The organism is Cellulomonas sp. KU4C, from assembly GCF_056868065.1.
In genome coordinates, this window is the sequence record NZ_CP200322.1 from 1,996,970 (window position 1) to 2,054,222 (window position 57,253).

At 76.2% G+C, this 57,253-nt stretch carries 47 protein-coding genes, 2 tRNA genes, 4 pseudogenes and 1 riboswitch (2 of these 54 cut by a window edge); of the genes and pseudogenes, 25 read left to right on the top strand and 28 right to left on the bottom strand.

Annotated elements, in window-relative coordinates:
* Nucleotides 1–417, top strand: partial view of an ATP-binding cassette domain-containing protein gene (locus AC1VL8_RS09550; RefSeq protein WP_483075001.1) — the 3' portion only. Its footprint begins 378 nt before the window's first position; 417 of the gene's 795 nt are visible here — the last part of the coding sequence; its start codon lies off the left edge, out of view; its stop codon occupies nt 415–417.
* Between the two features lie 39 nt (nt 418–456).
* Here AC1VL8_RS09550 and purU read toward each other — a convergent pair whose 3' ends face one another.
* Entirely contained in the window at nt 457–1,320 is an 864-nt protein-coding gene (gene purU, locus AC1VL8_RS09555) for a formyltetrahydrofolate deformylase (protein WP_389226261.1), read from the bottom strand.
* Between the two features lie 120 nt (nt 1,321–1,440).
* Between purU and AC1VL8_RS09560 the strand changes: the two genes are divergently transcribed.
* The 3 genes and pseudogenes from AC1VL8_RS09560 to AC1VL8_RS09570 all read left to right on the top strand — a co-directional run bounded on the left by AC1VL8_RS09560 (nt 1,441) and on the right by AC1VL8_RS09570 (nt 4,323).
* Nucleotides 1,441–1,944, top strand: a complete 504-nt coding sequence (locus tag AC1VL8_RS09560; RefSeq protein WP_483075002.1) for a GNAT family N-acetyltransferase — start codon at nt 1,441–1,443, stop codon at nt 1,942–1,944.
* Between the two features lie 51 nt (nt 1,945–1,995).
* Nucleotides 1,996–2,083, top strand: a riboswitch (ZMP/ZTP riboswitch).
* A 59-nt stretch (nt 2,084–2,142) separates the two neighbouring features.
* Nucleotides 2,143–3,432 (top strand): annotated as a pseudogene (glyA, locus tag AC1VL8_RS09565) (serine hydroxymethyltransferase).
* A gap of 11 nt (nt 3,433–3,443) precedes the next feature.
* Nucleotides 3,444–4,323: pseudogene (locus AC1VL8_RS09570) on the top strand (bifunctional methylenetetrahydrofolate dehydrogenase/methenyltetrahydrofolate cyclohydrolase).
* Between the two features lie 97 nt (nt 4,324–4,420).
* Here AC1VL8_RS09570 and AC1VL8_RS09575 read toward each other — a convergent pair.
* A complete protein-coding gene (locus AC1VL8_RS09575; protein WP_483075003.1) occupies nt 4,421–5,002 on the bottom strand; it encodes a cysteine hydrolase family protein in 582 nt (193 codons plus the stop codon).
* The gene (locus AC1VL8_RS09580) at nt 4,999–6,459 is read right to left on the bottom strand and encodes a purine-cytosine permease family protein (protein WP_483075004.1); all 1,461 of its coding nucleotides are present in this window, start codon (nt 6,457–6,459) and stop codon (nt 4,999–5,001) included. The genes AC1VL8_RS09575 and AC1VL8_RS09580 overlap by 4 nt, the downstream gene beginning before the upstream one ends.
* 105 nt (nt 6,460–6,564) lie before the next feature.
* Here AC1VL8_RS09580 and AC1VL8_RS09585 point away from each other — a divergent pair, with 105 nt between their 5' ends.
* Nucleotides 6,565–7,362 carry an exodeoxyribonuclease III gene (locus tag AC1VL8_RS09585; RefSeq protein ID WP_483075005.1) on the top strand — a complete coding sequence of 266 codons (798 nt, stop codon included), beginning with the start codon at nt 6,565–6,567 and terminating at the stop codon, nt 7,360–7,362.
* Between the two features lie 21 nt (nt 7,363–7,383).
* Here the strand turns inward: AC1VL8_RS09585 and AC1VL8_RS09590 are convergent, their stop codons facing one another.
* Both AC1VL8_RS09590 and AC1VL8_RS09595 read right to left on the bottom strand, forming a co-directional pair.
* Nucleotides 7,384–8,589, bottom strand: a complete 1,206-nt coding sequence (locus AC1VL8_RS09590) for a hypothetical protein (protein ID WP_483075006.1) — start codon at nt 8,587–8,589, stop codon at nt 7,384–7,386.
* 67 nt (nt 8,590–8,656) lie between these two features.
* Nucleotides 8,657–9,802, bottom strand: coding sequence for an MFS transporter (locus AC1VL8_RS09595; RefSeq protein WP_483075007.1), 1,146 nt, complete (start codon nt 9,800–9,802; stop codon nt 8,657–8,659).
* A gap of 178 nt (nt 9,803–9,980) precedes the next feature.
* Between AC1VL8_RS09595 and AC1VL8_RS09600 the strand changes: the two genes are divergently transcribed.
* Entirely contained in the window at nt 9,981–10,541 is a 561-nt protein-coding gene (locus tag AC1VL8_RS09600) for a winged helix-turn-helix transcriptional regulator (protein ID WP_483075008.1), read from the top strand.
* 99 nt (nt 10,542–10,640) lie between these two features.
* Here the strand turns inward: AC1VL8_RS09600 and galK are convergent, their stop codons facing one another.
* From galK to AC1VL8_RS09625, 5 genes and pseudogenes are all read right to left on the bottom strand, one after another.
* Complete coding sequence (galK, locus tag AC1VL8_RS09605) at nt 10,641–11,909, bottom strand: galactokinase (RefSeq protein ID WP_483075009.1); 1,269 nt, start codon at nt 11,907–11,909, stop codon at nt 10,641–10,643.
* A gap of 78 nt (nt 11,910–11,987) precedes the next feature.
* The gene (locus tag AC1VL8_RS09610) at nt 11,988–12,782 is read right to left on the bottom strand and encodes a DeoR/GlpR family DNA-binding transcription regulator (protein ID WP_389226295.1); all 795 of its coding nucleotides are present in this window, start codon (nt 12,780–12,782) and stop codon (nt 11,988–11,990) included.
* 64 nt (nt 12,783–12,846) lie between these two features.
* Nucleotides 12,847–14,004, bottom strand: coding sequence for an Mrp/NBP35 family ATP-binding protein (locus tag AC1VL8_RS09615; RefSeq protein WP_389226298.1), 1,158 nt, complete (start codon nt 14,002–14,004; stop codon nt 12,847–12,849).
* Nucleotides 14,005–14,050: 46 nt separating this feature from the next.
* Nucleotides 14,051–14,497, bottom strand: coding sequence for a DUF1003 domain-containing protein (locus AC1VL8_RS09620; RefSeq protein WP_483076223.1), 447 nt, complete (start codon nt 14,495–14,497; stop codon nt 14,051–14,053).
* Nucleotides 14,498–14,653: 156 nt separating this feature from the next.
* Nucleotides 14,654–15,920, bottom strand: a pseudogene (locus tag AC1VL8_RS09625) (magnesium transporter MgtE N-terminal domain-containing protein); the annotation flags it as partial.
* A 163-nt stretch (nt 15,921–16,083) separates the two neighbouring features.
* Between AC1VL8_RS09625 and AC1VL8_RS09630 the strand changes: the two are divergent.
* On the top strand, nt 16,084–16,824 hold the full coding sequence (locus AC1VL8_RS09630; protein WP_483075010.1) for a YflT domain-containing protein: 741 nt from the start codon (nt 16,084–16,086) through the stop codon (nt 16,822–16,824).
* Nucleotides 16,825–16,896: 72 nt separating this feature from the next.
* Here AC1VL8_RS09630 and AC1VL8_RS09635 read toward each other — a convergent pair whose 3' ends face one another.
* Nucleotides 16,897–18,456, bottom strand: coding sequence for an aminopeptidase P family protein (locus AC1VL8_RS09635; RefSeq protein WP_483075011.1), 1,560 nt, complete (start codon nt 18,454–18,456; stop codon nt 16,897–16,899).
* A gap of 49 nt (nt 18,457–18,505) precedes the next feature.
* Here AC1VL8_RS09635 and AC1VL8_RS09640 point away from each other — a divergent pair, with 49 nt between their 5' ends.
* The 3 genes from AC1VL8_RS09640 to AC1VL8_RS09650 all read left to right on the top strand — a co-directional run bounded on the left by AC1VL8_RS09640 (nt 18,506) and on the right by AC1VL8_RS09650 (nt 20,947).
* On the top strand, nt 18,506–19,363 hold the full coding sequence (locus tag AC1VL8_RS09640) for a PHP domain-containing protein (RefSeq protein WP_389226313.1): 858 nt from the start codon (nt 18,506–18,508) through the stop codon (nt 19,361–19,363).
* Complete coding sequence (locus AC1VL8_RS09645) at nt 19,360–19,983, top strand: MarC family protein (RefSeq protein WP_389226316.1); 624 nt, start codon at nt 19,360–19,362, stop codon at nt 19,981–19,983. Before AC1VL8_RS09640 ends, AC1VL8_RS09645 begins: the two co-directional genes overlap by 4 nt.
* Before the next feature lie 88 nt (nt 19,984–20,071).
* Nucleotides 20,072–20,947, top strand: a complete 876-nt coding sequence (locus AC1VL8_RS09650) for an oxygenase MpaB family protein (RefSeq protein WP_483075012.1) — start codon at nt 20,072–20,074, stop codon at nt 20,945–20,947.
* Nucleotides 20,948–21,066: 119 nt separating this feature from the next.
* Here the strand turns inward: AC1VL8_RS09650 and AC1VL8_RS09655 are convergent, their stop codons facing one another.
* Both AC1VL8_RS09655 and AC1VL8_RS09660 read right to left on the bottom strand, forming a co-directional pair.
* A complete protein-coding gene (locus tag AC1VL8_RS09655) occupies nt 21,067–22,818 on the bottom strand; it encodes a DEAD/DEAH box helicase (protein WP_483075013.1) in 1,752 nt (583 codons plus the stop codon).
* A 274-nt stretch (nt 22,819–23,092) separates the two neighbouring features.
* On the bottom strand, nt 23,093–24,367 hold the full coding sequence (locus tag AC1VL8_RS09660; protein ID WP_483075014.1) for an MFS transporter: 1,275 nt from the start codon (nt 24,365–24,367) through the stop codon (nt 23,093–23,095).
* A gap of 120 nt (nt 24,368–24,487) precedes the next feature.
* On the opposite strand from AC1VL8_RS09660, the gene AC1VL8_RS09665 reads away from it, so the two are divergent.
* Nucleotides 24,488–25,249: a ferritin-like fold-containing protein gene (locus AC1VL8_RS09665; RefSeq protein ID WP_483075015.1), complete on the top strand. Its 762-nt coding sequence runs from the start codon at nt 24,488–24,490 to the stop codon at nt 25,247–25,249.
* Between the two features lie 107 nt (nt 25,250–25,356).
* On the opposite strand, the gene AC1VL8_RS09670 is transcribed toward AC1VL8_RS09665, so the two are convergent.
* Nucleotides 25,357–25,581 carry a DUF3107 domain-containing protein gene (locus AC1VL8_RS09670; protein WP_389226331.1) on the bottom strand — a complete coding sequence of 75 codons (225 nt, stop codon included), beginning with the start codon at nt 25,579–25,581 and terminating at the stop codon, nt 25,357–25,359.
* A gap of 43 nt (nt 25,582–25,624) precedes the next feature.
* Nucleotides 25,625–26,350 (bottom strand): TetR/AcrR family transcriptional regulator, encoded by a 726-nt coding sequence (locus AC1VL8_RS09675; protein ID WP_483075016.1) that lies wholly within the window; start codon nt 26,348–26,350, stop codon nt 25,625–25,627.
* A gap of 118 nt (nt 26,351–26,468) precedes the next feature.
* Between AC1VL8_RS09675 and AC1VL8_RS09680 the strand changes: the two genes are divergently transcribed.
* Complete coding sequence (locus tag AC1VL8_RS09680; RefSeq protein WP_483075017.1) at nt 26,469–29,870, top strand: PD-(D/E)XK nuclease family protein; 3,402 nt, start codon at nt 26,469–26,471, stop codon at nt 29,868–29,870.
* Nucleotides 29,867–33,439, top strand: a complete 3,573-nt coding sequence (locus AC1VL8_RS09685; RefSeq protein ID WP_483075018.1) for a UvrD-helicase domain-containing protein — start codon at nt 29,867–29,869, stop codon at nt 33,437–33,439. Before AC1VL8_RS09680 ends, AC1VL8_RS09685 begins: the two co-directional genes overlap by 4 nt.
* 40 nt (nt 33,440–33,479) lie before the next feature.
* Here the strand turns inward: AC1VL8_RS09685 and AC1VL8_RS09690 are convergent, their stop codons facing one another.
* Nucleotides 33,480–33,983, bottom strand: coding sequence for a phosphotransferase (locus AC1VL8_RS09690; RefSeq protein ID WP_483075019.1), 504 nt, complete (start codon nt 33,981–33,983; stop codon nt 33,480–33,482).
* Between the two features lie 40 nt (nt 33,984–34,023).
* On the opposite strand from AC1VL8_RS09690, the gene AC1VL8_RS09695 reads away from it, so the two are divergent.
* Entirely contained in the window at nt 34,024–34,410 is a 387-nt protein-coding gene (locus AC1VL8_RS09695) for a hypothetical protein (protein WP_483075020.1), read from the top strand.
* Between the two features lie 119 nt (nt 34,411–34,529).
* Nucleotides 34,530–35,816 (top strand): NAD(+) diphosphatase, encoded by a 1,287-nt coding sequence (gene nudC / locus AC1VL8_RS09700; RefSeq protein WP_483075021.1) that lies wholly within the window; start codon nt 34,530–34,532, stop codon nt 35,814–35,816.
* 102 nt (nt 35,817–35,918) lie between these two features.
* Here nudC and AC1VL8_RS09705 read toward each other — a convergent pair whose 3' ends face one another.
* The gene (locus AC1VL8_RS09705) at nt 35,919–36,185 is read right to left on the bottom strand and encodes a mycoredoxin (protein ID WP_483075022.1); all 267 of its coding nucleotides are present in this window, start codon (nt 36,183–36,185) and stop codon (nt 35,919–35,921) included.
* Between the two features lie 158 nt (nt 36,186–36,343).
* Between AC1VL8_RS09705 and AC1VL8_RS09710 the strand changes: the two genes are divergently transcribed.
* From AC1VL8_RS09710 to AC1VL8_RS09720, 3 genes are all read left to right on the top strand, one after another.
* Nucleotides 36,344–38,416 (top strand): ATP-dependent helicase, encoded by a 2,073-nt coding sequence (locus tag AC1VL8_RS09710; RefSeq protein ID WP_483075023.1) that lies wholly within the window; start codon nt 36,344–36,346, stop codon nt 38,414–38,416.
* Between the two features lie 107 nt (nt 38,417–38,523).
* Nucleotides 38,524–38,733 (top strand): hypothetical protein, encoded by a 210-nt coding sequence (locus AC1VL8_RS09715; RefSeq protein WP_483075024.1) that lies wholly within the window; start codon nt 38,524–38,526, stop codon nt 38,731–38,733.
* A 321-nt stretch (nt 38,734–39,054) separates the two neighbouring features.
* Nucleotides 39,055–39,216, top strand: coding sequence for a WhiB family transcriptional regulator (locus tag AC1VL8_RS09720; RefSeq protein ID WP_483076224.1), 162 nt, complete (start codon nt 39,055–39,057; stop codon nt 39,214–39,216).
* A gap of 81 nt (nt 39,217–39,297) precedes the next feature.
* Here the strand turns inward: AC1VL8_RS09720 and AC1VL8_RS09725 are convergent, their stop codons facing one another.
* Both AC1VL8_RS09725 and AC1VL8_RS09730 read right to left on the bottom strand, forming a co-directional pair.
* Entirely contained in the window at nt 39,298–40,299 is a 1,002-nt protein-coding gene (locus AC1VL8_RS09725) for a ThiF family adenylyltransferase (protein WP_483075025.1), read from the bottom strand.
* A gap of 83 nt (nt 40,300–40,382) precedes the next feature.
* Nucleotides 40,383–40,541 carry a DUF5679 domain-containing protein gene (locus AC1VL8_RS09730; RefSeq protein WP_389226359.1) on the bottom strand — a complete coding sequence of 53 codons (159 nt, stop codon included), beginning with the start codon at nt 40,539–40,541 and terminating at the stop codon, nt 40,383–40,385.
* Between the two features lie 292 nt (nt 40,542–40,833).
* On the opposite strand from AC1VL8_RS09730, the gene AC1VL8_RS09735 reads away from it, so the two are divergent.
* Nucleotides 40,834–41,394, top strand: a complete 561-nt coding sequence (locus tag AC1VL8_RS09735; RefSeq protein ID WP_483076225.1) for a YgjP-like metallopeptidase domain-containing protein — start codon at nt 40,834–40,836, stop codon at nt 41,392–41,394.
* A 7-nt stretch (nt 41,395–41,401) separates the two neighbouring features.
* Here the strand turns inward: AC1VL8_RS09735 and AC1VL8_RS09740 are convergent, their stop codons facing one another.
* Nucleotides 41,402–42,820, bottom strand: a complete 1,419-nt coding sequence (locus AC1VL8_RS09740; RefSeq protein WP_483075026.1) for a zinc-dependent metalloprotease — start codon at nt 42,818–42,820, stop codon at nt 41,402–41,404.
* A 125-nt stretch (nt 42,821–42,945) separates the two neighbouring features.
* On the opposite strand from AC1VL8_RS09740, the gene AC1VL8_RS09745 reads away from it, so the two are divergent.
* The gene (locus tag AC1VL8_RS09745; RefSeq protein WP_483075027.1) at nt 42,946–44,073 is read left to right on the top strand and encodes a YlbL family protein; all 1,128 of its coding nucleotides are present in this window, start codon (nt 42,946–42,948) and stop codon (nt 44,071–44,073) included.
* A 10-nt stretch (nt 44,074–44,083) separates the two neighbouring features.
* On the opposite strand, the gene AC1VL8_RS09750 is transcribed toward AC1VL8_RS09745, so the two are convergent.
* A complete protein-coding gene (locus AC1VL8_RS09750) occupies nt 44,084–44,461 on the bottom strand; it encodes a PPA1309 family protein (protein WP_483075028.1) in 378 nt (125 codons plus the stop codon).
* Between the two features lie 380 nt (nt 44,462–44,841).
* Between AC1VL8_RS09750 and AC1VL8_RS09755 the strand changes: the two genes are divergently transcribed.
* Nucleotides 44,842–47,865, top strand: coding sequence for a UPF0182 family membrane protein (locus AC1VL8_RS09755; RefSeq protein ID WP_483075029.1), 3,024 nt, complete (start codon nt 44,842–44,844; stop codon nt 47,863–47,865).
* A 101-nt stretch (nt 47,866–47,966) separates the two neighbouring features.
* Nucleotides 47,967–48,041 (top strand) — tRNA-Met (locus AC1VL8_RS09760).
* Nucleotides 48,042–48,162: 121 nt separating this feature from the next.
* Here AC1VL8_RS09760 and AC1VL8_RS09765 read toward each other — a convergent pair.
* Nucleotides 48,163–48,300 carry a hypothetical protein gene (locus tag AC1VL8_RS09765; protein WP_483075030.1) on the bottom strand — a complete coding sequence of 46 codons (138 nt, stop codon included), beginning with the start codon at nt 48,298–48,300 and terminating at the stop codon, nt 48,163–48,165.
* 183 nt (nt 48,301–48,483) lie between these two features.
* On the opposite strand from AC1VL8_RS09765, the gene AC1VL8_RS09770 reads away from it, so the two are divergent.
* A tRNA-Met gene (locus tag AC1VL8_RS09770) sits at nt 48,484–48,558 on the top strand.
* Between the two features lie 154 nt (nt 48,559–48,712).
* On the opposite strand, the gene AC1VL8_RS09775 is transcribed toward AC1VL8_RS09770, so the two are convergent.
* The gene (locus AC1VL8_RS09775; RefSeq protein WP_483076278.1) at nt 48,713–48,841 is read right to left on the bottom strand and encodes a hypothetical protein; all 129 of its coding nucleotides are present in this window, start codon (nt 48,839–48,841) and stop codon (nt 48,713–48,715) included.
* Here AC1VL8_RS09775 and AC1VL8_RS09780 point away from each other — a divergent pair.
* Nucleotides 48,825–49,151 carry a GNAT family N-acetyltransferase gene (locus tag AC1VL8_RS09780; protein ID WP_483076226.1) on the top strand — a complete coding sequence of 109 codons (327 nt, stop codon included), beginning with the start codon at nt 48,825–48,827 and terminating at the stop codon, nt 49,149–49,151. The two genes, AC1VL8_RS09775 and AC1VL8_RS09780, sit on opposite strands and share 17 nt — an antisense overlap.
* Nucleotides 49,152–49,284: 133 nt before the next feature.
* On the opposite strand, the pseudogene AC1VL8_RS09785 reads toward AC1VL8_RS09780, so the two are convergent.
* The 4 genes and pseudogenes from AC1VL8_RS09785 to AC1VL8_RS09800 all read right to left on the bottom strand — a co-directional run.
* Nucleotides 49,285–50,841, bottom strand: a pseudogene (locus AC1VL8_RS09785) (methyl-accepting chemotaxis protein); the annotation flags it as partial.
* Nucleotides 50,842–50,876: 35 nt separating this feature from the next.
* Entirely contained in the window at nt 50,877–52,418 is a 1,542-nt protein-coding gene (locus tag AC1VL8_RS09790; protein WP_483075031.1) for an ATP-dependent DNA ligase, read from the bottom strand.
* A 91-nt stretch (nt 52,419–52,509) separates the two neighbouring features.
* Entirely contained in the window at nt 52,510–53,940 is a 1,431-nt protein-coding gene (locus AC1VL8_RS09795; RefSeq protein WP_483075032.1) for a Na+/H+ antiporter, read from the bottom strand.
* Nucleotides 53,941–53,942: 2 nt separating this feature from the next.
* Entirely contained in the window at nt 53,943–54,086 is a 144-nt protein-coding gene (locus AC1VL8_RS09800; protein WP_483075033.1) for a hypothetical protein, read from the bottom strand.
* 317 nt (nt 54,087–54,403) lie between these two features.
* Between AC1VL8_RS09800 and AC1VL8_RS09805 the strand changes: the two genes are divergently transcribed.
* Complete coding sequence (locus AC1VL8_RS09805; RefSeq protein ID WP_483075034.1) at nt 54,404–56,116, top strand: HNH endonuclease signature motif containing protein; 1,713 nt, start codon at nt 54,404–54,406, stop codon at nt 56,114–56,116.
* A 24-nt stretch (nt 56,117–56,140) separates the two neighbouring features.
* Here the strand turns inward: AC1VL8_RS09805 and AC1VL8_RS09810 are convergent, their stop codons facing one another.
* Nucleotides 56,141–57,253 carry the 3' portion of a GH1 family beta-glucosidase gene (locus AC1VL8_RS09810; protein WP_483075035.1) on the bottom strand. Its footprint extends 414 nt past the window's final position, so 1,113 of the gene's 1,527 nt are visible here — the last part of the coding sequence; its start codon lies beyond the right edge, outside the window; the stop codon is at nt 56,141–56,143.

The following is a 57,253-nucleotide window of genomic DNA, read 5'->3' on the forward strand; positions in this document are numbered from 1 at the left end:
GAGCGGCGCGCCTGGGAGGTGCTCAGCCAGCTGGCCGCGCGCGTGCCCTCGGTGCGTGCGCCCGTGCGGGCCCTGTCCGGCGGCCAGCGCCAGGCCGTGGCGGTCGCGCGCAGCCTCGTCGGCAACCCCCGCGTGGTCGTCCTGGACGAGCCGCTGGCGTCGCTGGGCATCTCGCAGACCGCCGAGGTGCTCAACATGGTCGAGCGCCTCCGGGAGAGCGGCCTCGGCGTCGTCATGATCAGCCACTCGATGGTCGACGTGCAGGCCGTCGCGGACCGCATCGTGGTGCTGCGCCTCGGCCGGATCAACGGCGACTTCGATGCGCAGCACGCCTCCTACGAGGACCTGATCGCGGCGATCACCGGCATCACGCCGACCGGGCGGATGCCGCGCCCGACGAGGCCCGCGGCGCTCTGACCCGGGCGCGCGGCCTCATGCGGGCAGCGACGTCCCGGATCAGCGGAAGACGATCGTCCGGTGCCCGTCCAGCAGCACCCGGTGCTCCGCGTGCCAGCGCACCGCCCGTGCCAGCGCCCGCCGCTCGACGTCCTGGCCCAGCGCGACCAGGTCCGCGACGGCGCGGCTGTGGTCCACGCGCTCGACGTCCTGCTCGATGATCGGGCCCTCGTCGAGGTCGCCGGTCACGTAGTGCGCCGTCGCGCCGATCAGCTTCACGCCGCGGTCGTGGGCCTGCGCGTAGGGGCGGGCGCCCTTGAACGACGGCAGGAACGAGTGGTGGATGTTGATGACCCGGCCGCTCAGCGCGCGGCACAGGTCGTCCGACAGGATCTGCATGTAGCGGGCCAGCACGACCAGCTCGACGTCGAGCTCCTCGACCAGGGCGAGCAGCCGGGCCTCCGCCGCGGCCTTGGTGTCCCGGGTGACGGGGACGTGGTGGAACGGGATCGCGTAGAACGCCGCGAGGTCGGCCAGCGCGGTGTGGTTCGACACCAGCCCGACGATGTCGATCGGCAGCCCCTCGGACCGCTGCCGGAACGCGAGGTCGTTGACGCAGTGCGCCGCCGTCGAGCCCAGCACGAGGGTCCGCATCTTCCGGCCGGCGACGTCCAGCGACCAGTCGAGCCCGAACCGCGGCGCCAGGGCCGACAGCGCCGCCTCCAGGTCCGCGCGCGGGCTCGTCGACGCGACCTCGACGCGCATGAAGAACAGCCCCGACAGCGGGTCCCCGAACTGCTGGGACTCGGTGATGTTGCCCCCGTGCTCCGCGAGCAGCCCCGCGACCGCGGCGACGATGCCGGGCTGGTCCGGGCAGGACAGCGACAGGACGAACGAGGTGGGGTCGGGCGCGGAGGTCTGCACGAGGGTCGAGCGTACCGGCGGGGTCTCGTGGGGCCGGTCCGGGTGTCCGACGGGTGGAATGTTCGTGAGCACGGGACCTCTGGGTGGTCCTGCGCGCGGAGCGGCTGAGACGATGGGGGCATGAGCGAGCCCGAGGTGACCATCCGGCCCGTCGTCGACGCGGACGCCGGGGAGCTGCTGACCCTGCGCCGTGCCGCGTTCGTCACCGAGGCCCAGCAGTACGACGACCCGCACATCCCGCCGCTGACCCAGACGCTCAGCGAGCTGCGCGCGGACCTCGCCGCGGACGGCGTCGTGACGCTCGGCGCGTGGGCCGGTCACCGGCTCGTCGGCTCGATCCGGGTGGTCCTCGAGGGGCCGAAGGCGACGCTCGGCCGGTTCGCGGTCGCGCCCGACCAGCAGGGCCACGGCATCGGGACCCAGCTGCTGCTCGCGATCCTGCCCCACCTGCCCGAGGGCGTGGAGGAGATCTGGGTGTTCACCGGCCGCGACTCCGTGCAGAACCTCGCGGTGTACGAGAAGCACGGCTACACCCACGAGCACGACCAGACCGTCGGGGACCTCACGTACGCGTACCTGCGTCGCATCCTCGGGGACCCGGACGAGGCCGAGGCGCCCGCCTGACCTCACCCGTCGTGAGACGCCCCGCCCGGGACGGCGGGGACGTTGCTAGGCTGACGGGGTCGCGACTGGCGCAGAGGTGGGTCACCACCGGGGAGCGACGCAGCAGCATGACGTCGGGTCGGACGCCTGGGCCCCGCGGTCACCCCACACCATCGGTGTGCGGTCGACAGACCGCGCACGCCGACGCCGAGGAGACGCATGAGCGCCGAGAACACGCCCCTGCTCGACCAGAACCTGTCCGAGGTCGACCCGGAGATCGCGGCCGTCCTGGACGGCGAGCTCGCCCGCCAGCAGGGCACGCTCGAGATGATCGCCAGCGAGAACTTCGTCCCGCGCGCCGTCCTGCAGGCGCAGGGCTCCGTGCTGACCAACAAGTACGCCGAGGGCTACCCGGGCCGCCGCTACTACGGCGGCTGCGAGCAGGTCGACATCGCCGAGGACCTGGCGATCACCCGCGCGAAGGACCTGTTCGGCGCCGAGCACGCCAACGTCCAGCCGCACTCCGGCGCCACCGCGAACGCCGCGGTCCTGCACGCGCTCGCCAACGCCGGCGACCGCATCCTGGGCCTCGAGCTCGCGCACGGCGGTCACCTGACCCACGGCATGAAGATCAACTTCTCCGGCAAGCTCTACGACGTCGGCGCCTACGGCGTGAACCCCGACACGTTCCTCATCGAGCCGGAGGCGATCCGCGAGGCGGCGCTCAAGCACCGCCCGCAGGTCATCATCGGCGGCTGGTCCGCGTACCCGCGGCACCTCGACTTCGCCGCGATGCGCGAGATCGCCGACGAGGTCGGCGCGAAGCTTCTGGGTCGACATGGCGCACTTCGCGGGCCTGGTGGCCGCGGGCCTGCACCCGTCGCCCGTGCCGTACGCCGACGTCGTGTCGTCCACCGTCCACAAGACCATCGGCGGCCCCCGCTCCGGCTTCATCCTGAGCAAGCAGGAGTACGCCAAGAAGATCGACTCCGCCGTGTTCCCGGGCCAGCAGGGCGGCCCGCTCATGCACGTCATCGCCGCCAAGGCCGTGTCGTTCAAGATCGCCGGCGGCGAGGACTTCAAGGACCGCCAGCAGCGCACCATCGACGGCGCGCGGATCATCGCCGACCGCCTCGTGGCCCCCGAGGTCGCGGCCGCGGGCGTCTCCGTGCTGACCGGCGGGACCGACGTGCACCTCGTGCTCGTCGACCTGCGGAGTCGTCGCTCGACGGCCAGCAGGCCGAGGACCTCCTGCACGACGTGGGCATCACCGTGAACCGCAACGCGGTGCCGTTCGACCCGCGCCCCCCGCGCGTCACGTCCGGCCTGCGGATCGGCACGCCGGCGCTCGCGACCCGCGGGTTCGGCGACGCCGAGTTCACCGAGGTCGCCGACATCATCGCCACGGCGCTGGTGGACGGCGCGTCGGCCGACGTCGAGGGCCTGCGGGCGCGGGTGGCCAGGCTGGCCGACGCGTACCCGCTGTACCCCGGCCTGCAGCAGTACTGAGAGGCGTGCTGATGACGGCGAAGACGCTCGACGGCAAGGCCACCGCGGCCACGATCAAGGCCGAGCTGCCGGACCCGGGTGGAGGCGCTCGCGGCCCGCGGCGTCACCCCGGGCCTCGGCACGCTGCTGGTGGGGGAGGACCCGGGTTCGCTGTCCTACGTGGCCGGCAAGCACCGGGACTGCGCGGAGGTGGGCATCGCCTCCATCCGCGAGGACCTGCCGGCCGACGCCACGCAGGAGGAGATCGAGGCCGCGGTGCGGCGCCTGAACGAGGACCCGGCGTGCACGGGGTTCATCGTGCAGCTGCCGCTGCCGCGTGGGATCGACGCCAACCGGGTGCTCGAGCTCGTCGACCCCGACAAGGACGCCGACGGCCTGCACCCGACGAACCTGGGCCGGCTGGTGCTGCGGGTCAACGAGGAGATCACCTCCCCGCTGCCCTGCACGCCCCGCGGCATCGTCGAGCTGCTGACCCGGTACGGCATCGGGCTCGACGGGGCGGACGTGACGGTGGTCGGGCGCGGCACCACGGTGGGGCGGTCCATCGGGCTGCTGCTGACCCGGCGCGAGGTCAACGCCACGGTCACCCTCACGCACACCGGGACGGTCGACCTCGGCGAGCACACCCGCAACGCGGACGTGATCGTGGCCGCGGCCGGTGTCCCCGGCATCGTCACCGCGGACCTGGTCAAGCCGGGTGCCGTCGTGATCGACGTCGGCGTCTCGCGGGTCACCGACGTGGACTCGGGCAAGGCCCGGATCGTCGGCGACGTCGACCCGGGCGTGGCGGAGGTCGCCGCGTGGGTCTCCCCGAACCCCGGCGGCGTGGGCCCGATGACCCGCGCGATGCTGCTGGCGAACGTGGTCGAGACGGCCGAGCGCCAGCGCTGACGCCCGTCGCGCGAGGTCGAGGGTTTCGCACGCTGGAGGGGGCTGAAACCCTCGACCTCGCGTGGAACCCTCGACCTCGACTGCCGACCCCGCCGGGTCAGGTGCGGGAGAGCAGCGCGCGGGCCGTGGGCGTCGGCACGACGTCCGCCAGGGGGGCGTAGAGGCGGATCGCGTCCAGGGCGCGGGCGTGCGCGGCGTCGTCGGAGCCCGCGCAGCCCTCGGCGACGACGCGGACCGCCACGCCCGCGTCCGCCGCGGCGAGCGCCGTCGACAGCACGCAGCAGTCCGTCGAGACGCCGACCAGCAGCATCGTGTCGCCCGGCGCGACGTGCGCGGCGAGGTCCGGCCCCCACTTGCCGAACGTGGTGGCGGTGACGACCGCGGTCTCCGCAGCCAGGTCCGCGAGTCCCGGGACCACCCGGTACGTGGGCGCGTCCGGGGGCTGGAGCGCGAACGGCCAGTCCGCGTAGTACGCGACCCACGCGCCAGCGGGCTCGTCGGGCGCCACGAACCGGGTGAACACCGTCCGGTCCGGCCCGGCCGCCTCGGCGAGCTCCCGGACGACCGGCAGCGCCTCGGCGAACCGCGGCGCCGCCCACGGGCTCCCGGCGTCGGCGAACACGGGCTGCATGTCCACCACCACCAGGACGGTGCGCCCCGACCCGCCCGCGCCGGTCACCGCAGCGCCTCCTGCCGGCGCACCGCGCCCCGGCGCAGCAGCAGCGTCCCGCCGAACCCGACGACCAGCGCGACCAGCACCCCGAGGTTCGCGTACGCCCACGCGCCCTCGGTCCCGCCGAGCCCGAGCGGACCCAGCAGGTAGCCCTGCCAGCCCAGCCACGCGGCCGAGCCGTTCGTCACGAGCCCCCAGCCCAGCAGGGTGCCCGCGCCGAGCAGCGCGAGCGGGACGGCAGGTGCCCGGCCGTAGCGCCCCTCGGGCCGGTACAGGTCGAGGTCGTCGTAGTCGCGGCGCCGCAGCAGCACGTCGGCGAGCATGATCCCCGCCCACGCCGCGATCGGGACGCCGAGGGTGATGAGGAAGCCCTGGAACACCCCGAAGAACGAGTCGGACCCGAACACGATGTACACCGTGCCGAGCACCATGATCACGCCGTCGATCCCGGCGGCGACGGGCCGGCTGACCGGCAGGCCGGTGGCGACCAGGGCCAGGCCCGAGGAGTAGATGTCCAGCACCGCCCCGCCGACCAGGCCGAGCACGGCGACGACCGCGAACGGCACCAGGTACCAGGTGGGCAGCACGGTGGTGAGCGCGCCGATCGGGTCGGCGCTGATAGCGGTCCGCAGCTCCGTGTCGGACCCGGCCAGCAGCAGCCCGAACACCAGCAGCACGACCGGCGCGAGCGAGGCCCCGAACGTCGTCCACACGACGACGCCGCGCCCGGAGGTGTGCCGGGGCAGGTAGCGGGAGTAGTCCGCCGCCATGTTGACCCAGCCCAGGCCGAACCCGGTCATCATGAACACCAGCGCGCCGATGAACGCCTGCGCGGTGCCCGCCGGGATCGCGGTGACGGCGTCGAGGTCCACGTGGTCGAGCACGAGCAGCACGTACCCGACGGTCAGCACCGCGGTGACGACCGTGATGACGGTCTGCATGCGCATGATGAGGTCGAACCCGAACACGCCGCCCGCGATGATGAGCGCGGCGACCACGAGCAGCGCGACGACCTGGACGGCGGACCCGCCGCCCCAGCCGAGGGCCTCCACGACGGTCGCGGTGGCGAGGGTCGCCAGGGCGGTGAGGATCGTCTCCCAGCCGACCGTCAGCAGCCACGACAGGACGGCCGCGACCCGGTTGCCGTGCACCCCGAGCGCGGCGCGGGACAGCACCATCGTCGGCGCGGAACCGCGCTTGCCGGCCAGGGCGACGACCCCGCAGAGCAGGAACGAGAACACGATCCCGACGACGCTCGCGACCACCGCCTGGCCGAACGACACCCCGAAGTCGAGCACCCACGCGCCGTAGGACAGGCCGAGCACGGAGACGTTCGCCGCGAACCACGGCCAGAACAGCTGCCGGGGCGTGCCCTTGCGGTCGGCGTCGGCGATGACGTCGACGCCCGCGGACTCGACGGTCAGGGCGCCGCCGGTGCTGCCGGCGGTGGTGGGGACGGTCATCGGACCTCCTGGGTGCGGCGGTGAGGTGCCCATCCCACCACCCGCGCGGGCCCGGCGGGAGGGGTGGTGGGTGTGGTGTCAGTGGCATGCGCCAGGATGGTCCGCGTGCTGACGGTAGCGACTGTGAACGTGAACGGGATCCGGGCCGCCTTCAAGCGGGGGATGGCCGACTGGATCGAGGCCCGACGGCCGGACGTCCTGCTGCTGCAGGAGGTGCGCGCGACGGACGAGATCCTCGGCGACCACCTCGCGGCGGACGGCTGGCACCTCGCCCACGAGGCGAGCGAGACGAAGGGGCGGGCGGGGGTCGCGATCGCGTCCCGGCTGCCGATGCACGCGGTGCGGATCGGCATCGGCACCGGCGTCCCGACCGACAGCGGACGGTGGGTGGAGGCCGACCTGGAGCTGCCGGACGGCGAGCTGCTGACGGTGGTGTCCGCGTACGTCCACTCCGGGCAGGCGGACACGCCGAAGATGGCCGAGAAGTACGCGTTCCTCGACGTGATGACCAAGCGGATGGCCGAGCTCGCGGGCCCCGACGCGCGCGCCGTGGTCGCGGGGGACCTCAACGTCGCGCACCGCGAGGTCGACATCAAGAACTGGCGGGGCAACCGCAAGGCCGCCGGGTTCCTCCCGGAGGAGCGCGCGTACCTGGACCGCTGGTTCGACGAGCAGGGCTGGCGCGACCTGGGGCGCGAGCACGGCGGCGAGGGCCCGGGGCCGTACACGTGGTGGTCGTGGCGCGGGCAGGCGTTCGACAACGACTCCGGCTGGCGGATCGACTACCAGCTCGCGACCCCGGCGCTCGCGGACCGGGTGCGCACGGTCGAGGTCGACCGCGCGGCGACCTACGACGCCCGGTTCAGCGACCACGCCCCGGTGGTCGTCGCGTACGACGTCTGAGGCGCGCCCGGGCGCGCGGGCTCAGCCCGCGCGCTCGGCCTCCCAGGCCGCCGACTGCGAGCCGGGGGCCCCGCCGCGCATCGACACGATCGCGCCGGTCGCGTCGGCGGTGACCCAGCCGTCGTAGTAGTCGTCGTCGACGGACAGCACGATCTCGACCGGGGCGATCGCGTCCGACGCCGTCCCCCGTCGGACGTACACGACCGGGCCGTCGGCGTCGTCGATGCCGGTGAGCTCCGTCATCTGCGCGGTCAGGCGCTCCACCACGGACCAGTCGAGGTCGCGGACGTCGTAGAGCGCGGCGGGCAGGTCGGCGGGGTCGGGCTGGATCAGCTCGGCGCCCTCGCGCACGGCGCCGCCGTCGCGCCAGCTGAACGAGTCGGTGGTGGTCGCCCCCGGGGAGGTCGGCGCCTCCGCCACGGCGTAAGTCCGGAACAGCACGACGTCGACGAACTGGGTGCCGCCGGCGGCCTGGGCGAGGTCGTCGACGACCTGCTGGGTGCGCGCGGCCGGGAAGATGCTCGCCGCCTCCGCGCGGGCGCGGTCGGCCTCGTCGCGGGCCTCGTCGAGGGACGTGCCCTGGACGAGCGCGACGACCAGGTCCCGCTCCGGCCACGCCCGCGCGCCGAGGCCGACGACGAACGCCAGGAGCAGCAGGGCCGCGGGGATCCGCAGCAGGCCCTGCCGGTCGCGGCCGCGAGCGGGCGCGATCTCCCAGGCGGGCGGCTCGGGCATCGCGGCCACGGTCGTGTCGCGGTCGGCGGCGGCCTGCCAGTCGCCGGGGGCGGGGTCCAGCAGCGCGACGTCGGGCCGGTCGGCGTGCAGCTGCGCGACCACGACGACGGCACCGCGCTGCAGCGACGGCAGCCGGCCGAGGTTCACCAGGGCGCGCGTCGACGTCGTGTACGCCGGTCGGGTGCGGGACGCCACGGCCAGGCGGATGTCGCACAGCGGCTGGTCGTTGACGGAGCTGCCGGTGGCGCGGGTCTCGATCACCCGGGCCAGCGAGACGCGGTTCTCCCGGACCGCGGCCTCGACGTCGGCCGCGCTCGCGCCACGGACCCCCGCGAAGCCGCGGCCGATCGAGACGACGACGAGCAGGATCGTCATCAGCGCACCCGAGACGGGCACGGCCCAGGGCCAGGCGTCACCTCCGACATCGGCGGTGAGGAGGACGACGGACGCGGTGAAGAAGCCGATGGTCGCGGCGAGCAGCAGGCGGAGCACGTCCAGCATCCTGCCCGCGGGCGCGGCGCTGGTCCAGCCGGGCGTGGCTCTGACGTGCGGCGATGCCTCAGGCCGGGGCCGGCGCGCCCGGCAGGTCCCGCATCCGCAGCAGCGGGGACAGCAGCACGGGCAGCGCCGCCAGCACCGCGCCGCCGGCCGCGACCCACAGCGCGGGCAGCACACCCCAGGAGTGCCCGATCCACCCGCCGAGCAGCGCCCCGAAGGGCGTCGTCCCCCAGACGATGAACCGGACCGAGGCGTTCATCCGGCCGAGCAGCGCGGGCGGGCAGACCCGCTGCCGGAAGCTGACCTGGGCGACGTTGTAGACGACCACGGCGAAGAAGAACAGCACGCCGCCGACGACCAGCGTCACCTGGGGGTCGACCGGCAGCACCGACGCGAGCGGCGTCAGCGCGGCGCCCGGGGCGAACGCCAGCGCGGCGAGCGGGATCAGCCGCCCCTCGCCGACCCACCGCTGCAGGCGGTCGGCCGCGACGGCCCCGGCCAGCCCGCCGACCGCGGACGCCGACAGGACGGTGCCGTAGGCGGCCGCGTCCAGCCCGAGGACGCGCAGCGCGTAGATGACGCCGACCGCGGCGCCGACGGCGGAGAACAGGTTGCCGACCGCCGTGCAGGCGACGATCCGGCGCAGCAGGGGCTGGCGCACCACGAACCGCAGACCCTCGGCGATCTCGACCCGCAGCGGGCGCCGGTCGGCGACGGGCGGCAGCTGCTCGACCTGCCGGATCCGGCCGACCGCGAGGGCCGAGACCAGGTACGTCACGGCGTTGACCGCGATCACCGCCGGCGCGGGGACGACCCGCAGCAGGGCGCCGCCGAGCGCCGGGGCGGCGACGTGCGCGACCGACGCGGTCGCCTGGAGCTTCGCGTTGCCCTCGCCGATGTGCTCCAGCCCGACCAGACCCGGCACGTAGGACTGGTGCGCGACGTCGAAGAACACCGTCGCCGCGCTGATCACCAGCGCGCCCGCGTACAGCACGGGCATCGACGCCAGCCCCGCGAACGCGAGCCCGATCACCGCCGCGAGGGTCGCCGCCCGGACCAGGTCGGCCGTGACGAGGACGCGCCGCTTGCGCATCCGGTCCACCCACGCGCCGGTCGGCAGGCCGATCACCAGGAACGCGGCGGTCTCGGCGGCGGTGAGCACGCCCATCTGCCACTCGGTGGCGGCGAGGTCCCGCACGGCGAGCACCGGCAGGGCGATCCCGGTGAGCTGCGCCGAGCTGGCCGAGCGCGTCGCCGACCCACAGGCGCCGGAAGTCAGGGTGGTGGACGAGCGAGCGCCGGCGCGGTGGCGCCTCGGGTCCGGACATGGCGGTCAGCATGGCGTCACTGATTGGGAAGTGTCAATCAGTGGCTAGGATCGGCGCATGACGCAGCCCGCCGACGCCGACGCCGACGACCACGCCGAGCTCGACGCCGACGCGCGGGCGCTCGCCTCGGTGCTCCGGCTGCGGATCCTGCGGCTCTGCCTCGACGAGGCGCTGACCAACCGGGAGATCGCCGAGCGGCTGGGTCGCAACCCCGCGACCGTCCTGCACCACGTGCGCACGCTGGTGGACCGGGGGTTCCTCGCGGCCGACCCGGTGCGCCGCGGGGCCCGGGGGTCCCGCGAGGTGCCGTACCGCGCGACGAGGAAGTCCTGGCGCGCCCCCGACTTCCCCGGCAAGTGGCAGCTGATGGCGGCCACGTTCCTCGAGGAGCTGCACGAGTCCGACCCGGCGACCGTGCGGATGACCCGGCTCGGTGTCCGGCTCAGCGCGACCGAGCGGGACGAGCTCCTGGCGCGGGTGGACGCGTTCGTCGAGGAGCTCGCCCAGCGGCCGCCGACCCCGGGAGGGCGGCCGTACTCGCTGCTGGTCGCGATGCACGAGGACGCGGCGCGGCTGCCGCGGCCCGACGCGCTGCCCGACGAGCGGCCCGGGCGGTAGCGCGACGACGGCCGCCGCCCGCACGGTGGCGGGCGGCGGCCGTCGGCACGCCGGGTGGGTCGGCGGGAGTCGCGGGATCGTCCGCGGGGGAGCGGCCGGTCAGGCCGCGGGGCCGCTCGCCGTCGCGACCAGGAACGCCGGGGCGTGCAGGTCCTGCGTCGCGAACGCGTCCGCGACGGCCGCGGCCACCGCGTCGACCGCGTCGGCGCGCACGAGCGCGATCGCCGAGCCGCCGAAGCCGCCACCGGTCATCCGCGCGCCGAGCGCCCCCGCCGCGCGCGCGGCCTCGACGGCGACGTCCAGCTCGCGGCAGGAGACCTCGTAGTCGTCGCGCAGCGAGGCGTGCGACGCGTCCATCAGGTCGCCGACCTCCTCGACGCGGTCCTCGTCCAGCAGCGCGACGAACTGCGTCACGCGCTCGATCTCCGTCACCACGTGCCGGACGCGGGTGACCAGCACCTCGGCGTCGCCGGAGCCGTCGCCCACCGGACCGGTGCCGTGCGCGAGCGTCGCGAGGGCGTCGCCCAGCCGGTCCGGGGCGATCTCCCGGAGCGTCGGCACGCCGAGGATCGCCGCGGCCTCGTCGCACGCGGCGCGGCGCGCGGCGTACTGGCCGTCGACGAGCGCGTGCTCGGCCTTGGTGTCGATGACGAGCAGCGCGAGGTCGTGCGCGGCCAGGTCGAACGGCACGTGCCGCACCGACCCGTCCCGGCAGTCCAGCAGCAGCGCGTGCCCGGCGCGGCCGCGCAGCGACACCGACTGGTCCATGCCGCCGGTGCTCGCGCCCGCGATCTCGTTCTCGGCGCGGATGGACGCCGCGGCGAGGACCGTCCGCCCGGCGTCGTCCGGCTGGTCCGCGGTGCCCGCCAGGCCCAGCCCGTAGAGCGCGTCGATCGCGACGGCCGCGGCGCACTCCAGCGCGGCCGAGGACGACAGGCCCGCGCCGTAGGGCACGCACGAGTCCACGGCGACGTCGAACCCGCCGACCTCGTGGCCCGCCTCGCGCAGCGCCCACGCGACGCCGACCACGTACGCCGGCCAGCCGCTGACGGTCCCGGGGGCGACCTCGGACAGCGCGACCTCGCGGATGCCCGTGGCCTCCTGCGCCGAGACGAGGCGCACGGTGTCGCCGTCGGTCCGGCGCACGGCGACGTACGTGCGGTGCGGCAGGTCGAACGGCAGGCACAGGCCGCCGTTGTAGTCGGTGTGCTCCCCGATCAGGTTCACCCGGCCCGGCGCCGACCACGTGCCGTCGGGCTCCGCGCCGAACCGGTCCGCGAACAGGGCGCGCACCCGCGCGGCACCGTCCGTGGGCTCCCAGGCACCGACCCACACGGGGGTGGTCGCGGGCTCGTGCTGCTGCTCCATGAAGGTCATCGCTCCTCGGCGTGGGGTGGTGCGGGGTGTCGTGCGGGGTGTGGTGCTGTCGGGGTCAGGCGGGTCGGGTCAGGCGGGGTCGGGCGTCAGCAGCGTGCAGCCCGCGTCGGCGAGCACCGCGCGTGCGGGCTCCGGCAGCGCGGCGTCGCTGACCAGCACGTCGACCTCCTCCAGCGCGGCGATCCGGGCCAGGCCCATCACGCCCCACTTGGTGTGGTCGGCCAGCACGGTCACCGCCGCCGAGCAGTGCAGCAGCGCCCGGTCGGTCGCGGCCTCGGCCAGGTTCGGTGTCATCAGACCCGACTCGTCCAGCCCGTGCACGCCGAGGAACAGCCGGTCGACCCGCAGCGTCGCCAGGGCGGTGTCCGCGACCGGGCCGACCAGGGCGTCCGACGGCGTCCGGGTGCCGCCGGTGAGGATCACGTCCAGCGCCCCCGCGCCCGGGACCGCCCGGTGCAGGGTCTGCGCGACGGGCAGGGAGTTCGTCACGACGGTGAGCGGGCGCAGCGCCGGGTCGGCGGCGATCCGCTGGGCCAGCAGGTGCGTCGTCGTGCCCGCGGACAGCGCGATCGCCTGACCGGGCTCGACGGTCGCCGCCGCGAGGTCCGCGATGGCGTCCTTCTCGGCCGTCGACCAGGTGCTCTTCGCCTCGAAGCCCGGCTCGTCCGTGGGCCGGCTCGCCCCGTCGACCGCGACCGCGCCGCCGTGCACCCGCCGCACGAGGCCCGCGCGGTCGAGCTCGGTGATGTCCCGGCGCACGGTCATCTCGGAGACGTCGAGCTGCTCGACCAGGTCGGCCACCCGGACCGCCCCGTGGGCGCGCACCTCCGCGACGATGCGGTCCTGCCGTTGACTCGCGAGCACGGGGCCAGTATCCACCAGGAACGAACAGGAACCAACACGCCCGACCGGCGCCTGCCGCCCCTGCCTACCGCCCGACCGGCGTCAGCCCCAGCGACTTCCCCGCCAGCCCGCGCGACCGCGACGTCAGCGTCGTCGCGACCTGCCGCAGCGCGACCGCGGCGGGGGAGTCGGGGTCCGTGAGCACGACGGGGGTGCCGCCGTCGCCGGCCTCGCGCAGCCGGATGTCGAGCGGGACCTGGCCGAGCACCGGCACGGTCGTGCCGGTCGACCGGGTCAGGCCCTCGGCGACCCGCGCGCCGCCGCCCGAGCCGAACAGCTCGAGCCGGCTGCCGTCGGGCTGCTCCAGCCACGCCATGTTCTCGACCACGCCCACGACGGACTGCCGGGTCTGGGTGGCGATCGACCCGGCGCGCTCGGCGACCTCCGCGGCGGCGAGCTGCGGCGTGGTGACGACGACCAGCTCCGACCCGGGCAGCAGCTGCGCGACCGAGATGGCGATGTCGCCGGTCCCGGGCGGCAGGTCCAGCAGCAGCACGTCCAGGTCGCCCCAGAACACGTCCGCGAGGAACTGCTGGAGCGCGCGGTGCAGCATCGGACCGCGCCAGACGACGGGCTGGCCGGGCGGCACGAACATGCCGATCGAGATGACCTTCACGTCGTGCGCGATCGGCGGCAGCAGCATCTCGTCCACGCGGGTCGGCGGCTGGGTCACGCCGAGCATCCGGGGGATCGAGAAGCCGTAGATGTCCGCGTCCACGACGCCGACCCGCAGGCCGTCCTGCGCCATCGCGACCGCGAGGTTCGCGGTGACGGACGACTTGCCGACGCCGCCCTTGCCGGACGCGACCGCGAACACCTTGGTCAGCGAGGTGGGCTTGCTGAACGGGATGACCGGCTCCGCGCCGCCGCGCAGCCGCTCGGTGAGCGCGGCGCGCTGCTCGGGGCTCATCACGCCCATCGCCATCCGCACGTCCGCGACGCCCTCGACGGTGAGGACCGCGGCGGTGACGTCCTTCGTGATCGTGTCGCGCAGCGGGCAGCCGGCGGTGGTGAGGTCGATGCCGACGGTCACGCGGGTGCCCTCGGGCGCGGCGGTGTCCACGTCGACCGAGCGCACCATGCCGAGGTCGGTGATCGGTCGCCGGATCTCCGGGTCGAGCACCCGGGTCAGGGCCTGGCGGACGGCAGCGGCGACGGCCTCGGGGTCACGGGTGTCCGGCATGCGCCCATCGTAGGTCGGCCGCGGGGTGCACCCGGCGGGACCGGCGTCAGGACGGCTCGGTCGACCGACGGTCCCGGCGCTCGGTGCGGCGCTCCTGGGCGCCGTCGGAGTCGGACTCCGCGTCGTCGCGGTCCTCGAGCAGCTCCTCCATGAGGTTGCGCAGCTCGGACCGCACGAAGTCGCGGGTGGCGACCTCGGACAGCGCGATGCGCAGCGCGGCCATCTCCCGGGCCAGGAACTCGGTGTCCGCGAGGTTCCGCTCCGCGCGCTGCCGGTCCTGCTCGGCCTGGACGCGGTCGCGGTCGGTCTGCCGGTTCTGCGCGAGCAGGATCAACGGCGCCGAGTAGGACGCCTGCAGGGACAGCATCAGCGTCAGGGCGGTGAACCCGTTCGCGGCCTTGTCGAACCGCAGCCCCTCCGGGCCCCAGGAGTTCCACGCCAGCCACGCGACGCAGAACAGGCTCAGCCAGAGCAGGAACCGCGGGGTGCCCATGAACCGGGCGATCCCCTCGGAGACCTTGCCGAACGCGTCGTCCTCCAGCTTGGGCAGCCAGGTCCGGCGCGCGGTCTTCGGGGTGTCCAGGCGCTCAGCCACGGCGGCCTCCCCGGGGGCGGGCGCTCCGACGTGCCGGGGTCCGGCGGGGGCGGCCGGGGCGGGCTGCACCTCCTCGTCGGTCTCGCGCCAGTCCTCGGGCAGCAGGTGGTCCAGCACGTCGTCGACGCTGACCGCGCCGAGCAGGCGGCGCTCGTCGTCGACGACCGGGATCGCCAGCAGGTCGTACGTCGCGAGCCGCCGGGTGACGGCGAGCAGCGGCGCGTCGGCGGGCACCGGGTCGATGTCGGTGTCCACCAGCGAGCCGATCGCCTCGTGCGGGGGCTCGCGCAGCAGCCGCTGCAGGTGCACGACGCCGATGAACCGGCCGGTCGGCGTCTCCAGCGGCGGGCGCACGACGAACACCATCGAGGCGAGCGCGGGCGTGAGCTCGCGGCGGCGGACGTGGGCCAGCGCGGCGGCGATCGGCGTCTCCGGCCCGAGGACCACCGGCTCCGTGGTCATCAGACCGCCGGCGGTGTTGTCCTCGTAGGCGAGCAGCCGCCGGACGTCGCGGGCCTCCTCGGGCTCCATCAGGCCCAGGAGCTCGGCCTGCTGGTCGTCGGGCAGCTCGCCGAGCAGGTCGGCGGCGTCGTCGGGCTGCATCGCCTCGAGCACGTCGGCCGCGCGGGACCGGGCCAGGCCGGACAGGATCGCGACCTGGTCGTCCTCGGGGAGCTCCTCCAGCACGTCCGCGAGCCGCTCGTCGTCGAGCGCGGTCGCGACCTCGAGGCGGCGGGTGGCGCCCATGTCGTGCAGCACGTCGGCGAGGTCGGCGGGCTTGAGCTCGTCGTACTGCGCGAGCAGCAGGGTCGCGTCCTGCGCGTCCGCGGCGGTGCGCGCCAGGCCCGCGATGGCGTCGATGTCCAGGAGCTTCCGGCTCGCCCCGCCGGCGCAGCAGGCCGCCGCGCCCGGGCCGGTGCTTGCGGACGAACACCTTCGACACCAGCCAGTCGCCGTTGCGCTGCCGCTCGATCGCCACGTCCTCGACCGCGGCGGAGCCGGAGCCGTCCGCCAGCTGCACGGTGCGGTCGAACAGCTCGCCCACGACCAGGGTCTCGAACGGGCGCTGCTCGAACCGCCGCATGTTCACCAGGCCGGTCGAGAGGACCTGCCCCGCGTCGATCGCGGTGACCCGGGTCAGCGGCACGAACACGCGGCGCTTGCCGGGGACCTCGACCACGAGGCCCACGGCGCGCGGGGCGCCCTTGGGCCGGAGCAGCACGACGACGTCGCGCACCCGGCCCACCTGGTCGCCGATCGGGTCGAAGACGGAGGTGCCGGCGAGCCGCGCGACGAACACTCGGGTCCCGGAGGCGCTCACGGGGGCCAGCGTAGACGCCGCGTCCGGTGCCCCGCAGGGCCGGGGTCGGGTGACCGCCGTCACGTCCCGGGTCGCTGACAGGAACCTGGACGTCGGCCATGAGGTTCCTGCGTCCTGACCCGGACACCTGGCGGCGGCACCGCGGGATCGGCAGGATGGGGCCATGTCCTTCTCCAGCCGCTCGCGCGTCCCCGGGACGCCCACCCTCCCGCAGGGCGAGACCGTCGCGTCCTACGGCACCTACCTCGAGGCGCAGCGCGCGGTCGACCACCTGTCCGACCGGCAGTTCCCCGTCCAGCTGGTGACGATCGTCGGGACCGACCTGCGCATGGTCGAGCGCGTCACCGGCCGGCTCACCTACGCCCGCGTCGCGATCACCGGGTTCGGCTCGGGGGCGTGGTTCGGCGTGTTCGTCGGCCTGCTGTTCCTCCTCACCAGCAGCAACGCCGGGATCCTGTTCACGTCCGTGCTCGTCGGCGGCGGGTTCGGGCTGCTGTTCTCGGTGATCTTCTACGCGTTCACCGGCGGCAAGCGGGACTTCACGTCCCAGAGCCAGATCGTCGCCTCGCAGTACGCGGTGCTGTGCCAGACCGAGAAGGCCGGCGACGCGCGCCAGCTGCTCCGCGAGCTCCCCGGCGGGCGGCCCGGACCCGGCGCCCCCGCGGCGCCGACCGGCCCGGTCGCCGGTCGGCCGTCCGACCCGTCGGCGACCTACCCGCAGCCGGGCGCCCCCGGCGCGCCGGTGCCGCCGCCCGCGCAGCCGACCACGCCGGCGCAGCCGCCCCGCTACGGCCAGCTGGCGCCCCAGCCCGGCGCCGAGGCGGGCGAGCCGCGCTACGGCCAGCGCGCCCCGCAGCCGCCGACGCCGCAGCACCCGACGCCTCCGGCCGACCAGCAGGACTGACGTCACGACGGCCCGGCACCCCCACCCGACGAGGGAGGGGTGCCGGGCCGTCGCGCGTCCCGGGGGCGGTGGTCAGCGCCCGGACAGCCCCGCCATCCACGCCTCGACGTCCGCCGGCGTCCGCGGCAGCGCCGCCGACAGGTTCTCGTTGCCGTCCGCGGTCACCAGCACATCGTCCTCGATCCGCACGCCGATCCCGCGCAGCGCCTCCGGCACGCGCAGGTCGTCGACCTGGAAGTACAGCCCGGGCTCGATGGTGAACACCATCCCGGGCTCGATCACCGCGTCCAGGTACATCTCGCGCCGTGCCTGCGCGCAGTCGTGCACGTCCAGGCCGAGGTGGTGGCTGGTGCCGTGCACCATCCAGCGGCGGTGCTGCTGGCCCTCGGGGCTCAGCGACTCGGCGGCCGGCACGGGCAGCATGCCCCACGCGTCGAGGCGTGCCGCGATGACCTCCATCGCGGCGGCGTGCACGTCCCGGAACCGGTTGCCCGGGACGGCGGCGGCGAACGCGGCGTCGGCGGCGTCCAGCACCGCCTGGTACACCCGGCGCTGGTCGTCGGTGAACGTCCCGTCGACGGGGATCGTCCGGGTGACGTCCGCGGTGTAGAGGGAGTCGACCTCGACGCCCGCGTCGATCAGCACCAGCTCGCCGGGGCGGACCTGGCCGTCGTTGTCGGTCCAGTGCAGCGTCGTGGCGTGCGCGCCAGCCGCCGCGATGGTCTCGTAGCCGACCGCGTTGCCCTCGACGCGGGCCTGGGACAGGAACGTGCCCTCGATGACCCGCTCGCCGCGGCGGTGCGCGACCGCCTCCGGCAGGCGGCGCACGACCTGCTCGAAGCCCTCGGCCGTCGCGGCCACCGCCTTGCGCAGCTCCGCGACCTCGAGCTCGTCCTTGACCAGCCGCAGCTCCGACAGCGCCTCGACCAGGGCGGCGTCGCGCTCCCCGGCCGCCTCGGCGGCCCGGATGTCCGCCACGACGGCGTCGACGGACTCGTCCACGCCCGGGACCACGAGGACCTGGACCCCGTCGGCGCCCGCGTCCTTGGCCAGGGCGTCGCGCAGGTCGTCGCTGTGCGCGGTCCGGATCCCGGTGGTCGTCTCCATGTCCTCGAGCGTCGGCCGCGGGCCGACCCAGAACTCGCCGTACCGGGCGTCGGAGAAGAACTCCTCGGAGTCGCGGCCCGCGAGCGGGCGCATGTACAGCACCGCGTGGTGGGTCGACCGGCCGCCGCCGGGCAGCTCGTCGCCCTCGCCGTCGGCCGCCGGGTGCAGGACGAGCACCGCGTCGGGCTCCTGCTCCGCACCCAGGCCGGTCAGGTGCGCGAACGCCGAGTGCGGCCGGAACCGGTAGTCGGTGTCGTTCGACCGGACCTTGTACGTGCCCGCGGGCACGACCAGGCGCTCGCCGGGGAACCGGGCGCCGAGCCGGGCGCGGCGCGCGGCGGTGAACGGCGCCGCCTCGGCGGGGACCGCGCCGCTCGCGGGACGCTCCGCCCAGCCCGACGTCACCCAGTCGAGGAACGCGGCGGACTGCGGGCGCTGGCTGCGGTTCGACCCGCGGTCGGCGAGCGTCTGCTCGGCCGGGACCTGGGCGGGCGCGGGGGACTCGGGAGTCGTGTCGGTGGCCATGCCCCCAGTCTGGCACCGCCCCGGGCGCGCGGGTGAGTACGCTTCCGCGGTGCGCATCGACCTCCACACCCACTCGTCCGCCTCGGACGGCACCGAGCCCCCGGGCGGCGTGATCGCCTCCGCGGCGGCCGCCGGGCTGGACGTCGTCGCGCTGACCGACCACGACACGACGTCCGGCTGGGCCGCGGCGGGCGAGGCCGCGGTGGCCCACGGAGTCGTGCTCGTCCCCGGCACGGAGGTGTCCGCGCTGTCCCGCGGGGTCAGCGTGCACCTGCTGTCCTACCTGCAGGACCCGGCCGCCCCCGCGCTCGCCGACCTGATCGCGCAGACCCGCGAGGCACGCCTGCACCGCGGCCGGGCGATCGTGGAGCGGCTGGCCGAGGACCTGCCGATCACCTGGGACGACGTCCTCGCCCAGCAGCAGCCCGGGACCGTCGTCGGTCGCCCGCACATCGCCGACGCCCTGGTCGCGCTCGGGGTCGTCGCCGACCGCACCGCCGCGTTCGACGACCTGCTGTCGACCCGCGGCCGCTACTACGTGCCGTACTACGCGCCCGAGGCGGTCGAGGCCGTCGAGGCGATCCGCGCCGCCGGGGGCGTCCCCGTGTTCGCGCACCCCGGCGCCGACGGCCGCGGCCGCGTCGTGCCGGACTCCGACATCGCGGCGCTCGCCGAGGCCGGTCTGGCCGGGCTCGAGGTGCACCACCGCGACCACACGCCCGCGCAGGTCGAGCGGCTCACCGCGCTCGCGGACCGGCTCGGGCTGCTCGTCACCGGCTCCAGCGACTACCACGGCGCCGGCAAGCCCAACCTGCTGGGGGAGAACCTGACCGCGCCCGAGGTGCTGGCCGAGATCGAGCGCCAGGGACGCACCGGCGTCGTCGGCCGCCCGGGGGTGGGACGATGAGCGCCGTGCTCGACTGGCGACTCCTCTCCGAGGTCTTCATCACCCTGTTCGTCATCATGGACCCGCCGGGGACGGTGCCGATCTTCCTCGGCCTGACCGGCGCCATGACCCGGCAGCAGCGCAACCGCGCGGCCCGGCAGGCGATCCTCGTGGCGTTCGGCGTGATCCTCGCGTTCGCCGTGTTCGGGCAGAGCCTGCTGTCGTACATGCACATCTCGCTGCCCGCGCTGCAGGCGTCCGGCGGCCTGCTGCTGCTGCTCGTCGCGATGGAGCTGCTGACCGGCAAGTCCGAGGAGCCCCAGCCGTCCGGCAACGCCAAGGTCAACGTGGCGCTGGTGCCGCTCGGCACGCCGCTGCTCGCCGGGCCCGGCGCGATCGTCGCCGTCATGGTGTTCGTGCAGCAGAGCGACGGGACCCTCGCGGACTGGCTGGCCATCGCCATCGGCATCGTGCTCGTGCACATCTGCCTCTGGCTCGCGATGCGGTTCGCGGGCGTCATCCACCGCCTGCTCGGCGACTCCGGCACGACGCTCGTCACCCGGATCGCCGGTCTGCTGCTCGCGGCGATCGCCGTCCAGCTGGTGGCCGACGCGGTGAAGGCGTTCATCCAGGCCGCCTGACGCCCGGGTCGCGGTGTCCGGGTCGCGCTGACGCCCGGGTCGCGGTGTCCGGGTCGCCGGACGCGGTGCGCGGGGCGAGGATCGGCGCGTGACCACCTCCACCCCCACGCTGCGCGGCCGGCTCGGCGGCGAGCTGTTCGCCCGCGTCGCCGGCCCGCGCGGGCCCCAGGTCCGCGACCGCATCCACGGCACTCCCGGCGAGCGCTGGTTCGGCCCGGACGACGCCATCCGCCGGGTGCACGGCGACGCGTCGATGTTCGTCGGCGGGCTCACCGCCCTGCTCCTGCAGTCCTGGCACCCGCTCGCGATGGCGGCCGTCGCCGCGCACTCCGGCTACCGGGGCGACCCGTGGGGACGGCTGCAGCGGACCAGCACGTTCCTCGCCGTCACCACGTTCGGCACCGTCGAGCACGCCCAGCAGGCGATCGGGATGGTCCGCCGGATCCACGACGGCATCGTCGGGACCACCGCCGACGGCGAGCCCTACGCCGCCTCCGACCCGCACCTGCTGCGCTGGGTGCACGTCACCGAGGCGCACGCGTTCCTCACCGCCCACCAGCGCTACGGCGCCCGGCCGCTCGACGCCGCGGGCTGCGACGACTACGTCGCCCAGGGCGCGCGGGTCGGGCGCGCGCTCGGCGCCACCGACCTGCCCGAGACCGCCGCCGGGCTGCGCGACGCGCTCGACGCGTACCGCCCGGAGCTGCGCGGCACCCCCGAGGCCCGCGAGGCGGCCCGGTTCCTGCTGGTGCACCCGCCGCTGCCGGTCGCGGCGCGGGTGCCGTACGGCGTGCTCGCGGCCGCTGCGGTCGCCGGGCTGCCGCGCGCCGCCCGCAGGCCCCTGGGCCTGCCGGACGTGCCGTGGCTCGACGCGACGGTCTCCCGCGCCGCGGGGCACGGGATGACCCGCCTGATCCGCTGGGCGCTGGCGACCCAGCCCCCGCCCCCGACGCCCGAGCCCTGACGCCCCGCCGAGTTCGCACCCACCGGCCGAGGTCGCCCCGTGCACCGGGCGACCTCGGCACAGCGCGAGGGCGCCCTCACCGGTGGTGGGGGCGCCCTCGTGGCGTGCTGCGGTCCGGGTCAGGCCTCGGTGGCCGGGGCCTGCTCGGCGCCCTGCTCGCCGCCGCCGCTGCGGGTGCGGCGGCGGTTGCGACGCCGGCGCGGGGCGGCGCCGTCCTCGGTGCGACCCTCGGCGGGGCCGGTCGAGCCCGTCGAGCCCTCGGTGGGGCCGGTCGAGGCCTCGGTGCCCTCGGCCGCGCGCTCGCCGCCGCGGCGACGGCGCTGCCGGCCCTCGCCCTCGGCGCGGGGAGCCCGCTCCTCGCCCTCGGCCCGCGGGGCACGGCCGCCGTCACGGCCACCACGGCCGCCGTCACGGCCGCCACGCCCGCCGTCGCGCCCGCCACGCCCGCCGTCGCGGCCGCCGCGGTCGGCGTCGCGGCCGGACGTGTGCCGCTTGCCGGTCTCGCCGAGGTCCTCGAGCACCTCGGCGCCCAGGCCCTCGCGGGTCCGCTGCGAGCGGGGGAGCCGCCCGGTGGTGCCGGCGGGGATGTTGAGGTCGGTGAACAGGTGCGGCGAGCTGGAGTACGTCTCCTGCGGCTCGGGGAAGCCGAGCTCGAGCGCCTTGTCGATCAGGCCCCAGCGAGGGACGTCGTCCCAGTCGACGAACGTGACGGCCGTGCCCTTGTTGCCCGCGCGGCCGGTGCGGCCGGTGCGGTGCAGGTAGGTCTTCTCGTCCTCGGGGCACTGGTAGTTGACCACGTGCGTGACGTCGTCCACGTCGATGCCGCGCGCGGCGACGTCGGTGGCGACGAGGACGTCGACCTTGCCGTTGCGGAACGCGCGCAGCGCCTGCTCGCGGGCGCCCTGCCCGAGGTCGCCGTGCAGCGCGCCGGCGGCGAACCCGCGGTCGACCAGCTCGTCCGCGACCTTCGCCGCGGTGCGCTTGGTGCGCGCGAACACGATCGTCAGGCCGCGGCCCTCGGCCTGCAGGATGCGGGCCAGCACCTCGACCTTGTCCAGCGCGTGCGCGCGGTAGACGACCTGCTTGATGTTCTTGACGGTCTGGCCGATGTCGTCCGGCTCGCTGGCGCGGATGTGGGTCGGCTGCGTCATGTAGCGGCGGGCCATCGCGACGACGGCGCCCGGCATGGTGGCCGAGAACAGCATGGTGTGCCGCGACGCGGGGGTGCGGGACAGCAGCTTCTCGACGTCGGGAAGGAAGCCGAGGTCGAGCATCTCGTCGGCCTCGTCGAGCACGACGCACTTGACGCGCGACAGGTCCAGGTGGCCCTGGTTCATCAGGTCGATCATGCGGCCCGGGGTGCCGACGACGACCTCGACGCCGCGCTGCAGCATGTCGATCTGCGGCTCGTAGGCGCGACCGCCGTAGAGCAGGCAGATGCGCACCGAGCGGCGCTTCGAGGCGGTCTCCAGGTCGCCGGCGACCTGCACCGCGAGCTCGCGGGTCGGGACGATGACGAGAGCCTGCGGCTTGCCGGGGGCGGGCAAGGCGTCGAAGCCCTCCTCGTCCGGGGCGACCACGCGGTGCAGCAGCGGGACGCCGAAGCCGAGGGTCTTGCCGGTGCCGGTCTTGGCCTGGCCGATGATGTCGTGGCCGGAGAGGGCCACCGGCAGGGTCATCGCCTGGATCGGGAACGGGGTGGTGATGCCGGCGTCGGCGAGCGCGGCGACGATCTCCGGGCGGACGGCGAAGTCCGCGAAGGTCACGTCGGCGGCCTGCACCGAGGCGGCGGTCGGGGTGACGATGGTCTCCACCGCGACGTCCTCGGGGGCCAGGGCGTCGTCGGTGGTCGTGGGTTCGGTCGAGGTCACGGACTGCTCTTCACTCGTGAAGGTGGCGTGCCGCGCGTCGCGCCCAGGAGGGGTCCGCGACGGGCATCGCCACAGGTGGTCCGGCAGCCGATCGTGCAGGTCAGTCGAGGGCGGCCGGCGACGCCTGGGGCGGCGCGGCGCGCTCGGAGCACCGAGGTCGAGACGACCGGGCAACCGATGTACACCGTCATGGTACGCGGAGCGCGGCCCCGGGCGCGGGAACTGCGACGCCCGACGCCGCGCCGGAGCGTCCGGCGCGGCGCGGCGCGGGCTCTCAGCGCGCCCCGACGGCCTCGGGCTCCGCGGCGACGGCCGGCTCCGGGTCGGGCCCGGCCGCCGCGCGGGCGCCGGCGAGCGCGGTGACCAGGCGGCGCTGCTGGGTCGCGGCGAGCAGCAGGGCGACCACGGTCGCCGTGCAGGTCACGGCGAACGCCGCGGTGTGCCCGGACAGGTCGGCGAGCCGGCCCGCGACGCTCGAGCCCAGGGCGTAGCCGATGCCGGTCGCGCTCGCGAGCACCGTCATCGCCGCGCCGGCGCGGTCCTGCGGGACGACGTGCTCCCCGAGCGTGAACACGCCGATCATGTACGGCGCGATGGCGAACCCGAGCACCGCGACCGCCGCGGTGAGCGCGGGCAGCGTCCCGACCAGCAGCAGCGGCCAGGACAGCGCGACCATCGCCGCGGCGGCGACCAGGACCCGGCGCTCGTGCCCGAACCGGGCCGGCAGGAACGCCGTCCCGATGCCCGCCGCGGCGCTGCCGACGCCGAGCACCGCGTGGATGAGCCCCGCGAGGCCGGGCTGGCCGGTCTGCGTGGCGAGCACGGTCGTGCCGGTCTGGATCGACCCGAACAGCACGCCGACGGCGGACTGCGCCACGATCAGCACCGCGAACGCGCCCGTGAGCAGCCGACCCGTCGCGCGGACGTGCGGGCCGGTGGTGGTCCGGCGGGCCGTGGGGTGCAGGGCGAAGGCCGTCCCGAACACCGCGAGCAGGGCGGCTGCGGTGAGCAGCGACCCGGCGGGGGACAGCAGCACCGCGACGACGCCGACCAGGGCCGGGCCGAGCGCGAACGACGCCTCGTCGGCGGCGCCCTCGTACGAGAACGCGGCGTCCACGAGCCGGCGCTGCTCGGGCCCGGTGCTCGCGGTGATCGGCCGCCACCGGACGCGGGCGAGCGGCCCGACCTGCGGCAGCACGAGTCCGGTCACCGCGGCGACCCCGACCAGGACGGGTGCACCGGAGCCGTGCTGGGCGAGCAGCGTCAGCGTGGCCAGCGACGCCGCCCCGGCCAGCGACTGCACCAGGACGACGACGCGCTGGCCGTACCGGTCGGCGAGGCCGCCGGCGACGGGCGCGCCGACCGCGTTCGCGACGGCGAGCGCGCCCGCGGCGAGACCGCCGAGGCCGTAGGTGCCGGTCGCGGTGGACACGAGCAGCAGGGTGCCGAGCTGGGCCATCGCCATCGGCAGGCGGCCGAGGAACGCGACCAGGACGTAGGCGGGACCGGCCAGCCGGAACAGGCGGGCGTAGGCGTGCAGGGCGGACACGAGGGCACCTCCGGGTGCGCGGAACGGGTGACGCGCCTCCCCGCCTCCAGGTCGCGTCCCGATGCCCTCAGCTCCGTCCATCCTACGGGCCGGTGTCCACCGCGGCGCTACGCTGCACGGATGACCGAGGCCGCCCCCGAAGCACAGCCGCAGCCGTCGACGCCCGCCCCCGGCGCCGACTCCGCGGACACCGTCGAGCTGCTCGGGCTGGTCGCCCACCTGCAGCACGTGGCGTTCAACCGGCTCGCCGAGGACGCGAGCGTGGCGCCCAGCACGGCGCAGCAGCTGGTGCTCAGCCGGCTCGCCGCCGCCGCGGTCGACCGTCGCGACCGGGTGCTCGTGCGCGTGGTCGAGCTCGGCGGCGACCCCGAGGAGTGCCTGGGCGCGTACGCCCGCCTGCTCGAGGACTTCGACTCCCGCACCCAGCCGAGCACCTGGTGGGAGCGCCTGCTGCGGACGTACGTGGCCGAGGGCGTGTCCGACGACTTCTGCCGGATCGCGGCCGCGACCGTCGACGAGCGCTCCCGCGTGCTTCTGCTCGACGTGCTCGACGACGCCGCGCACGCGAACCTCGCGGTGGGCGAGCTCGAGGCCGCCGGCGCGGACGACGAGGTGCTGGTGTCCCGGCTCGCGCTCTGGGGCCGGCGGCTCGTCGGCGAGGCGCTGGGCGTCGTGCAGCAGGCGATGGCGGCGCACCCCGGGCTGGGGCGTCTGGTGACCCGCCGCGGCGAGGCGCCCGCGACGGCCGACGACGTCCCCGCCGTCACGGAGCCCGCCGCGCCGCCCGCGGGGGCCGGGGACGACGGCGCGCCCGGTCGGCTGTTCGGCGAGCTCACCGCGGAGCACACCCGCCGGATGTCGCGGCTCGGCCTCACCGCCTGACCGCCCTGCTCGACCGCACGGCCGGGCAGTCGCGCGGCCGCGCCGCTGCACGACGAAGCCCCGCACCGTCCGGTGCGGGGCTCCGTGGTCGTGCGGGGTCGTGCGGCTCAGATCGCGCCGAAGCCGACCCGGCCCTTCGACTCCGTGCCGATCTCCACGTACCCGATCGACGCGGACGGCACGATGACGCGCCGGCCCTTGTTGTCGACCAGCTCGAGGACCGGCTTGCCGGTCAGGGCCTCCGTGACGGCGGCGGTGACCTGGTCGGCCGTCTGGTCCGACTCGATCACCAGCTCGCGCGGCAGGTTCTGCACACCGATCGTGATGTCCACGCTTCGTCGTCTCCTCGCTCGTCCGGGCCTTGCCGTCGTCATCCTAGGCCGGGCCGGGCGCCCCGGGTCCGTCCGGGGCGCCGCGTTCGCCCTCGGCCGAGAGCGGCCCGGCGTCCGCGGGCTGCGGCGGCACGAAGTCGGCCACCCCGCCCCACGCGAGCCGCGCGACCAGGGCCGCCGTCTCCCGCGCGGTCGTCGCCCCGGCCCGGTCGTCGGCGCGCAGCCGGCGGGTCGCGGCGGACTGCGCCATCGCCGCCAGGGACGGTGCGAGCACCTCCGCCGTCCCGCGCGGGACCCCGGCGACGTCGGTCAGCACCGCCTCGAGCCGCCGGGTGACCGCCTCGGTGGCGCGCTCGACGCGGGCCCGGACCTCGAGGTCGTGCCGGACGTCCGACTCGAACAGCAGCGCCGACGACTCGCCCGCGCCGTCCACGAAGTCGAGGTAGGCGCGCACCACGCCGGTGACGATGGCCCGGGCGTCGTGCGGCCGGACCTCGCCGGGCGGGTGCATCGCGACCGCCGCGTCCACGGCGGACAGCAGCTCGTCGCCGCGCGCGTCCACCACCGTGAGGTACAGGTCGAGCTTGGACGGGAAGTGCCGGTAGAGCACCGGCTTGCTGACCTCGGCGCGGTCCGCGATGTCGTCCATCGACACGTGGTGGAAGCCCTCGGAGGTGAACAGCTCCTGCGCGATCGCCAGCACCTGCGCGCGGCGGACCGCGCGGGGCATGCGCACCGGACGGCCGTGGCCGGGCGAGGGGTGGTCCATCGGGCGATGATAGCCAGCGTCCCCGGGTCGGCCACGGGCCGGCCACGGGCAGGTCCCGGGCGGTTCGGAGCGGTCCGGGCGGCGGCCCGGTGTCGGTGGCGTGTGATGGGATCGGGCCGTGACCCCGACCCCCGCCGTCCCCGCCGACGCGCCGTCCGGCGCGCCCGGCCTGCGGCTGGTGCGGCCGGCGCTCGCCGACGTGCCGCCACCGGTGCGCCTCGGCGCGGACCAGCAGGCCGTGGTGGACCGCCTGGTCACCGGCGCGGACCCCGCCCTGCTGGTGGTCGGCGCCGCGGGCACGGGCAAGTCGGTCCTCGCCGTCGAGGCCGTGGCCGCCGTCCTCGGCGCGGACGAGGACGCCCTGCTCCCGTCACCCGGCGCGCCGACGCCCGACGAGGTGCTGGTGCTGGCCGCGGGCCGGCGCGCGGCGGCGGAGCTGCGGGACCGGATCGGCGCGCGCGTCCGGCGGACCACGGGCCAGGCGATGGTGCGCACGGCGCCCGCCGCGGCGTTCGCGGTCCTGCGCGCCCGCGCCGCGCTGCTCGGCGACCCGGCCCCGACGCTCATCTCCGGCCCCGAGCAGGACCTGGCGCTCGCGGAGCTGCTGGCGGGGCACGCGGCGGGTGAGGGCGTGCCGCTGCGCTGGCCGGACGGCGTGCCGCCCGAGGCGATCGGGCTGCGCTCGTTCCGCGGCGAGCTGCGTGACCTCGTCATGCGATCCGCCGAGCGGGGGCTCGCGCCGGAGGACCTCGCGCTGCTCGGGGAGCGGCACCATCGCCCCGAGTGGGTGTCCGCCGCGGCGCTGTACGCGGAGTACCTGGACGTGACGACGCTGCGCGCGGGGACCCCCGACGCGGGCGCCCGGCTCGACCCGGCCGTGGTCGTCGAGGAGGCCGCCGAGGCGCTGCTCGCCTGGGAGGAGGAGCTGCCGGGGCACCCGCGCCCGCGGTGTCGGCTCGTCGTCGTGGACGACTACCAGGAGGCGACCGAGGCGACCGCGCGGTTCCTGCGGGTGCTGCAGGACGACGGCGCGCGTCTGCTGCTGCTCGCCGACCCGGACTCCGCGGTGCAGACGTTCCGCGGCGCGACGCCGGCCCTCGTCGGGCGCGCCGACGTCCACGGCGACGGTCCGGGCGAGCTCGGCGCGCACCGGCTGGTGCTCGACGGGGTGCGGCGGCACGGGTCGGCGCTGCGGGCGGTCGCGGGTCGGGTCGCCGAGCGGATCGCGGTCGTCGGCGGAGCCGCGCACCGGCGGGCGCTGCCCGTGGCGCGGGAGGTCCCGGCGCAGCACGAGGTCCCGGCGCAGCACGAGGGTCCGGCGCACGACGCCCCGGCGGCGGACACCGAGGCGGTGCGTGCCGCCGTGCTGCCGAGCGCCGCGCAGGAGGCCGCCTGGATCGCGCACGCCCTGCGCCGCGCGCACCTCGAGGACGGCGTGCCGTGGGCGCAGATGGCCGTGATCGCCCGGTCGGGTGGTCAGGTGACGGCGCTGCGCCGGTCGCTGGGCGCCGCGTCGGTGCCGGTGTCGGTGGTCGGCAGCGACGTGCCGCTGCGCGACGAGCCCGCGGTGCGTCCGCTGCTGGACGCGCTGCGGTGCGCGCTGGGCCCGGACGCCGGCGGCGCCGCCCTGGACGCCGAGCTCGCGGCAAGGCTGTGCTGCTCGCCGCTCGGCGGGCTGGACGCGGTCGGCCTGCGCCGGCTGCGCCGCACGCTGCGTGCCGAGGAGGTCGCGGGCGGCGGCGGGCGGGCCAGCGACGACCTGCTGGTCGAGGTCCTGGGCTCGCCCGCCCGCGCGGCCCTGCTGCCGTCGGCGGTCCGCCGGCCGGTCGCGCGGCTCGCCACCGTCCTGGAGGCGGGTCGTGCTGCTGCCGCCGCCCCGGGCGCCGACGCGCAGACGGTGCTGTGGGCGTTGTGGGACGCGTCGGGGCTGGCGGAACCGTGGCGCCGCTCGGCGCTCGCCGGCGGGCCGGGCGCCGCGCGCGCGGACCGCGACCTCGACGCGGCGCTCGCGCTGTTCCGCGCCGCCGAGACGTTCGTCGACCGGATGCCCCAGGCGCGCGCCGCCGCGTTCCTGGAGTGGGTCGAGGCGCAGGAGCTGCCGTCCGACACGATCGCCGCGCGGGCCCGCCGGGACGCGGTGCAGGTGCTCACGCCCGCAGGCGCCGCCGGTCGCGAGTGGGACGTGGTGGCCGTCGCGGGGGTGCAGGAGGGGGTGTGGCCGGACCTGCGGCTGCGCGACTCCCTGCTCGGGTCGCAGGCGCTGGTCGACGTGCTCGCCGGCCGCGGCGGTCCCCGGCACGCGGACGCCGCCGCCCAGGCGCACGCCCAGGCGGCCGCCGGTGCCGCCGCGCGCGCCGCGGTGCTGGCCGACGAGCTTCCGGTCGTTCCACGTCGCCGTGTCCCGCGCCCGGCGCACGCTGCTGGTCACCGCCGTGTCCGACGAGGACGACCAGCCGTCCCCGTTCCTCGACCTGGTGGAGCCGTGCGACGAGGACGACGACCCGCGCCGCACGTCGGCGCCCGCGCCCCTGGACCTGCGGGGCTCGTCGCGCAGCTGCGCGCCCGGCTGGAGCAGTCCGTGCGGTGGGGCCGGACGGACGCCGAGGCGGCCGCGGTGCTCGCCCGGCTCGCCGACGCGGGCGTGCCCGGAGCCGACCCCGCCGAGTGGCACGGCCTCGTCGAGCCCTCCAGCGACGCGCCCCTGTACGGCCCCGGGCTGCGGGTGCCGGTGTCGCCGTCGCGGATCGAGACCGCCGGCACCTGCACCCTGCGCTGGGCCCTCGAGGCGGCGGGCGGCACGGCGCCGAGCAGCGCGCGGCAGTCCCTCGGCACGCTGGTGCACGCCCTCGCGCAGACGTACCCGCGCGGCGGTCGGGCGGAGCTGCTCGCCGAGCTCGACCGGCGCTGGCCCGAGCTCGGGCTGGGCGACGGCTGGCCCGCGACGCTCGAGCGGCGTCGGGCCGAGGCGATGGTCGAGCGGCTCGCGTCCTACCTCGCGCAGGCGGGGGAGCCGCTGGCCGTGGAGGCGCGGTTCGAGCTCGCGCTGGACCGTGCGCTGGTGCGCGGCTCCCTGGACCGGGTCGAGCGCGCCGACGACGGCGGTACCGGACCCGAGGGCACCGACCCGGAGCCCGCCCCACCCACGGTCCGGGTCGTCGACCTCAAGACCGGCCGGTCCGCGCCGTCCGCGCAGGAGGCCACGACCAACCCGCAGCTCGGCGCCTACCAGCTCGCGGTGGACGCCGGCGCGGTCGAGGGGCTGCCCCCCGGGTCGCGCAGCGCCGGCGCCCAGCTCGTGTTCGTGTCCGACGTCAACAAGGCCAGGGCGGCGCTGCGCGAGCAGCCGGCGCTCGGGCCGGACAGCCCGGACGCGCCCTCCTGGGCGCGCACCCACATCGAGGAGGTGGCGGAGCGGATGGCCGCGTCGTCGTTCGCCGCGACGGCGAACCCGCTGTGCGACCGGTGCCCCGTGCGCCGGTCCTGCCCGCTGCGCGACGAGGGCGGGCAGGTCGTCGGATGACCCTCTCCCCGACGTCGCCGCCCGCCGCCGGCCCGACCCCTGACCGCGCCGCCGGCGGCGACCGCCCGCGCCTGTCCGCGCAGGACATCGCCCGCCTGCTGCGGCGCGACCTGCCGACGGACGAGCAGGTCGCGGTCATCGAGTCCCCGCTGCGCCCGGCCCTGGTGGTCGCGGGCGCCGGGTCCGGCAAGACCGAGACCATGGCCGCCCGGGTGGTGTGGCTGCTCGCCAACGGCCTGGTCGCGCCCGAGGAGGTGCTCGGGCTCACCTTCACGCGCAAGGCCGCCGGCGAGCTCGCCGAGCGGGTGCGGCGCCGGCTGCGGCACCTCGCGCGCGCCGCGGCGACCGAGGGGGTGCACCTGCCCGGGCTCTCGGTCGCGGAGGACGGCGCCGACGGCGGCGCGGCGCTGCTCACCGTGGCGCGACCGACCATCTCGACCTACAACGCCTACGCGGCGTCCCTGGTCGCCGACCACGGCCTGCGGCTCGGCGTCGAGCCCGCGGCCCGGCTGCTCGGCGAGGCGGCGCAGTGGCAGCTCGCCAGCGAGGTCGTGGAGTCGTGGACGGCGGACCTCGACTCGGCCGCGGCGGTCTCCACCGTCGTCGAGGCGGTGCTCACCCTGTCCGGCGCGCTCGACGAGCACCTGCTCGACGCGGGCACCGCCCGCCGGGGGATCGACGACCTCGTCGACGCGATCGAGGCCACCCCGCCCGGCACCCCGCCGCGCGCGCCGTACGCGAAGGTGCGCGAGCTCGTCGGGTCGCTGCGCGAGCGGCAGCGGATGCTCGACCTCGTCGCGGCGTACCGGGACCGCAAGCGCGCGGTCGACGCGCTCGACTTCGGCGACCAGGTGGCGATCGCCGCGCGGCTCGCCCGCGACGTGCCCGAGGTCGCCGCGGGGGAGCGGGCGCGGTTCCGCGTGGTCCTGCTCGACGAGTACCAGGACACCTCCTACGCGCAGCTCGTGCTGCTGTCCGCCCTGTTCGGCGGCGGGCACCCCGTCACGGCGGTCGGCGACCCGCACCAGTCCATCTACGGCTGGCGGGGTGCCAGCGCCGGCGGGCTGGAGCGGTTCCCGACGGACTTCCCCGACGTCGCCGACGACGGGGACCGGCGGCCCGCCGCGGTGTTCGCGCTCTCGACGTCGTGGCGCAACGACGTCGCCGTGCTCGACGCCGCGAACCACGTCGCCGCCCCGCTGCGCCGGGCCGAGCGGGCCCGGGTCGCGCTGCCGACGCTGGACGCGCGCCCCGGAGCCGGCCCCGGCGACGTCGTCGCGCACCTCGCCCCGACGCTGGAGGAGGAGGCGCAGGCCGTCACGGACTTCGTCGTCGCGCGGTGGCGCCCCGAGGGCGGGCCCGGGGTCGACGGCGGCGCCCCCGCACCGGGCGGGGCGCGGGTCACCGCCGCGGTGCTCTGCCGCAAGCGCGCGCAGTTCCCCGTGATCCACCGGGCGCTGCGCGCGGCCGGGCTGCCGGTCGAGGTCGTGGGGCTCGGGGGGCTGCTCGCCACCCCCGAGGTCGTCGACCTCGTCGCCCTGCTCCAGGCGTCCCACGACCCGTCGCGGGGCGACGCCCTCATGCGGCTGCTCACCGGCGCCCGGACCCGGCTCGGCGCGGCCGACCTGCACGCCCTCGCGGACTGGTCCGCGCACCAGGCCCGGGGCCTCGACCCGCGGGCCGCCGCCGCGCTCGCCCGCGACCGGGCCCCGTCGACGGCGCCCGCCGACGGCACCCGGTCCGGGTCCCCCGACGCCGCCGCACCCACCGACCCCGCGCCCGCCGACCCCGCGCCCGCCGACCCCGTGCCCGCCGACCCCGTGGTGGCCGACGTGGTGGACGAGCGCAGCATCGTGGACGCCGTCGACGCCCCGCCGCCCCCCGGCTGGACCAGCCCCGCGGGCCGCTCGCTCACCCCGGGCGGCCTCGCCCGGGTCACCGCGGTCGGTGAGGTGCTGCGCGCCGTCCGCCAGCACGCGTACCTGTCGCTGCCCGAGCTCGTCGGCCACGCCGAGCGGCTCTGGGGCCTGGACATCGAGGTCGCCGCCCGCCCCGGCGTCGCACCGGGCCGGGCCCGCGCGCACCTCGACGCGTTCCGCGAGGTCGCCGTGCGGTACGCCGACGCCACCGACGACCCGAGCCTCGGCGGGTTCCTCGCCTGGCTGGAGTCCGCCGACGCGCACGAGCACGGCCTCGACATGCCCGTCGCCGAGCCCGACCCCGACGCCGTCCAGCTCATCACCGTGCACGCGGCCAAGGGCCTCGAGTGGGACGCCGTCGCGGTCGCCGGCCTCGTCGACGGCGGCCTGCCCGCCACCCGCACCCAGGGCAAGGACGGCCCGACCGACTCCGCCTGGCTGACCGGCCTCGGCGAGCTGCCCTACCCGCTGCGCGGCGACCGGCACGACCTGCCGGAGCTCGTCCTCGCGGGCGCCGCCGACCCCAAGGACCTGGAGGAGCGGCGCAAGCAGTTCCTCCGCGACGCCGGGGACCACCAGGTCGCCGAGGAGCGCCGGCTCGCGTACGTGGCGTTCACCCGCGCCCGCTCGGCGCTCCTGCTCACCGGCGCGTGGTGGGGCGACGGCAGCCGGCTGCGCGCGCCGTCGCTGTTCCTCACCGAGGTCGTCGAGGCGGGCCTCGCGCGGGTCGCGTCCTGGGCGGTGCAGCCCGACGACGGCGTGGACAACCCGCGCACCCAGGAGGCCGCGACCACGACGTGGCCGGTGGACCCGTTCGCCGTCGCGGGCGACGGGTCCCCGTCCCGCCGCCCGGCGGTCGAGTCGGCGGCCGACGCGGTGCGCGCGGCGCTCGCCGTCCCGCCGGAGGTGCGGGCCGCCGCGCGCGAGGCCGCCGCCCCGGGTGGTTGGGACCGCGTCGTCGACCTGCTGCTCGCCGAGCGCGAGGCCGAGTCCCGTCCGCGCCCGGAGGTCGAGCTGCCCGCGCACCTGTCCGCCTCCGCCGTGGTGCGGCTCGCGGCGGACCGCGGCGAGTTCGCGCGCGCCCTGCGCCGGCCCGTCCCGAACCGTCCGTCGCCGCAGGCCCGGCGCGGCACGCAGTTCCACGCGTGGGTCGAGGGGTTCTACGGGGCACCGACGCTGGTCGACCTCGACGACCTGCCCGGCGCCGACGACGACTCGGTCTCGGTGGACGCCGACGAGGCCGCGCTGCGGGCCGCGTTCCTGGCGACCCCGTGGGCCGCGCTGGAGCCCGTCGCCGTGGAGGTCGACGTCGAGACGACGGTCGGCGGCTACGTCCTGCGGTCGCGGATCGACGCGGTGTTCCCCGACCCCGACCGCCCGGACGTGCCGGGGGCCGTGGTCGTCGTGGACTGGAAGACGGGGGCACCCCCGAGCGACGCCGGGTCGGCGGCCGTCCGCGAGCTGCAGCTCGCCGTCTACCGCCTCGCGTGGTCGCGCTGGACGGGGGTGCCGCTCGACCGGGTGGGCGCCGCGTTCTGCTACGTCGGCGCCGGCCGCACGGTGCGTCCCGAGCGGCTGCTCGGGGCGGACGAGATCGAGCGCCTGCTGCTCGCGGCGACGCAGGAGGACGGGGCCGCGCCGCCGCGGTGAGCGTGCCGCGTCGGGGCGTGCCGGATCAGGGCGTGACCGGTCAGGGCGTGACGGGGCCCGGCTCCGGGACGTCGCGGGTCTGCTCGTCGAGCTCGTCGAGCATCTGCACCGCGTCGGCGACCACCTCGTCGTCGCCGGCGCGCACGCCGTAGAGCAGCCAGCGGGCGAGCGCCAGCTCCCCGGCGAGCAGCGCGCGCTCCGCGAGGTGCGGGTCGGTCAGCTCGGTGCGGCGGAGCTGGTAGGCCTCGAGGATCGAGTCGACCGCGTCCTGCGGGGCGGCGACCAGCAGCCACGCGAGGTCGTCGGCGGGGTCGGCGACCTTGGCCTCGCCCCAGGACAGCACGCCCGTCACGGCGCCGTCGGCGGCCAGCACGTGGTCCGCGGACAGGTCGCCGTGGACGACCGTCGGGCTGAACCGCCACAGCGAGACGTCCTCGAGGCGCTCCTCCCACCGGCGCAGCAGCGACGCGGGGACCCGGCCGGTGCGGGCGGCCTCGTCGACCTCCGCGAGCCGGCGCGCCCGGTAGGCGGCGGCGTCGTACACCGGCAGGCCCGCGTCCTCGACGACGGCGACCGGGAAGCTCGTGCAGCGCGGCGATCGACCGGCCCAGCGACGCGGCGACCCCCGGGCCGGGCGCGAGGTGGTCCAGGGCGACGGGTCGGCCGCCGAGCTCGCGGTGCACGACCACGCGGCCGCCCTCCTCGAGCGGGGCGGCACCGACCACGCGCGGCACGTCGAACGGCAGCGCACCGGCGTCGACCTGCTCGGCGAGCGCCGCCAGCAGCGCGAGCTCGGCCTCCAGGGCCGCACCCGCGGCGGCGCTGCGCGGCGCCCGCACCACCCAGTGCCGGCGCTGGGAGTCGGTCACGAGCGCGACGTCGTCGTCACCCGCACCGGAGGCGGCGCGCACCTCGCGGGCGTCGAAGCCGGGGACGGCGACGGTCGCGAGGGCAGCCAGGGCGAGGGGTGAACGCACCGCCCCAGGGTAGGCCGGACGGGCCGCGACGGCGGGCCGCACACACCCCGGCGTGTCCGTCCCGACGGGCGGCGGCGCCTGCGACCCGGCGCCGCGACGCGTACGGTGGCGACGTGTTCGCCTCCGACCTCCCCCTGTCGCGGACGGTCACGGACCGGGCCGCGGACCGCCGCGGCGACGAGGGCCTGCTGACCGCGCTGATCGACGACGACTCGACCCGCGTGCTGCTCGTCTCCGGCGGGCGGGTCGTCACCCGTCACCGCGGCCGGCGCCGGACGCTCGCCCTGTACTCCCCGCAGGAGGCCGCCCTGCGCGCCCCGACGGGCTCGCTCGAGGACCGCTGGGCGTTCCTCGGCTACGACGACGCCGACCAGGTCCCCGGGGCGGCCCCCGGCGAGCCCCGGCCCGACGGACCCGCCTACCTCGCGCACCACGTGCCCGAGGACGGGACCGCCGCGCTGCCACCGGGGCACGTGTGGACGGCCCTGCGCGAGGTCGGGTCGGAGCTGTCCGCCCGCGACGCCGGGCTCGCGACCGCGGCGGTGGCGCTCTACGAGTGGCACGTCCGGCACCCGCGCTGCCCGCGCTGCGGCGAGGCGACGCTGCCCGTGCAGGGCGGCTGGGTCCGCCGGTGCCCCGCCGACGGCAGCGACCACTACCCGCGCACCGACCCGGCGGTCATCATGGCCGTCGTCGACGACGAGGACCGGCTGCTGCTGGCCAGCTCGACGGCGTGGCCGGAGCACCGGTTCTCGACCCTGGCGGGCTTCGTCGAGCCGGGCGAGTCCGTCGAGCACGCGATCCGCCGCGAGGTGCGCGAGGAGTCGGCGGTCGTCGTCGGCGACGTCGAGTACCGCGGCAGCCAGCCCTGGCCGTTCCCCGCGTCGCTCATGCTGGGCTTCCGGGCGAAGGCGCTCACCACCGACATCACCGTCGACGGCGACGAGCTGCGCGCGGCCCGTTGGTTCGACCGCGCCACCCTGCGCGCCGAGGTCGCCGCGGGCACCGTCGCGCTGCCGCCGGGCACGTCGATCGCCCGGGCGCTGATCGAGGACTGGTTCGGTGGCGAGCTGCCCGCGGGCCCCGCGGGCGGGGACCGCTGGTCGGCCGGGACGGCGCCGGCGGACGCGCCTGGCGCCGCGAGCACCCCCGCCCCGGCCCCGGCACCGACCACCGCAGCCGCCGCGCCGACGAGCCGCCGCCGCCGCGACCGCGCGCCCGCCGACGAGCCCCGTGTCGACGAGCCCCGTGTCGACGAGCCCCGTGTCGACGAGCCCACGGCCGACGCCACCCCCGCCGACGAGCCCGAGGCCCCGCGACCGGGCGGGCGCCGTCAGCGCCGCCGCGCGGCCACCCCGCCCACCGACGCGACGCCCCCGCCGGACAGCGCGACCCCCTGACCCCCTGACGCGTGGCGAACGCGCCCGCACGCGACGAGCGCGCCCCCGCGAGGAGGCGCGCTCGTCGTCCCGGTGCGGGCAGGCGCCGGGTCAGGCGCCGGGTCAGGCGCCGAGGCGCTCGCGGACCTGCACGAGGGACGGGTTCGTCGCGGCGGAGCCGTCCGGGAACAGCACCGTCGGCACGGTCTGGTTGCCGCCGTTGACCTGCTCCACGTAGGCGGCGGCCTCGGGCTGCTGCTCGATGTCGACCTCCGTGTACGCGATGCCCGCGGAGTCGAGCTGGGTCTTCAGGCGCCGGCAGTAGCCGCACCAGGGGGTCGAGTACATCGTGATCGTGCCCGCGGCGGGCAGGTCCTGCGTGGTGGTCATCGTCTGCCTTCGTGGTGAGGGTGCGCGTGCGGTCGTGCACCGGGTGAACGCCGGGCGTCCGCAGGATCATCCCCGACGGTGCGCCGTCGGTCACACCCGCCACCCGGGCCTGGGGACGAGGGGCCCGGTGTCGGCGGGAGGTGCGAGGATCGTCCGCGATGTCTGCCGACGACCTGCTCGACGCCCTCGACCCCGACCAGCGCGACGTGGCGCGCGCGCTCACCGGCCCGGTCTGCGTGCTGGCGGGCGCGGGGACCGGCAAGACGCGCGCGATCACGCACCGGATCGCGTACGGGGTGCGGACCGGGGTGTACGCACCGGCCAGCGTCCTGGCGGTGACGTTCACCGCGCGCGCCGCAGGGGAGATGCGGACCCGGCTGCGCGACCTCGGGGTCGCGGGCGTCCAGGCGCGGACGTTCCACTCCGCGGCGCTGCGGCAGCTGCGGTACTTCTGGCCGAAGGTCGTCGGCGGCCCGGTGCCGGAGGTGCTGGCGCAGAAGGCCCCGGTGGTCGCGGACGCGTGCCACCGGCTCGGGCTGTCGGTCGACCGCGTGTCCGTGCGCGACCTCGCCTCGGAGATCGAGTGGGCGAAGGTCTCCCGGATCACCTCGGAGGACTACGTGCGCGCCGCGGTCGCGGCGGACCGGCCGGCCCCGGCGGGGCACGACCACCAGGTCGTCGCCCGGCTCATCACCGCGTACGAGGACGCCAAGGACGCGCGCGGCGTGATGGACATGGAGGACATCCTCTGGCTGCTGTCCGGGATGCTCGTGGAGAACCGGCTGGTCGCGGACGAGATCCGGCACCAGTACCGGCGGTTCGTCGTCGACGAGTACCAGGACATCTCCCCGCTGCAGAAGTTCCTGCTGGACCAGTGGCTGGGCGGCCGGGACGAGCTGTGCGTCGTCGGCGACCCGAGCCAGACGATCTACTCGTTCGCGGGTGCGACGCCGCACTACCTCACCCGGTTCACCGCCGAGCACCCGCAGGCCCAGGTCGTCCGCCTGGTGCGCGACTACCGGTCGACGCCGCAGGTGGTGGGTCTCGCGAACGAGGTCCTGCGCCGGGCGCCGCGCGGGTCGGCCCGGTGGGAGCCGCTCGAGCTGATCGCGCAGCGGCCCTCGGGCAGCCCGGTGCGGTTCGCCGTGTACGACGACGACGAGGCCGAGGCGGCGGGCATCGCCACCCGGATCGGCCGCCTCGTCGCGGCGGGCACCCGGCCCAGCGAGATCGCGGTGCTGTACCGGACCAACTCCCAGTCCGAGGCGTTCGAGCAGGCGCTCGCGAACGTCGGCATCGGGTACGTGCTGCGCGGCGGGGAGCGGTTCTTCGCGCGCAAGGAGGTCCGCGAGGCGATCGTGCGGCTGCGTGGTGCGGCGGTCGCGGCGGACGCCGACACCCCGATGCCGGAGACCGTCCGCGACGCCCTGCGCTCGGCGGGGTGGACCGACGCGCCGCCCGCGGCCCGGGGTGCCGCCCGTGAGCGGTGGGACACGATCAACGCGCTCGTCGCGCTCGCCGACGACCTGGCCGCCGCGGCCGAGCGCGCGGGCACCGTCGCGACGACGGCCGACCTCATCGCGGACCTCGACGAGCGCGCCGCCGCCCAGCACGCGCCGACCGTCGAGGGCGTGACGCTCGCGTCGCTGCACGCGGCCAAGGGCCTGGAGTGGGACGCGGTGTTCCTGGCGGGGCTGAGCGACGGGCTGGTCCCGTGGGGGTCCGCCGACACCGCGGCCGACCTCGCGGAGGAGCGTCGGCTGCTGTACGTCGGGATCACCCGCGCGCGGCTGCACCTCGAGCTGTCCTACGGCCGGTCGCGCACGCCGGGCGGCCGCGCGAGCCGGCGGCGCTCGCGGTTCCTCGACGGCCTGTGGCCGCAGGAGGGACGCGCGCGGTTCGGCGAGGGCCGGGCGCCGGCGGTGCCACGCCTGACGGGGAAGCTCGACGCGGAGCTGCTGGCCGCGCTGCACGTGTGGCGCGCGGACCTCGCCCGGGCGACCGCGAAGCCGACCTACACGGTGCTCGGCGACGCGACGCTCGCCGCCATCGCGGAGCTCAAGCCCGCGTCGGTGCCCGAGCTCGCCCGGGTGCAGGGCATCGGGCCGGCGAAGATCGACCGGTACGGCCCCGACCTGCTGGCGATCGTGGCGGGTCGGCGGCCGTCCGCAGGGCCCGGCGGCGGTGCCGCGGGCGACGTGGCAGAAGCTCGTCGGAAGTTCGTCGGTTAATTCGGTTGTGCGGCCCGCCCGGGCCCCTCTACGGTGAACGAGTCCTGATGGAAGGTCGTGCTGCGCCAGGCGCAGCGGGGCCCGAGAGCGTGAGGAGGTGGAGTGCTGTGAAGAACATGACGAACGCGTACGGCGCTGTGGCGCTGCCGTTCCACGCACCCACCTTCGGCTCCGTCCAGGGCACCGCTCTGTCCGGCGTCGGCCGGTCCACGGGCACTGCCCTCGGCTTCGGCGGCGTGCGCGGCACGGCTGCCCGCCTGCGTGCTCGCGATCTCGCGATCGCCCCCGACTCCGTCCCAGGAGGTCCGGTCATCTGAGTCGATGACCGACCGACCTGGCCGCGGAGTCCACCGGATTCCGCGGCTTTCGTCTTTCCCGACCTGATGGCGGGGAGAGCCGGCAGCGGATCCACCGCTCCCACGCTCAACCCGCAAGTCATCAGGAGGACATCGTGCGGCTCACGACGCTGCTCGACACGGTCAACCAGGGCGGATCCGGACCCTGGCCCCCTGCCGAGGCCGCCACCGTCGCCGACGCGCAGTTCGACGCGCTCGTCGCCGGCATGATCCCGTGCCGGTCCAACGACCCCGAGCTTCTGGTTCGCCGAGCGCACCGCCGACGTCGAGCAGGCCAAGGCGCTGTGCCGGACCTGCCCGCTGCTCGAGGGGTGCCTCGCCGGCGCCGTCGAGCGCGAGGAGCCGTGGGGCGTCTGGGGCGGCGAGGTGTTCGTCGGCGGTCAGGTCGTCGCGGTCAAGCGCGGTCGCGGCCGGCCCCGCAAAGACGCCAGCCCGGCGGCCTGACCGGCACGACACCGACCGGCACGACACCGACCGGCACCGCACCGACCGGCACCGCACCGGCCGGCACGGCACCGGCCGTCGTCACACCAGGGCGGCGCACCCGCACTCCGGGTGCGCCGCCCAGACCCGTCGTCGGGGGACCGCGTCGGGCACGGGGACCTCGTACTGCGCGCCCACGGTCCGCGGCCGGTCGCCGTCGAGGTGGGCGAGGACCTCGGCCGCCGCGAGCCCCGCGGCGACGGCGGCGACCGCCGCGGTCGGGCCGGTGACCGGCGGGCGGTGCGGTGCCGTGAGCTGGGCCAGCACCGTCGGCCACGCCGGGTCCGCCGCCGCGCGGTGCAGGTCGAGGCACCGCAGGCACGGCGCGGGCGGCCGGGTCTGCGCGGGTCCGGGCACCGGCGGCGCCACGAACGGCCCGACCACGCAGTCTGCCTCGCGGCTCACCACCGGCAGGTGCGGCACGTCGGCCGCGACGAGCGCCAGTGCCGCGACGGGGTCGACCGCGTCGGTCGCTGCGGTGACGACGACGTCCGGCGCCCGGCCACCCCGCTCGCGCCGGACGCGGACCCGTGGCGCGGCCCGTGCGAGCGCGTCCGCCGCCGCGTGGGCGCGCGGTCGCCCGACGTCGTCCGCGGTCAGCCCGCCGCACACGTCCTCCGGGCGCACGGGGCGGTCGTCGTCCAGGTGCAGGCAGCCGACGCCCGAGGCCGCGAGGGTCACCGCGACACCGAGACCGACCCGGTCCAGCCCGGCGACCGAGACCACCGCGGCGCTGCGCCGGCGCAGCGCCGCGACGACGTCCCCGTCCGCGCGGGCGAGCCCGTGGCCGACCACCTCGGGGGCGAGCGCCGGGACGACGAGCCGGCTGGGCCGGGTCGGGGCGCGCAGCAGTCCGGCGACGCCGAGCCGGTCCAGCACGACGCCCGGCAGCCGGCCGTCCAGCGCCCGACCCCCGGGCGCGAGCAGGGCGTCAACCTGATCCGGCGCGAGGCCGGTCACGCGGACCGCCCAGCGGGGGTCGGTGCCGACCTGCACCTCGTCGTGCGCGCGCCGCAGGACCCGCAGACCTGGTCTGAGCTGCACGGCGACCTCCCTCTCGTCCGGACCGCACCACCACGGTGGCACGGGCGGACGGCCCGGAGGCCGTCGTCCACAGGTCGGGTTCGTCAGGCCTTGCCGAGGATCCGGTTCAGCCGGGTGCCGCACACGGGGCACACGGCCTTGGCCATCCGGCGGCCGGACTCGGAGACCACGACCTCGCCCTCCGACTGGCGCTTCTCCTTGCACTTCACGCAGTAGAACTCGCCGGCGTAGGTCTCGGCCATCGGTGTCTCCTCAGCTGGTGCGCGGGGCGCGCCGGAGCCGGCGCCCGCCCAGTATCCACGCCGGGGACCGCCGGGGGAGGGCGTTCGAGGAGGGGGTTCGGGGAGCGCGCCCCGGGGTGCCCGCCGACGGGGCTGCGTGGTCCGGACCCGCTCGCCACGCGGGACGTCGCCCGGAACCCGGCCCGGAACCGCTAGCGTGCCTGTCGTGCAGCCGTCGACGGAGCACGGGACCAGCGCGCCGGGCGACCCGGCGCGCTCGACGCTGCCCTCGTCCGCGCCCGACCCGGGCCCCGTGGAGGTCCGCCGCTCACGTCGCCGGTCCCGGACCGTGACCGCGTACCGGGAGGCCGGCAAGACGATCGTCGCGATCCCCGCCGGGTTCACCCGCGCGCAGGAGCGCGAGTGGGTCCGGCGGATGCTCGACCGCCTCGCCACCCAGGAGCAGCGGCGCCGCCCCTCGGACGACCAGCTGGTGCGCCGCGCCGCCGAGCTGTCCTCGCGCTACCTCGGCGGGCGTGCCGTCCCGTCGAGCGTGCGGTGGTCCGCCAACCAGGGCCGCCGGTGGGGGTCGTGCACGGTCGGCGACGGGAGCATCCGGATCTCCGACCGGTTGCGCGGCATGCCGTCCTGGGTGACCGACTACGTCCTGCTGCACGAGCTCACCCACCTGCTGCACGCGGGGCACGGCCCGGAGTTCTGGGCCGAGCTCGAGGCGTACCCCCGGACCGAGCGGGCCCGCGGGTTCCTCGAGGGCTACGCGTTCGCCGAGCGCGCCCCGGACGAGCCGGGCGCCCTGGACGGACCGGGCGCCGACGCCGACGAGGGTCCGCCGGCGGCGTCCGAGGCGGACTGAGCCCCGGTCAGCGCTGCTCGGTCGGACCCTCGGGCTCTCCGGTGCCGTCGTCCTCGCCCAGGATCTCCGCCAGCGCCTTGTCGAGGTCGGCGTGCTCGCCCTCGGCCTCGGCCCGGCGGGTGCCGTAGCCCGCGGGGTCGTCCAGGTCCTCGGCGGTCGGCATCAGGTCGGGGTGGTCCCAGACGGCGTCGCGGGCCTCGGGGCCCTGCTCGCGGGCGATCCGCGCCCACAGCGCCGCGGCGTCGCGCGACCGGCGCGGCCGCAGCTCCAGGCCGACCAGCGTCGCGAACGTCTGCTCGGCGGGGCCACCGGCCGCGCGGCGCCGGCGGATCATCTCGCGCAGCGCGACGGCGTGCGGCAGGTGGGGGAGCGCGGCGGTCGCGGTGACCTCGTCGACCCAGCCCTCGACGAGGGCGAGCGACGTCTCCAGCCGACCGAGGACGGCCTGCTGCTCGGGGGTGGTCTGCGGGGCGAACACGCCGGACGACAGGGCGCCCTGCAGCGCGGCGGGGTCGGTCGGGTCGATGGACCGGACGGACTCCTCCAGGCTCTCGACGTCGATGGTGATGCCGCGGGCGTAGGCGTCGACGGCGGTCAGCAGGTGGCCGCGCAGCCAGGTGACGTGCGTGAAGAGCCGGGCGTGCGCGGCCTCGCGCAGCGCGAGGAACAGCCGGACCTCGTCGAGCGGCACGTCCAGGCCCTCGGCGAACTCCGCCACGTTGCCGGGCACGAGCGCGGTCGCGGGGTCGGCGACCAGCGGCAGGCCGACGTCGGTCAGGCCGAACACCTCGCGGGACAGCGAGCCGGCGGCCTGGCCGACCTGCATCCCGAACACCAGCGCGCCGAGCTGGCGCATCATCGCGGCCGGGTCGACGGCGCCGCCCGCGAGCCCCGCGGGCAGGCCGTCGCCCTCGGGCAGCTGGTCGGCGAGCGTCGAGGCCAGGGCGTTCGACATCGACGTGGCGACGGGCTCGGTCAGCGTCCGCCACGTCGGCAGCGTCTGCTCGACCCACTCCGAGCGGGACAGCGCGCGCACGTGGCCGCCGGCCGGCGGGAGGTCGGTCGCGGCGTCCAGCCACAGCTCCGCGACGCCCAGCGCCTCGGTCGCCTGGCGGACCTGCGCGGGGCTGAGCACCGGGTCGCCGCCGGTCACCGCGGCCTGCCGGGCGATGTCGTGCGCGACGTCCCAGTTCACCGGGCCGTCGCCGCTGCCGGACAGCATCCGCTGCACCTGGGCGACGACCTGCTGGAGCACGGCCGGGTCGTCGGGCAGCCCGGACGCCTTCGCCATCTCGGCCGGGTCGAGGCCCTGGGCGCGCATCTGCGCGATGGCCTCGTCCGCGCCGGGGCCGAACATCTGGCGCAGCATCTGCTCCCAGGCGGAGCCGCCGGTCGGCTCGGGCTGGCGGGGGTCGTCGGTGCTCATCGGTGCTCCCGGGGCTCGTCGAGGTGCCACCGTAACCACACCGGATGTGCGTCGCGGCTGCCCGCACCCCGCGGTTCGCTGAGGGCGCACGCCGGGTGCACATCCGCGTGCGGCATGATCGTCCGGTGCCTGCCGAGCCCGACCAGCCCGAGTCCCTCCCGGACGCCCCCGCCGCACCCGAGCCCCCGGTGACCGAGCCGGTCTCCCGGCGCGCGGCGCTGCTGACCGTCGGGATGCTCACGACCGCCGCGCTGCTCGTCGTGCTGCTGCTCTTGCCGGTGCCGTACGCGGTGAACTCGCCCGGCCCCACGCTGGACACCCTCGGCTCGCACGACGACACCGCCCTCATCACGATCGAGGGCGCGGAGACGTTCGACTCCACCGGCGAGCTGCGGCTCACCACCGTGTCGAGCACCGGCGGCCCCGGCTACCCGGCGAGCGTGCTCGGCGTGCTCGTCGGCTGGGTCGCGCCCGACCGGCTGGTGCTCCCCGTCGAGACGGTGTTCCCCCAGGACGCCACGCAGGAGCAGCTCGACCAGCAGAACGAGGCCCAGATGGTGTCCTCGCAGGAGAACGCGGCGGTCGCGGCGCTCGAGGAGCTCGGCTACACCGTGCCCGTCACCCTGACCGTGCACGACGCGGTCGAGGGCAGCGGCGCCGCGGGGGTCGTGCAGCCCGACGACGTGCTGGTGTCGTTCGACGGCACCGCGCTGACGTCCTACGGGCAGCTGATCGACCTGCTCGACGGCACGGAGCCCGGCAGCACGGTCACGCTCGGGGTGCTGCGCGACGGCGCCGAGGTCGACCTCGACGTCGTCACCGCCGCGCGCGAGGACGGCGACGGGAGCCAGCTCGGCGTCTTCATCGACCCGACGTTCGACCCGCCGGTCGACGTGCAGATCCAGATCGACCGGATCGGCGGGTCCAGCGCGGGCACGATGTTCGCGCTCGGGATCATCGACAAGCTCACGCCCGAGGACGAGGCGGCCGGCCAGGTGATCGCCGGCACCGGGACGATGGACCTCAACGGCGCCGTCGGCCCGATCGGCGGCATCCGGCAGAAGATGGCCGGCGCCGTGCGGGACGGTGCCGCGTGGTTCCTCGCGCCCGCGGACAACTGCGACGAGGTCGTCGACCACGTGCCGGACGGCCTGCGGGTCGTGCGGATCGCGACGCTGCACGAGGCCCGCGAGGCCGTCGAGGCGATCGGCGCGGGCGACGCCGGGGACCTGCCGACCTGCACCGCGGGCTGACGCCGGTCCGTCAGGCGAACGTCGCCCGCAGCGCCTCGGTCAGGCCGGGGACCACGTCCGCGCCCTGACCGACGGCCTCGTCCGCGTCGGCGGCGCGCTGGCGGACCGCGCACCACGAGGTGCCGTCGCGCAGCACACCGACCGCGAGGCGCACGTCCTGGCGCTGCGGGTGGGCGAGCAGCGCGGCCACGGCGGCCTCGGCGTCGTCGGGCAGGCCCTCCTCGGCCTCCGGCGGCAGCACGATCCGCTCGACGGTGAGCGCAGCGCCGTCGACCCCGTCCGGCCAGGCCATCCCGCCGAGCAGGCCCTCGAGGTCGTCGCTCGCGGGCAGGCCCTCCTGCTCGACCGACGTGAGGTGGTGCGGGTCGGCGGCCGCGGCGGCGAGCACGTCGGGCGGAGCTGGCCGGCGAGCGCGGGCTCCGCGGCGAGCGCCGCCTGGGTCCTGACCAGGGCGAACACCCGCACGGGGCCGTCCCAGCCGCCGGTGGCGACGTGCCGCTCGATCTCGACGACGGCCTCCGCGAGCGCGGCCTGGGCGGGCGGGACCGCGGGCGCGCCGGGTGCCGTGCCGGGCGCGGCGGCGGCGTCGGTACGGTCGTCGGGGGCGGGGCTGGCGGGCGTCTGCGTCACGTGCGCCATCCTCCCACCCCGGCGCGGGAACCCCTGCGGCCCCTGACGCGTTGTGACCAGCGTGTGCGCCGGGTGTGAGGATCTGAGCAGCCGCCGCCGCGCGCGTGACCCGTACCCGACGACGAGGACCTCCAGGCCGTGACCTTCGCCAACCCGTCCGCCCAGCAGCCCCGGGGGCCACGCCCGCCCCGGCCCCCCCGAGGAGCGTCCGCCCGTCGGCGCCCCAGCCCGATCGCGATCACCGTCGCGGTGCTCGCCGTCGTCGTGCTGGCGGTGCTGATCCTCGCCCAGCTCTGGACCGAGGTGATGTGGTTCGACCAGCTCGGCTTCTCCGAGGTCCTGTGGACCCAGTGGCTGACCCGCGCCGCGTTGTTCGTCGCGGCGTTCCTGATCATGGCCGGCGCCGTGTTCGCCAGCCTCGCGATCGGGTACCGCAGCCGCCCGGTCTACGCCCCGTCCAACCAGGAGCAGGCCAGCCTGGACGCGTACCGCGAGGCCGTCGAGCCGCTGCGCCGCGTCGTGCTGTTCGCCGGTCCCGCCGTGCTCGGCCTGTTCGCGGGCATCGCCGCGTCGCAGCAGTGGAGCACCGTGCAGCTGTGGCTGCACAGCACCCACGTCGGGGAGGTCGACGCCCAGTACGGCATCGACCTGTCCTTCTACATGTTCGAGCTGCCGGGCATGCGGTTCGTCGTGAGCTTCCTCATGGCCGTGACGGTGCTCGCGGGCATCGCCGGCGTCGCCACCCAGTACCTCTACGGCGGGTTCCGCGTCGGCGGCTCCGCGGGCACCCCGCGGGTGACCAAGGCCGCGCGCGTGCAGCTGTCGGTGACCGGCGCGGTGCTGCTGGTCCTCGTCGCCGCGAACTACTGGCTCGACCAGTACTCGATCCTCACGCAGGAGGGCGACCGGTTCGCCGGCGCCTCGTACACGGACGTCAACGCGGTCATCCCGTCCAAGCAGATCCTCGCGGTCGTCGCGCTGCTGGTCGCGGTCATGTTCGTCATCACCGCGATCCGCGGCACCTGGAAGATCCCGGCCATCGGCGTCGGCGTCATGGTCGTCGGGGCGGTCGTCATCGGCGGCATCTACCCGGCGGTCGTGCAGCGGTTCCAGGTGAACCCGAACCAGCAGGACGCCGAGTCCGAGTTCATCCAGCGCAACATCGACGCGACCCTCGCGGCGTACGGGCTGGAGGACGTGGAGACCTCGCCGTACGACGCGAACGTCACCGCCGAGCCCGGCGCGCTGCGCGAGTACGCGGAGACGACCGCGTCGATCCGCCTGCTCGACCCGCAGGAGGTCTCGAACTCGTTCCGCCAGCTCGAGCAGGTCCGCGGGTTCTACTCCTTCCCCGACACGCTGTCCGTCGACCGGTACGAGATCGAGGGCGAGAGCCGCGACACCGTGATCGCGGTCCGCGAGCTCGACCTCGAGGGCCTCGACGTCCAGCGCCGCAACTGGACCAACGACACCACCGTCTACACGCACGGCTTCGGCGTCGTCGCGGCCTACGGCAACACCACGACGTCGACCGGCGCGCCCGAGTTCTGGCAGGGCGGCATCCCGTCCACCGGCCAGATGGGCGAGTACGAGCCGCGGATCTACTTCGGCCAGAGCTCGCCGAGCTACTCGATCGTCGGCGCCCCCGAGGGTCAGGAGTGGGAGCTCGACTACCCGGACGACGAGTCCGGCGGCGCCGTGAACACCTCGTTCCCGACCGACGAGGTCTCCGCGGGCCCGGCCATCGGGTCGATGTGGAACAAGCTGCTCTACTCGATCAAGTTCGGGTCCGAGCAGATCCTGTTCTCCGACCGCGTCACGTCCGAGTCGCAGATCCTCTACGACCGCGACCCCACGGACCGCGTCCAGAAGGTCGCCCCGTACCTGACGCTCGACGGCCGCGTGTACCCGGCGGTCGTGGACGGCCGTGTGAAGTGGATCGTCGACGGCTACACGACGTCCGACCAGTACCCGTACTCCGCGTCGCAGGCGCTGGAGGAGGCCACGGTCGACTCCCTCACCCTGACCTCGAACACCATCGAGGCGCAGCAGCCCGCCACCGTGAACTACATCCGCAACTCGGTCAAGGCCACGGTCGACGCCTACGACGGCAGCGTCACGTTGTACGCGTGGGACGCCGAGGACCCGGTCCTGCAGTCGTGGAGCAAGGTGTTCGACACCTCGCTGGAGCCGGTCTCCGAGATCAGCGCCGACCTGATGAGCCACATCCGGTACCCCGAGGACCTGTTCAAGGTGCAGCGCACCCTGCTCGGGACCTACCACGTGACCGACCCGGGCCAGTTCTTCTCCGGCAACGACGCGTGGCGGACCCCGAACGACCCGACGGCCGGCGACGCGAACGTCGCGCAGCCGCCGTACTACCTGACGCTGGAGATGCCCTCGCAGGACAGCGCCTCGTTCTCGCTCATGTCGTCCTACGTGCCCGCGGGTGGCAACGCCCGTGACGTGCTGACCGGGTACCTCGCGGTCGACGCGGAAGCGGGGTCGACGGCGGGTGAGCCGGCGGAGGGCTACGGCAAGATCCGGCTGCTGGAGCTGCCACGCGACTCCACGGTCCCCGGGCCGAACCAGATGAACAACAACTTCACCTCCAACCCCGAGGTGTCGAACGAGCTCAACATCCTCGGCCGCGGCGACTCCGAGGTCATCCGCGGCAACCTGCTGACCCTGCCCGTCGGCGGCGGCCTGCTGTACGTGCAGCCGGTCTACGTCCAGGCGTCCAGCGGCACGCAGTTCCCGTTGCTCCAGCGGGTGCTGGTGGCGTTCGGCGACGAGATCGGGTTCGCCAGCACCCTCGACGAGGCGCTGGACCAGGTGTTCGGCGGGGACGACGGGACCGCGGCCGGCGACGCCGGCAACGAGATCGAGCCCCCGGACGCGAGCCAGGGGGAGGGCGACGGCACCGAGCCCGAGCCCAGCCCGTCGGCCGAGCCCACGGACGGCGCCACCGCGCCGGCCACCCCGGGCGACGCGGCGACGCGCCTGTCCACCGCGCTCGACGCGGCGAACCAGGCCATCCAGGACGGTCAGGCCGCGCTCGCCGACGGCGACTTCGCCGCCTACGGCCGGGCCCAGGAGGCGTTGCAGCAGGCGCTGAACGACGCGGTCGCCGCGGACCAGGAGCTCAACCCGGGCTCCTGAGCACGCAGCACGCACGGCGGCGGGCCGGTTCCCCTCGGGGAGCCGGCCCGCCGCCGCGATTTGGACCTGACGTCACCCTGGCGTAACGTAGGAGTCACCGACGCGGGGTGGAGCAGCTCGGTCAGCTCGCTGGGCTCATAACCCAGAGGTCGCAGGTTCAAATCCTGCCCCCGCTACACAGGCCGACGCAGATCGGTGACGAAGGCCCGGACCACACGGTCCGGGCCTTCGTCGTCGGCGCACCCGCGTTCGTCGCTCTCATGCAGGGCCGTGCACCATCCGGCTCGGGCCCACCGTTCACACGGCGGCGGCGAGCGCGACCACAGCCACCGCCGCGACGAGCACGACCACCCACCCCTGCCAGGTCCGGGGACCGACGCCGATGCCGAACCGCTTGGGGCCGAACCAGGGCCTGCGGTCCTTGGTGCTGGTCACTGGCTGTCCTCTCGTCGTGGGTCACGTCCGACGGAGTCGGTCGCCTGCCGACGACGCTAGAACCGGGTGGAGCAAGCCGCCGGGACGAACGTCGCGGGCGCGCCTCCCCGGACCGACGTGTCGACCGTCACCCCCGCCCGAGTTGGTCCTGGCCCGGGGGTCGCGTAGCGTGGTGTTCACCGACGCGGGGTGGAGCAGCTCGGTCAGCTCGCTGGGCTCATAACCCAGAGGTCGCAGGTTCAAATCCTGTCCCCGCTACACAGGCCGATGCAGATCGGTGACGAAGGCCCGGACCACACGGTCCGGGCCTTCGTCGTGCACGGGCGTGAGCGTGCGGGCGCGGGCGGTCTACCCGTCGCGGTGGGCCGGGTGGTTGACTACCGCGCGTGTCCACACCTGCCGCCCCCGACGGCTACGCGTTCTCGGCCGACCCGGCCCGGATCGACCCGGAGCGGGTCCACGCCCTGCTGGTCGAGCACACGTACTGGGCCGCGACCCGCACCCGGGAGACCCACGACGCGGCGATGGCGGGCTCCCGCAACTACGGCGTGCACCTGACGGCGACGGGGGAGCAGGTCGCCTACGCGCGCGTCATCACGGACGGGGTCACGTTCGCGTGGCTCGCGGACGTCGTCGTGGCGCCGGAGCACCGGGGGCGGGGCCTCGGTCGCCTGCTCGTCGCCGGGGTGCTGGCGGACCTGGAGCCGCTCGGCCTGAAGCGCGTCGTGCTGAAGGCGTCCGCCGACGGGCGCGCCCTGTACGAGCGGTTGGGCTGGCACGGCGTCGCCGACCCGGGGGACTGGATGGAGCGGGGCCAGGGCGGTCGGCCGCTGGCGTCCGACCGGCCCTGACCCGCGCCCGTCTCAGACCCGGAACCGCCCCACCAGCCCCTTGCAGCTCGGTGGACATCTCGGCCAGGGACGTCACGGCGTGCCGGGAGTCCGCCGCACCCTGCGTGGTGAGGTCGGCCGCGCCCGCCACCCCGGCGATGTTGGCGGCGATCTCGCCGGAGCCGCTCGCCGCCTCCACGACGCTGCGGTTCATCTCGGAGGTCGTCGCCGTCTGCTGCTCGACGGCGCTGGAGATCGACAGCTGGAAGTCGTTGATCTGCGTGATGATGCCCGCGACCTCGTCGATCGCCGCGACCGCGCCGCGGGTGTCGACCTGGATCGACTCGACGCGGCGGGCGATGTCCTCGGTGGCCTTCGCCGTCTCCTGGGCGAGCTCCTTGACCTCCCCGGCCACGACCGCGAACCCCTTGCCCGCCTCACCCGCACGCGCGGCCTCGATGGTCGCGTTCAGCGCCAGCAGGTTCGTCTGCTCGGCGATCGACGTGATCATCTTGACGACGTTGCCGATCTCCTTGCTCGACTCGTCGAGGCGGTCCATCGTCGCGGTGGTGGTGCCCACCGCGGCGACCCCGCGACCGGCGACCTCCGCCGCCCGGGACGCGCTGCGGGCGATCTCCTCGATGCTCGCGCCCATCTCCTCGGAGCCGGCGGCGACCGTCTGGATGTTCCGCGACACCTGCTCGGCGGCGGCGGACACCACGCCGGCCTGCGCGGCGGTCTCCTCGGCGGACGCCGCGATCTGCCCACTGGTCGCGGACATCTGCTCCGCGGCGGAGGCGAGGGTGCCCGACGACGCGTCGATGGTGCCGAGCACCTCCCGGAGCGTGCCGACGGCCGTGTCGAGCGCCGAGCCCATGAGGCCGACCTCGTCGCGGGACGTCAGCCCGGCGGTGACGGTGAGGTCGCCGCGCTCGAGGGCGTCCGCGACCCGGCGGACCCGCTGCAGACCCCGGACGATCGACCGGGCGACCAGCAGCCCCAGCCCGACGGCCAGCGCGATGCCGACGACCAGCACCGCGACGACGGTCGTCCGGCTGTCCTGGTAGGCGGCGGTGGCGTGCTCGGCCGCGGCGGAGGCAGCCGCCTCCTCGCCCTCGACCAGCGTGGTCACGGACGACGTCATGGCGTCGATGACCGGCTGGGCGACGGTGTCGCGGACCTCGGCGAACGTCGCGAGCTCGCCCGCGCGGCTCGCGGGCAGCATCTGGTCGTCGCGGATCTCGAGGTACTGCGCGAGCGCGGTCTCGAAGTCGGCGAGGGCGGCGCGTTCCGCATCGTCGAGGTCCAGCGCGCCGTACGCCGTGACGGCGTCGTGCAGCTCGGCCTCGCTCGCGGCGATCCGGTCCTCCATCTGGCCCATCACCGTGTCGTCGGTGCTCAGGGCGTGGTTGGTGAGGTCCAGCCGCATCTGGATCATCGCGCGGCGCATGGTCGCGGCGTGCTGCAGGCCGGTGAAGCTCTGCTCGTACATCGCGGTCGTGGCCGCGTTGGTGGTGGACAGCGCCGAGATGCCGATCAGGCCGACTGCGATGCCGACGGCAGCGGCGACGAGGACGGCCGCGACGACCCGGGTGCTGACCCCGCGGTCGCGCACCCAGGCGGCGAGCGACGGGCGGGCGGTGCTGGTGGTGGTGTGCACAGGAGTCTCCGGGGAACAGGGGGCGCCCCCTGCGCCCCGCGTCCGTCCCATCGGCGGGAGGTCCCGGGTGAGATAGGACCTTGGTCCTAGATGTTCTCGGGCGCCGCCAGCGCGCGCACCGCGTCGATCGTGTCCGCCTCGCCCGCGGCCCGGTCGTCCCGGTACCGGAGCACCCGCGCGAACCGCAGCGCGACCCCGCCCGGGTAGCGGGGCGAGCGCTGCACCCCGTCGAACGCGACCTCGACGACCTGCTCCGGGCGCACCGTGACCGTCCAGCCGTCGTCGGCGACCTCGAGCTCGCGGAACCGTGCGGTCTGCCACGCCAGCACCTCGTCGGTCATGCCCTTGAACGTCTTGCCGAGCATGACGAACCCGCCCGCCGGGTCCCGGGCGCCGAGGTGGATGTTCGACAGCGACCCCGCGCGTCGGCCCGACCCGCGCTCGACCGCGAGCACCACCAGATCGAGGGTGTGCCGCGGCTTGACCTTCACCCACGCGCCGCCGCGCCGGCCCGCCTCGTAGGGCGCGTCGGCGTCCTTGACGATCACGCCCTCCTGGCCCGCTGCCACCCATCCGGCGAACGCGTCCTGCGCCCGCGCCGGGTCGTCGGTGGTCAGCCGTTCGACGCCGTGCCCCGCGGCGACGGCGTCGAGCGCGGCGAGCCGCTCGGTCAGCGGCGCGTCGAGCAGGTCGCGGCCGTCGACGTGCAGGACGTCGAAGAAGAACGGGTGCAGGGTGGTCGCCGCCGCGACGTCGGCGTCACGGGTGGCGCTGCGGGCGGCGGTCTCCTGGAACGGCCGGGGCCGGCCGTCGGGCCCGACCGCCAGCGCCTCGCCGTCGAGCACCACCGACCGCACCGGCAGGGCGCGGACGGCGGCGACGACCTCCGGGACGCGGTCGGTGAGGTCGTCGAGGCTTCGCGTGAACACGCGGACGTCGTCGCCGTCGCGGTGCACCTGGATCCGGATGCCGTCGAGCTTCGCGTCCACCACCACCGCGCGGCCGCCGAACCCCGCGACCGCGGTGGCGACGTCGGGCGCGGACGCCGCGAGCATCGGGCGCACCGGGCGGCCGACCGTCAGGCCGAACGCGGCGAGGGCGGCGCTCGCGGCGGCGGCGTCGGGAGCGGCGAGGGCGGCCGCCGCGACGGGCTCGGTGGCGCCGGCCAGCATCGCGGCGCGCCGGACCTCCGCGACGGGGACGCCCGCGGCCTCGGCGACCGCGTCGAGCAGCAGCGCGTCGAGGGCGCCCTGGCGCAGCTCGCCCGAGACCAGGCCCGCGAGCAGGTGCTGCTCAGGGGCGGTCGCGGCCCCGAACAGCTCGGTCGCCGCGGCGGCGCGCGCGGTCGACGAGCCGGTGCCGGACAGCCCCGCCATCCGCTCGAACGCGGCGTCCACCGCGAGCACGTCCAGCGTCGGGTCGGCCGCCGGCTCGGGCAGCGTCCGCAGCGACCGCCAGCCGAGTCCCGTGCGCCGCTGCCGGAGCTGGCCGCCCAGGTACCGGGCGACGACGGGCACCTCGTCGGGTCCGGTGCGGCGCAGCAGGTCGACGAGCAGCGCGCGCTTGGCCAGGCGGGAGCGCGTCGCCGCGAGGGCGGCGGAGGTGGCGGCGACGTCGGCGAGCAGCATGCCGCCATCGTGCCGCCACCCACCGACACCCGCTCGGGGGCCGTGCGCTGGGCCGTGCGCTGGGCCGTGCGCGCGGGCGCCTGCGGTGGGGCTACTCCGGGGCGAGCGCGCCGCGGGTGAGCCGGACCTCCTCGGCATCCAGCTGGGCCTGCACCTCGCGCAGCACGATGTCGTCGATCCGCTGCTCGTCGCGCAGCCGCACGACCGCGGCGCGCTTGTGGGCGAGCACGGCCAGGCGCAGGGCCTCGAAGTCCCGCTCCCGGGCCCGCCCGCCGGCGGTGTCGTCGTCGGTCTGCTCCAGCGCCTCGGCGTGCATCCGGTACTCGGCCTCGAGCTTCGTGACGATCTTCCCGCCCAGGCCGAGCCGGTCCGCCTCGGCGGGCAGGGCCTCGAGCGCGGCGCGGGTGGCGGCCACCTCGGCCTCGTGCCGCTCGTCCTCGAGCGCGTCGTCGGCGGGCAGCCGCGCCCAGCGCACCACGGCCGGCAGCGTGAGGCCCTGCACGAGGAGCGTCGCGAGGATCACGCCGCCCGTGACGAAGACGATCACGTCGCGCCCCGGGAACGGCGCCCCGTCGGCCGTCGTCTCGGGGACACCCAGCGCCGCGGCCAGCGACACCGCACCGCGGAACCCGGCCCAGGCGCTCGGCATCCGGTGCCGCCAGCCCACCCGGCGGGTGCGCTGGACCGGGCGGCGGTCGATCGCGCGGATGACGTAGGGCGTGGTGTGGAACCACAGCAGCCGCGTGCCGATGACCGCGACGAACGCGGCGGCCGTCCAGCCCACGGCGTGCCAGGTGTCGGTCGAGGACAGCCCGTCGGCGGCCGTGATGAGCTGCATCCCGACCAGCACGAACAGCCCGCCGTTCAGGACGTGGCTCACCACCGCCCAGAACGACTGCGACTGCACGCGGGCGGCCGCCGGGATGACCCGCGGACCGCTCTGGCTGATCAGCAGGCCCGCGACGACGACGGCCAGGACGCCGGAGGCGTGCACGAGCTCCGCGAGCAGGAACGCCGCGAACGGCGTGAGCAGGCTGACGACGCTCTGCTGCAGCGGTTCGCGCGCCCGCTCCCGCAGCTGCACCGCCAGCCACCACACGGCGACGCCCGCCGCGGCCCCGCCGAGGTAGGACACCGCGAACCGCCCGGCCAGGTAGCCGCCGGTGACCGGCTCGGCGACGGCGTGCACCGCGATCGCGTAGATCACCAGGGCGGTGCCGTCGTTCACCAGGCTCTCGGCGCGCAGCGTGGTCAGCGTCCGGCGCGGCATCCCGCGGGCGACCCCCGCGACGGCGGTCGCGTCCGTGGGCGCGAGCACCCCGCCGAGGATCCACGCGGGCCCCCACGGGACGCCCAGGGCGTGCAGCACGACGGCGACGGCGCCGGCGGTGAGCAGCACGAGCAGGACGCTGACCAGGACGATCACCCGCAGGTTCGCCCGGATCTCCCGCAGCGACGTCGTCAGGCTCTCCCAGTAGAGCAGCGCGGGCAGGACGACCAGCAGCACGAGCTCGGGCGGCACGGTCAGCCCCGGAACGCCGGGACGAACCCGAGCGCCAGGCCGAGCACCAGCAGGACCAGCGGCGGGGCGACGTGCAGGCGCCGGCCCAGGGCCGTGCCGACGAGCAGGGCGACGAGGACGACGACGATGAGCTCGAGCGTGGGCACGGCGCCTCCGGGAGCGGGCAGGGACGGGGCGGCGCGGCGGTGCGGGCGCCGGCGGGGCCGACGGCCGCGGCCGTGTCAGCGAGCATCGTGGACCCCGGGGTGCGCGGCGGCAAGGGGTGGGGCCGCGGGGGCGTGTCAGTGGTCGGTCCTAGGGTGGCTTCATGCCCGTTGACCTGCGACGACACGCCGCCGTCCGGTCGTCGCGCGCCCTCGGGAGCCGCGGCGGCCGGTCCGGTCGTGCTGCGGGTGCGGGGGCGGGTGCGGGTGCGCGCGGGCGGTGGGCACGCGCCGTGGGGGCGGGCACGGCACCCGACCCGATGACGCGCTTCCCGTTCCACGAGACCGATCCCGAGGCGGAGGCCGTCGCGCGTCCGCGGCAGACCGGACCGCACGCGCCCGCGCCGGACGTGGCCGCCGTCGCGCCCGGCCCGGAGCTCGCCGAGCTGCTCACCCTGATCGACCCGGCGGACGTGTCCGACGCCGACCTCGTGGAGCTCGTCGACGCCGCCGTCCGGCAGGCCGCGTGGGCCCACGCCTGCGCCGCCCGGTACACGGCGCTGCTGGACCGGCGCGCGTCCATGCACCCCGTGCTCGGGCGGGGTCGGATCCCCGAGGGGGAGAAGACGGTCACGCCCGAGGAGGTCGCGATGCGCCTGGCGTGGTCGCGGCGGCAGGGCCGGCGGCTGCTGCGGCAGGGGCTCGCGTTCGACCGCGACCTCGGCGACACGGGTGCGGCGCTCGCCCGCGGGCAGATCGACGCGACGCGCGCCGGTGTCCTCGTCGACCGGCTGGCCGGCCTGCCCGTCCCCGTGACGCTCGACGTGCAGGAGGCGGTGCTGCCCGCCGCGCCGGGGCGCACGGCCACGCAGCTCGCCGCGGACGTGGACCGCGCGCTGATCACCGTCGACCCGGCCGAGGCCGCGGCGCGCCGGCAGCACGCGCGCACCCGGCGGTGCGTGGAGCGACCGCGCGCGCTGCCCGACGGGATGGCGCGGCTGACCGCCGTGCTCGCGGCGCCCGACGCCGCCCGGATCCACACGACCCTCGACGCGGCGGCCCGCACCGCGCGCGCCGCCGGCGACCCGCGCACGGTCGACCAGCTGCGCGCCGACGGGCTCACCGACCTCGTGCTGCACCGCGCGTGCGCGGCGGCGCTGCCGACCGTCGCGGCTTCCGGGGACGTCGCCGCCGGGCCGGGCGGTGCCTGTACCGGGGACGTCGCCGCCGGGCGGGGCGGAGCCGGGTCTGCCTTCGCCGTGCCCGACGCCGGTCTTCCGGGCTACGCGACTCCCGCCTCTGCCGTGCCTGCCTCTGCCCCGCCCGACGCCGACGACGCCGCCGCGCCGCACGCGGTGCTGGTGGACGGGGTGGCCCTCGCGGGCGTGACGGCGGCCGACGTCGAGCACCCCGGCGACCTCGCCGACGAGACCTGCCCCTCGCGCCGACGCCGCCCCACGACGACCGTCCACGTCACCGTGCCGTTCAGCACGCTCATGGGCGTCGACGACCAGCCCGGCGAGCTCGCCGGGTACGGCCCCGTCGACGCCGCGACGGCCCGGGCGCTCGCGGTCGGCGGGGTGTGGCGGCGCCTGGTCACCGACCCGCTGTCCGGTTCGCTGCTCGACCTCGGGCGCACCCGCTACCGGCCGACCGCCGCGCTCGACGAGCACGTCCGGACCCGCGACCGCACCTGCGTCCGGCCGGGCTGCTCCGCGCCCGCACGCTGCTGCGACGTCGACCACACCCGCGAGTACCACCGGCAGCCCGGGCAGCCGGCGCAGCCCGGGCAGGCGGACGCGGACGCCTGCCCGCTCGGGACCACCAGCGCCGACAACCTCGGGCTGCTCTGCCGGCGCGACCACCTGCTGAAGACCACCGGCGGCTTTCGGCTGACCCAGGTCGAGCCGGGACGGTTCCGCTGGGTCACCCCGACCGGGCAGGTCTACACCGTCGAGCCGGGACGCGACCCCGCGCCGCCACCCGGCTGGTCGCCGCGGCAGGACGAGCGGTTCGGCCCGCCGCCGTTCTGACGAGGGGCCGGACCGCCGCGGGGATCAGCGGGCCGGCGCCTCCGCGTCCACCGCCACCACGTCCACCGCCACCACGTCCACCTCCGCCGCGTCCACCTCCGCCGCGTCCACCTCCGCCGCGTCCACCTCCGCCGCGTCCATGTCCACCGCCGGAAGCTCGCCCGTCGTCGCGAGCCGCCGGTACCAGTGCCCGGAGTCCTTCACGGTGCGGGTCATCGTCGGGTAGTCGACGTGCACGAGCCCGAACCGCCGCTCGTACCCGAACGCCCACTCGAAGTTGTCCATCAGCGACCACGCCATGTACCCGCGCACGTCCGCGCCGGCGTCCATCGCCGCCCCGAGGGCCTCGACGTGCGCGTGCAGGTACGCGACCCGCTCGGCGTCGTGCACCCGGCCGTCGGGGGTGACGACGTCGGGGTACGCGGCGCCGTTCTCGAGGACGTACAGCGGCAGGTCGGGCCGCCGCCGGTGCAGGGACACCAGCAGCTCGGTGAACCCGGCGGGGTCGACGAGCCAGTCCATCGCGGTGTGCGGTCCGGCCTGGGGGAGCCACTCGACGCCGGTGGCGACGTCGGCGGGCGGCCGCTGCTCCGCGGACGCGCGGCCGTGCGCGGGGGCGGTCGCGGGCCCGGTCGCGGCGCGGACCAGGGACGTCGTGTAGTAGTTGACCCCCAGCGCGTCGAGGCGGGTGTGCACCAGGTCGAGGTCGCCGTCCCGCACGAACGACCAGTCGGTGAGGTGCGCGGTCTCCTCGACGACCCCGTCGGGGTAGGCGCCGTCGAGCAGCGGCCCGAGGAACACCTCGTTGGCGACGCGGTCCAGCCGGTCCTTGGCGGCGACGTCGGCGGGGTCGTCGGTGGCGGCGCGGTTCACCTCGAGGTTGAGGGTGATCGACACCGGTGCGTCGTCCCCGGCGGCGTCCCGGACGGCCCGGGCCCCGAGGCCGTGCGCGAGGTTGAGCGTGTGCACGGCGGCGAGCGCCCGCGCGGGGTCCTGGACGCCGGGGGCGTGCTCGCCCGACGAGTACCCGAGGTACGCGGAGCACCAGGGCTCGTTGAGGGTGGTCCACAGGTGCACCCGGTCGCCGAGGGCGTCGGCGACGAGGCCGGCGTAGTCGGCGAACCGCCAGGCGGTGTC

Coding starts and splice junctions, on each gene's coding strand:
- AC1VL8_RS09560 (WP_483075002.1), top strand. CDS start 1,441: ATGAGCGAGCCCGAGGTGACCATCCGGCCCGTCGTCGACGCGGACGCC.
- AC1VL8_RS09580 (WP_483075004.1), bottom strand. CDS start 6,459: ATGACCGTCCCCACCACCGCCGGCAGCACCGGCGGCGCCCTGACCGTC.
- AC1VL8_RS09600 (WP_483075008.1), top strand. CDS start 9,981: ATGACGCAGCCCGCCGACGCCGACGCCGACGACCACGCCGAGCTCGAC.
- galK (WP_483075009.1), bottom strand. CDS start 11,909: ATGGAGCAGCAGCACGAGCCCGCGACCACCCCCGTGTGGGTCGGTGCC.
- AC1VL8_RS09615 (WP_389226298.1), bottom strand. CDS start 14,004: ATGCCGGACACCCGTGACCCCGAGGCCGTCGCCGCTGCCGTCCGCCAG.
- AC1VL8_RS09620 (WP_483076223.1), bottom strand. CDS start 14,497: ATGGGCACCCCGCGGTTCCTGCTCTGGCTGAGCCTGTTCTGCGTCGCG.
- AC1VL8_RS09630 (WP_483075010.1), top strand. CDS start 16,084: ATGTCCTTCTCCAGCCGCTCGCGCGTCCCCGGGACGCCCACCCTCCCG.
- AC1VL8_RS09635 (WP_483075011.1), bottom strand. CDS start 18,456: ATGGCCACCGACACGACTCCCGAGTCCCCCGCGCCCGCCCAGGTCCCG.
- AC1VL8_RS09645 (WP_389226316.1), top strand. CDS start 19,360: ATGAGCGCCGTGCTCGACTGGCGACTCCTCTCCGAGGTCTTCATCACC.
- AC1VL8_RS09665 (WP_483075015.1), top strand. CDS start 24,488: ATGACCGAGGCCGCCCCCGAAGCACAGCCGCAGCCGTCGACGCCCGCC.
- AC1VL8_RS09675 (WP_483075016.1), bottom strand. CDS start 26,350: ATGGACCACCCCTCGCCCGGCCACGGCCGTCCGGTGCGCATGCCCCGC.
- AC1VL8_RS09685 (WP_483075018.1), top strand. CDS start 29,867: ATGACCCTCTCCCCGACGTCGCCGCCCGCCGCCGGCCCGACCCCTGAC.
- AC1VL8_RS09705 (WP_483075022.1), bottom strand. CDS start 36,185: ATGACCACCACGCAGGACCTGCCCGCCGCGGGCACGATCACGATGTAC.
- AC1VL8_RS09710 (WP_483075023.1), top strand. CDS start 36,344: ATGTCTGCCGACGACCTGCTCGACGCCCTCGACCCCGACCAGCGCGAC.
- AC1VL8_RS09730 (WP_389226359.1), bottom strand. CDS start 40,541: ATGGCCGAGACCTACGCCGGCGAGTTCTACTGCGTGAAGTGCAAGGAG.
- AC1VL8_RS09740 (WP_483075026.1), bottom strand. CDS start 42,820: ATGAGCACCGACGACCCCCGCCAGCCCGAGCCGACCGGCGGCTCCGCC.
- AC1VL8_RS09780 (WP_483076226.1), top strand. CDS start 48,825: ATGGCGGGCTCCCGCAACTACGGCGTGCACCTGACGGCGACGGGGGAG.
- AC1VL8_RS09790 (WP_483075031.1), bottom strand. CDS start 52,418: ATGCTGCTCGCCGACGTCGCCGCCACCTCCGCCGCCCTCGCGGCGACG.
- AC1VL8_RS09805 (WP_483075034.1), top strand. CDS start 54,404: ATGACGCGCTTCCCGTTCCACGAGACCGATCCCGAGGCGGAGGCCGTC.